Source organism: Streptomyces sp. NPDC093149 (assembly GCF_044754145.1).
In the GTDB taxonomy this organism is placed as follows: Bacteria; Actinomycetota; Actinomycetes; order Streptomycetales; family Streptomycetaceae; genus Streptomyces.
In genome coordinates this window covers 1-51,150 of record NZ_JBIVON010000028.1, presented here as the reverse complement: position 1 = coordinate 51,150, position 51,150 = coordinate 1, and the positions used below count along the sequence as shown (strand labels likewise).

At 70.9% G+C, this 51,150-nt stretch carries 41 protein-coding genes and 1 pseudogene; 26 read left to right on the top strand and 16 right to left on the bottom strand.

Features of this window, described 5'->3' with window-relative positions:
* The 4 genes and pseudogenes from ACIQCZ_RS38530 to ACIQCZ_RS38515 all read left to right on the top strand — a co-directional run.
* Window positions 1-150, top strand: a pseudogene (locus tag ACIQCZ_RS38530) (4-hydroxy-3-methylbut-2-en-1-yl diphosphate synthase); the annotation flags it as partial.
* Window positions 151-316: 166 nt separating this feature from the next.
* Entirely contained in the window at window positions 317-1,162 is an 846-nt protein-coding gene (locus ACIQCZ_RS38525) for a GNAT family N-acetyltransferase (RefSeq protein ID WP_376223196.1), read from the top strand.
* A gap of 64 nt (window positions 1,163-1,226) precedes the next feature.
* On the top strand, window positions 1,227-1,814 hold the full coding sequence (locus tag ACIQCZ_RS38520; RefSeq protein ID WP_402290208.1) for a GNAT family N-acetyltransferase: 588 nt from the start codon (window positions 1,227-1,229) through the stop codon (window positions 1,812-1,814).
* A gap of 121 nt (window positions 1,815-1,935) precedes the next feature.
* Window positions 1,936-3,636 (top strand): proline--tRNA ligase, encoded by a 1,701-nt coding sequence (locus ACIQCZ_RS38515; RefSeq protein WP_376223192.1) that lies wholly within the window; start codon window positions 1,936-1,938, stop codon window positions 3,634-3,636.
* A gap of 60 nt (window positions 3,637-3,696) precedes the next feature.
* On the opposite strand, the gene ACIQCZ_RS38510 is transcribed toward ACIQCZ_RS38515, so the two are convergent.
* Genes ACIQCZ_RS38510 through ACIQCZ_RS38500 form a run of 3 tightly spaced genes read right to left on the bottom strand, consistent with a single transcriptional unit; the run spans window position 3,697 to window position 5,670 of the window.
* Window positions 3,697-4,599: an aminoglycoside phosphotransferase family protein gene (locus tag ACIQCZ_RS38510; RefSeq protein WP_402290205.1), complete on the bottom strand. Its 903-nt coding sequence runs from the start codon at window positions 4,597-4,599 to the stop codon at window positions 3,697-3,699.
* A 28-nt stretch (window positions 4,600-4,627) separates the two neighbouring features.
* Window positions 4,628-5,146 (bottom strand): ferritin-like domain-containing protein, encoded by a 519-nt coding sequence (locus tag ACIQCZ_RS38505; RefSeq protein ID WP_402290202.1) that lies wholly within the window; start codon window positions 5,144-5,146, stop codon window positions 4,628-4,630.
* Complete coding sequence (locus ACIQCZ_RS38500; RefSeq protein ID WP_402290199.1) at window positions 5,143-5,670, bottom strand: hypothetical protein; 528 nt, start codon at window positions 5,668-5,670, stop codon at window positions 5,143-5,145. Before ACIQCZ_RS38500 ends, ACIQCZ_RS38505 begins: the two co-directional genes overlap by 4 nt.
* A 176-nt stretch (window positions 5,671-5,846) precedes the next feature.
* On the opposite strand from ACIQCZ_RS38500, the gene rimP reads away from it, so the two are divergent.
* From rimP to ACIQCZ_RS38455, 9 genes are all read left to right on the top strand, one after another.
* Complete coding sequence (gene rimP, locus ACIQCZ_RS38495; protein ID WP_376222273.1) at window positions 5,847-6,344, top strand: ribosome maturation factor RimP; 498 nt, start codon at window positions 5,847-5,849, stop codon at window positions 6,342-6,344.
* 2 nt (window positions 6,345-6,346) lie between these two features.
* Window positions 6,347-7,387, top strand: a complete 1,041-nt coding sequence (gene nusA, locus ACIQCZ_RS38490) for a transcription termination factor NusA (RefSeq protein WP_351086206.1) — start codon at window positions 6,347-6,349, stop codon at window positions 7,385-7,387.
* 183 nt (window positions 7,388-7,570) lie between these two features.
* Complete coding sequence (locus ACIQCZ_RS38485) at window positions 7,571-7,849, top strand: YlxR family protein (RefSeq protein WP_402290197.1); 279 nt, start codon at window positions 7,571-7,573, stop codon at window positions 7,847-7,849.
* A 147-nt stretch (window positions 7,850-7,996) separates the two neighbouring features.
* On the top strand, window positions 7,997-11,083 hold the full coding sequence (infB, locus tag ACIQCZ_RS38480; RefSeq protein ID WP_402290195.1) for a translation initiation factor IF-2: 3,087 nt from the start codon (window positions 7,997-7,999) through the stop codon (window positions 11,081-11,083).
* A gap of 166 nt (window positions 11,084-11,249) precedes the next feature.
* Complete coding sequence (locus tag ACIQCZ_RS38475; protein WP_351086212.1) at window positions 11,250-11,546, top strand: DUF503 domain-containing protein; 297 nt, start codon at window positions 11,250-11,252, stop codon at window positions 11,544-11,546.
* 25 nt (window positions 11,547-11,571) lie between these two features.
* Window positions 11,572-12,024 (top strand): 30S ribosome-binding factor RbfA, encoded by a 453-nt coding sequence (gene rbfA / locus ACIQCZ_RS38470; RefSeq protein ID WP_361456037.1) that lies wholly within the window; start codon window positions 11,572-11,574, stop codon window positions 12,022-12,024.
* Window positions 12,021-12,977, top strand: coding sequence for a tRNA pseudouridine(55) synthase TruB (gene truB / locus ACIQCZ_RS38465; protein WP_402290190.1), 957 nt, complete (start codon window positions 12,021-12,023; stop codon window positions 12,975-12,977). Before rbfA ends, truB begins: the two co-directional genes overlap by 4 nt.
* 202 nt (window positions 12,978-13,179) lie before the next feature.
* Complete coding sequence (locus ACIQCZ_RS38460; protein ID WP_402290188.1) at window positions 13,180-16,935, top strand: trypsin-like peptidase domain-containing protein; 3,756 nt, start codon at window positions 13,180-13,182, stop codon at window positions 16,933-16,935.
* Window positions 16,936-16,978: 43 nt separating this feature from the next.
* Window positions 16,979-17,932, top strand: coding sequence for a bifunctional riboflavin kinase/FAD synthetase (locus ACIQCZ_RS38455; RefSeq protein ID WP_402290186.1), 954 nt, complete (start codon window positions 16,979-16,981; stop codon window positions 17,930-17,932).
* A gap of 387 nt (window positions 17,933-18,319) precedes the next feature.
* Here the strand turns inward: ACIQCZ_RS38455 and ACIQCZ_RS38450 are convergent, their stop codons facing one another.
* The 8 genes from ACIQCZ_RS38450 to eccE all read right to left on the bottom strand — a co-directional run bounded on the left by ACIQCZ_RS38450 (window position 18,320) and on the right by eccE (window position 29,658).
* Complete coding sequence (locus ACIQCZ_RS38450; protein WP_402290184.1) at window positions 18,320-19,315, bottom strand: oligopeptide/dipeptide ABC transporter ATP-binding protein; 996 nt, start codon at window positions 19,313-19,315, stop codon at window positions 18,320-18,322.
* Window positions 19,312-20,343 carry an ABC transporter ATP-binding protein gene (locus ACIQCZ_RS38445; RefSeq protein WP_402290181.1) on the bottom strand — a complete coding sequence of 344 codons (1,032 nt, stop codon included), beginning with the start codon at window positions 20,341-20,343 and terminating at the stop codon, window positions 19,312-19,314. The genes ACIQCZ_RS38450 and ACIQCZ_RS38445 overlap by 4 nt, the downstream gene beginning before the upstream one ends.
* The gene (locus ACIQCZ_RS38440) at window positions 20,340-21,260 is read right to left on the bottom strand and encodes an ABC transporter permease (RefSeq protein ID WP_402290178.1); all 921 of its coding nucleotides are present in this window, start codon (window positions 21,258-21,260) and stop codon (window positions 20,340-20,342) included. The genes ACIQCZ_RS38445 and ACIQCZ_RS38440 overlap by 4 nt, the downstream gene beginning before the upstream one ends.
* Window positions 21,261-21,271: 11 nt before the next feature.
* Complete coding sequence (locus ACIQCZ_RS38435) at window positions 21,272-22,354, bottom strand: ABC transporter permease (protein WP_402290176.1); 1,083 nt, start codon at window positions 22,352-22,354, stop codon at window positions 21,272-21,274.
* Window positions 22,355-22,448: 94 nt separating this feature from the next.
* Window positions 22,449-24,317 (bottom strand): ABC transporter substrate-binding protein, encoded by a 1,869-nt coding sequence (locus ACIQCZ_RS38430; protein WP_402290174.1) that lies wholly within the window; start codon window positions 24,315-24,317, stop codon window positions 22,449-22,451.
* A 197-nt stretch (window positions 24,318-24,514) separates the two neighbouring features.
* On the bottom strand, window positions 24,515-27,280 hold the full coding sequence (locus ACIQCZ_RS38425; protein WP_402290172.1) for an SCO5717 family growth-regulating ATPase: 2,766 nt from the start codon (window positions 27,278-27,280) through the stop codon (window positions 24,515-24,517).
* 318 nt (window positions 27,281-27,598) lie between these two features.
* Window positions 27,599-28,321 (bottom strand): hypothetical protein, encoded by a 723-nt coding sequence (locus tag ACIQCZ_RS38420; RefSeq protein ID WP_402290169.1) that lies wholly within the window; start codon window positions 28,319-28,321, stop codon window positions 27,599-27,601.
* Window positions 28,321-29,658, bottom strand: coding sequence for a type VII secretion protein EccE (gene eccE, locus ACIQCZ_RS38415; RefSeq protein ID WP_402290167.1), 1,338 nt, complete (start codon window positions 29,656-29,658; stop codon window positions 28,321-28,323). The genes ACIQCZ_RS38420 and eccE overlap by 1 nt, the downstream gene beginning before the upstream one ends.
* Before the next feature lie 225 nt (window positions 29,659-29,883).
* Here eccE and eccB point away from each other — a divergent pair, with 225 nt between their 5' ends.
* The 4 genes from eccB to ACIQCZ_RS38395 all read left to right on the top strand — a co-directional run bounded on the left by eccB (window position 29,884) and on the right by ACIQCZ_RS38395 (window position 33,677).
* Window positions 29,884-31,434: a type VII secretion protein EccB gene (gene eccB, locus ACIQCZ_RS38410; RefSeq protein WP_402290164.1), complete on the top strand. Its 1,551-nt coding sequence runs from the start codon at window positions 29,884-29,886 to the stop codon at window positions 31,432-31,434.
* Window positions 31,435-31,481: 47 nt separating this feature from the next.
* Entirely contained in the window at window positions 31,482-32,705 is a 1,224-nt protein-coding gene (gene mycP / locus ACIQCZ_RS38405; protein ID WP_402290213.1) for a type VII secretion-associated serine protease mycosin, read from the top strand.
* Window positions 32,706-32,966: 261 nt separating this feature from the next.
* The gene (locus tag ACIQCZ_RS38400) at window positions 32,967-33,317 is read left to right on the top strand and encodes a hypothetical protein (RefSeq protein WP_402290161.1); all 351 of its coding nucleotides are present in this window, start codon (window positions 32,967-32,969) and stop codon (window positions 33,315-33,317) included.
* A gap of 54 nt (window positions 33,318-33,371) precedes the next feature.
* Window positions 33,372-33,677: a WXG100 family type VII secretion target gene (locus ACIQCZ_RS38395; RefSeq protein ID WP_351084681.1), complete on the top strand. Its 306-nt coding sequence runs from the start codon at window positions 33,372-33,374 to the stop codon at window positions 33,675-33,677.
* Window positions 33,678-33,747: 70 nt separating this feature from the next.
* On the opposite strand, the gene ACIQCZ_RS38390 is transcribed toward ACIQCZ_RS38395, so the two are convergent.
* Window positions 33,748-33,981 carry a DUF397 domain-containing protein gene (locus ACIQCZ_RS38390; RefSeq protein WP_351084679.1) on the bottom strand — a complete coding sequence of 78 codons (234 nt, stop codon included), beginning with the start codon at window positions 33,979-33,981 and terminating at the stop codon, window positions 33,748-33,750.
* 576 nt (window positions 33,982-34,557) lie between these two features.
* Window positions 34,558-38,517, bottom strand: a complete 3,960-nt coding sequence (gene eccCa / locus ACIQCZ_RS38385; RefSeq protein ID WP_402290158.1) for a type VII secretion protein EccCa — start codon at window positions 38,515-38,517, stop codon at window positions 34,558-34,560.
* Between the two features lie 186 nt (window positions 38,518-38,703).
* On the opposite strand from eccCa, the gene eccD reads away from it, so the two are divergent.
* The 6 genes from eccD (at window position 38,704) to ACIQCZ_RS38355 (ending at window position 45,928) form a co-directional block, all read left to right on the top strand.
* Window positions 38,704-40,185, top strand: a complete 1,482-nt coding sequence (eccD, locus tag ACIQCZ_RS38380; RefSeq protein ID WP_402290155.1) for a type VII secretion integral membrane protein EccD — start codon at window positions 38,704-38,706, stop codon at window positions 40,183-40,185.
* A 282-nt stretch (window positions 40,186-40,467) separates the two neighbouring features.
* On the top strand, window positions 40,468-40,758 hold the full coding sequence (rpsO, locus tag ACIQCZ_RS38375) for a 30S ribosomal protein S15 (RefSeq protein ID WP_189546018.1): 291 nt from the start codon (window positions 40,468-40,470) through the stop codon (window positions 40,756-40,758).
* Window positions 40,759-41,092: 334 nt separating this feature from the next.
* The gene (locus ACIQCZ_RS38370) at window positions 41,093-43,306 is read left to right on the top strand and encodes a polyribonucleotide nucleotidyltransferase (protein WP_376279676.1); all 2,214 of its coding nucleotides are present in this window, start codon (window positions 41,093-41,095) and stop codon (window positions 43,304-43,306) included.
* Window positions 43,303-44,682, top strand: coding sequence for a M16 family metallopeptidase (locus ACIQCZ_RS38365; RefSeq protein ID WP_402290153.1), 1,380 nt, complete (start codon window positions 43,303-43,305; stop codon window positions 44,680-44,682). The genes ACIQCZ_RS38370 and ACIQCZ_RS38365 overlap by 4 nt, the downstream gene beginning before the upstream one ends.
* Before the next feature lie 22 nt (window positions 44,683-44,704).
* Window positions 44,705-45,457: a 4-hydroxy-tetrahydrodipicolinate reductase gene (gene dapB / locus ACIQCZ_RS38360; protein WP_402290150.1), complete on the top strand. Its 753-nt coding sequence runs from the start codon at window positions 44,705-44,707 to the stop codon at window positions 45,455-45,457.
* A gap of 12 nt (window positions 45,458-45,469) precedes the next feature.
* Window positions 45,470-45,928 carry a hypothetical protein gene (locus ACIQCZ_RS38355; RefSeq protein ID WP_376286630.1) on the top strand — a complete coding sequence of 153 codons (459 nt, stop codon included), beginning with the start codon at window positions 45,470-45,472 and terminating at the stop codon, window positions 45,926-45,928.
* Window positions 45,929-46,059: 131 nt separating this feature from the next.
* Here ACIQCZ_RS38355 and ACIQCZ_RS38350 read toward each other — a convergent pair whose 3' ends face one another.
* The gene (locus ACIQCZ_RS38350; protein WP_402290147.1) at window positions 46,060-46,611 is read right to left on the bottom strand and encodes a hypothetical protein; all 552 of its coding nucleotides are present in this window, start codon (window positions 46,609-46,611) and stop codon (window positions 46,060-46,062) included.
* Between the two features lie 95 nt (window positions 46,612-46,706).
* Window positions 46,707-46,946, bottom strand: a complete 240-nt coding sequence (locus ACIQCZ_RS38345) for a hypothetical protein (protein WP_402290144.1) — start codon at window positions 46,944-46,946, stop codon at window positions 46,707-46,709.
* 186 nt (window positions 46,947-47,132) lie between these two features.
* Here ACIQCZ_RS38345 and thyX point away from each other — a divergent pair, with 186 nt between their 5' ends.
* The 3 genes from thyX (at window position 47,133) to ACIQCZ_RS38330 (ending at window position 50,737) form a co-directional block, all read left to right on the top strand.
* Window positions 47,133-47,870 carry an FAD-dependent thymidylate synthase gene (gene thyX, locus ACIQCZ_RS38340; RefSeq protein WP_376286622.1) on the top strand — a complete coding sequence of 246 codons (738 nt, stop codon included), beginning with the start codon at window positions 47,133-47,135 and terminating at the stop codon, window positions 47,868-47,870.
* Between the two features lie 152 nt (window positions 47,871-48,022).
* Window positions 48,023-48,922 carry a 4-hydroxy-tetrahydrodipicolinate synthase gene (gene dapA / locus ACIQCZ_RS38335; RefSeq protein ID WP_402290141.1) on the top strand — a complete coding sequence of 300 codons (900 nt, stop codon included), beginning with the start codon at window positions 48,023-48,025 and terminating at the stop codon, window positions 48,920-48,922.
* 129 nt (window positions 48,923-49,051) lie between these two features.
* Window positions 49,052-50,737 (top strand): ribonuclease J, encoded by a 1,686-nt coding sequence (locus ACIQCZ_RS38330; RefSeq protein ID WP_402290138.1) that lies wholly within the window; start codon window positions 49,052-49,054, stop codon window positions 50,735-50,737.
* 143 nt (window positions 50,738-50,880) lie between these two features.
* Here ACIQCZ_RS38330 and ACIQCZ_RS38325 read toward each other — a convergent pair.
* Window positions 50,881-51,150, bottom strand: a 270-nt coding sequence (locus ACIQCZ_RS38325; RefSeq protein ID WP_402290135.1) for a hypothetical protein, incomplete at its 5' end; no start/stop codon positions are given.

Genomic DNA, 51,150 nt, shown 5'->3' with positions numbered 1-51,150 from the left:
AAGGGGCAGATCTTCGTGAAGGGCGAGGTCATCAAGACCGTGCCGGAGTCGAAGATCGTCGAGACGCTGATCGAGGAAGCCCTGAAGATCGCCGAACAGATGGAGAAGGACGGCGTCGCCTCGGGCGAGCCCGAGGTCTCCATCAGCTGAACCACGCAGTGCCCCACCGCGCCCCGCCGGACGAACACCGCCCGGCGGGGCGCGGTCGTGAGCGACCTCACGGTGCCCGCGACCGCTCTTCCCGGGCACGGGCGGCGCCACCCAGCCTCTTTGGGTACAGTGCGGAAATCAGCAGACCGCATGGTGAGGCCCCCTCGTGTTGACGCAGACCACCACCCGGGTCCTCGAACCCAGCGACCTCGGCGCCGCTCTCGCCGTCCTGGAGAGCGAACCGGTCGCCAACGCGTTCGTGACGTCCCGGGTCCAGATCGCAGGTCTCGATCCATGGCGCCTCGGCGGCGAGATGTGGGGCTGGTACGCCGACGGCCGACTGCGCTCACTGTGCTACTCCGGCGCCAACCTCGTACCGATCTGCGCCACCCCCGAGGCAGTCAGGGCCTTCGCCGACCGCGCCCGCCGGGCCGGCCGCCGCTGCTCCTCGATCGTCGGCCCCGCGGAGCCCACCGCCCAGCTGTGGCGGCTCCTCGAACCCGGCTGGGGCCCCGCCCGCGAGGTCCGGGCCCATCAGCCGCTCATGGTCACCGAGAGTCCGTCCGCCGACGTCACCCCCGACCCTCTGGTCCGCCGGATCCGCAAGGACGAGATGGACGTCCTGATGCCGGCGTGCGTGGCGATGTTCACCGAGGAGGTCGGCATCTCCCCGCTCGCGGGCGACGGCGGACTCCTCTACCAGGCACGCGTCGCCGAACTCATCGGCGCCGGCCGCTCCTTCGCCCGGATCGAGGACGGCCGGGTCGTCTTCAAGGCGGAGATCGGCGCGGCCACCCCCCAGGCCTGCCAGATCCAGGGCGTCTGGGTCGCCCCCGAACACCGCGGCCGGGGACTCTCCGAAACCGGCATGGCGGCCGTCCTGCGCTACGCACTGGCCGACGTCGCACCCGTCGTCAGCCTCTACGTGAACGACTACAACACCCCCGCGCGCAAGGCGTATGCCCGGGTCGGCTTCCGTGAGACCGGCGCGTTCATGAGCGTGCTGTTCTGACCGGTCGACGACCGGCTCCACCACCGCGTACCGCCCGCCCCGTCCGGGCCAGTAGGGTCGGCCCATGGCAGCACTTCCCGGGGGCGGTCCCCGCACTCCCAGCGTCCGGATCGGACCGATCGATCTCGCCGCACGCGTGGACGAGGCGCTCGCCGTGCAGGCCGTCGCCTTCGGTCTGGCCCCGGAGGAGATCGAGGTACGGCGCCACATCGTTCTCAGACACCTCGAACATCCTCACGCCCGCGCGCTGGGTGCCACCACCCCCGGCGGCCGGCTCGTCGGCTTCGTCTACGGCATGCCGAACGAACGCCACCAGTGGTGGTCCACCGTCGTCGAGCCCTACCTGCGCGCCACCGGCTCCGCGCACTGGCTCGACGACTCGTTCGTCATCACCGAACTGCACGTCCTCCCGGAATTCCAGAACCGGGGCATCGGCCGCGCGCTGATCACCGCCATCACGGACGCCGCCGACCAGCCACGGTCCATCCTCTCCGCGATCGACGCGGAGAGCCCGGCACGTGGTCTGTATCGCAGTCTCGGATACCAGGACCTGGCCCGGCAGGTGCTCTTTCCCAGCGCTCCCAAGCCGTACGCGGTGATGGGAGCTCCGCTTCCGCTGCGTCGCAGGGGCCGGGTTCGCGGGATCCGGTGAACGAAAGACCCCGGGGCTTCTCGTACGGCGAAAGAACCCGGGGCCGGCACCAATCGATTTCCGCCCACCGGGGCCGCCCGGCTAACCTCCTGCTCATCACCCTTCCGAGCAGGAGTTCATCATGGCCCAGGTCCAGCGCATGTCCCGATTGATGATCAAGACACTGCGCGACGACCCGGCGGACGCCGAGACGCTCAACCACAAGCTGCTCGTCCGGGCCGGATACGTACGTCGCACCGCTGCCGGAATCTGGACCTGGCTGCCGCTGGGCAAGAAGGTCCTGGAGAACATCACCCGCGTCGTGCGCGAGGAGATGGACGCCATCGGTGGCCAGGAAGTACTGCTGCCCGCGCTGCTCCCGAAGGAGTCGTACGACGCCAGCGGCCGCTACGTCGAGTACGGCGATCTGCTCTTCAAGCTCAAGGACCGCAAGGGCGCGGAGTACCTCCTCGGCCCGACCCACGAAGAGATCTTCACGCAGGTCGTCAAGGACCAGATCACGTCCTACAAGGACCTGCCCGTGATCCTGTACCAGATCCAGACGAAGTACCGGGACGAGGCCCGCCCGCGCGCCGGTGTGCTGCGCGGCCGCGAGTTCCAGATGAAGGACTCGTACTCCTTCGACACCACGGACGAGGGGCTCGTCGAGGCGTACCAGCTGCACCGCGCCGCCTACATCCGGATCTTCGAGCGGCTCGGCCTCGACCACCGCATCGTCTCCGCCGTCTCCGGCGCGATGGGCGGCTCGGCCTCCGAGGAGTTCCTGGCCCCCGCCCCGGCCGGTGAGGACACCTTCGTCGACTGTCCCGCCTGCGACTACGCCGCCAACACCGAGGCAGTCACCTTCAAGGCCACCGCCGTGGACGGCTCGGCGCACGGCTCCGTCGAGGAGCTGGACACCCCCGACACCCCGACCATCGAGACGCTCGCCGCGCACCTGGGTGTCCCGGCCTCCGCGACCCTGAAGAACCTGCTGGTCAAGGTCGACGGCGAGATCGTCGCCGTGGGCGTGCCCGGCGACCGCGAGGTCGACCTCGGCAAGCTGGGCGAGCACCTCGCGCCCGCCGTCGTCGAGCTGGTCACCGCGGAGGACTTCGAGGGCCGCCCCGAGCTGGTCCGCGGCTACGTCGGCCCGCAGGGCCTGGAGAAGGTCCGCTACATCGCCGACCCGCGCATCGCCGCCGGTACCGCCTGGATCACCGGTGCGAACAAGCCCGGTACCCATGCGAAGAACGTCGTCGCCGGGCGTGACTTCGAGGTCGACGAGTACCTCGATGTCGTCGTCGTCCAGGAGGGCGACCCGTGCCCCAAGTGCGGCACCGGCCTCAAGCTGGACCGCGCCATCGAGATCGGCCACATCTTCCAGCTGGGCCGCAAGTTCGCGGACGCCTTCCAGCTCGACGTGCTGGGCCAGAACGGCAAGCCGGTCCGGGTCACCATGGGCTCGTACGGCATCGGCGTCTCCCGCGCCGTCGCCGCGCTCGCCGAGCAGACCGCCGACGAGCAGGGGCTGTGCTGGCCCCGCGAGATCGCCCCGGCCGATGTCCATGTCGTCGCGGCGGGCAAGGCCCTCCAGACGGAGCTGGCCCTCGATGTCGCCGACAAGCTCGCCGCCGCCGGTGTGCGGGTCATGGTCGACGACCGTGCGGGTGTCTCGCCCGGTGTGAAGTTCACCGACGCCGAGCTGATCGGCATCCCGAAGATCCTGGTCGCGGGCCGCCGCTCGGCCGAAGGCGTCCTGGAGCTCAAGGACCGTCGTACGGGCGAGCGCGAGGAGCTCACGGTCGACGAGGCGATCGCCCGTCTCACCGTCCAGGGCTGACACCGGACGAGGCCGCAGGCCCCCGCGCACGGCGCGGGGGCCTGCGGCGTGCCGTGCCCGCTACAGCCAGCTCGCGAACTCCAGCGTCAGCTCGCCCTCCTGGCGACGGCCGACCGCCAGCGCCCGGGTTCCCGACTCCACCGCACGGAACAGCGTCCAGCCGTGCAGCCGTTCCCGGTCCACGTCCAGCGAATCGGCGAGCTTCTTGATCCGGCGCCGGGCCGTCACCGCGCCGCCGGGGGAGGCGATCAGGTCCTCGACACGGTCGCGCACCAGGCGCGCCAGATCGTAGGCACGCTCACCGACCAGCGGCTCCGGCCCGACCGTCAGCCAGGGCGCCCGCTCGCCCGCGAGCACCTTGCTCTGGCGGAAGTTGCCGTGCAGCAGCAGGAGTTCGGACGAGTCGGCGACCAGCTCCGCACGCGCCGCGAGCGCCGCGGAGACCAGTGGCTCCAGATCCGGGTCCGCCGCGGCGAAGGCCCGCATCGGCTCCGTACGGCGCGCGGTCCGCTCGGTGACCGTCTCGAACCCATGGCCGGCCGGGGGCTCGACCCACAGTCGGCGTACCGTCCCCGCCGCCTCCAGCAGCGCCTTCGCCTCCGGCAGTGAGCGCAGTGACACCTCGGGGTGCAGCCGTTCGAGCAGCAGTGCGCCGGGGCCGGTGGCGACGAGCCGCACCGCGCCCCAGCCGTTCCAGTGCGCCAGCGCCGCCTGCTCCAGCTCGGGCGCGGCTGTGGACGGGGCGATCTTCAGCGCCGCCGGGGTGCCGTCGGAGCAGGTCACCAACAGGACCAGACTGCTGCGGCCGCCGGGGGCGGCCACCCGGTCCACGGTCAACTCCTGCCCGGTCGACGCCAGCGCTTGTTCGGTCAGCGCGGGAAGGCGCGCGAGCCAGTCGGCGGCGGAATCCCCGTACGACTCGCCGAGCGCTCGCACCAGACGCTGCGGCGGTTCGAAACCCATACGTGCTTTGTTCCCTTTCAGAGCTTCTTCAGTGCGTCGCGCCGGTCCCGTGCCGCACGCCGGCCCCGTCCTTCGTGCCGGACCCGTCCTTCGCGTCGGACCCCGCCTTCGCGCCGGACCCGTCGGCGGCCTGCTCGGCGAGCCCGGGAAAGGGTACGCCGCTGCCCCGCCAGCGGACCGCGCGCACCGCGGCCTCCCGCAGCGCGTCGGCCGCCTCCCGCCGGAGCGGTCCTTGGGCGGCCCGTACGAGATCGGAGTAGACGTCCGCCACCCGGTCCTCCAGCAGGGCGGCCAGCCGCACCGCCGCGGCCGGGTCCGGCACCGCGAACGGCAGAGCGTACGCGGCCTGCGCGGCCACCGGTTCACCGCCCAGGTCACGCACGGTCCGCTGCAGCGCGTCGCGCCGGGCGCGGTGCGCGTGGTAGGCCGCCGCGGCCTCGGCCCGGCGGCCGTCGGCGACCCGGCCGCCGACGACTCCGTATCCGTACACCGCCGCGTGTTCGGCGGCCAGGGCGGCCAGCGCCGCCTTCCGTGTCCCGGCGGTCATGACGAGGTCTCCTTGGCCAGTTCGGTCAGCAGATAGGCGTGTGCCGCGCCCGCCGCCGCGATCGACGCCAGCAGCCGGGCCAGCTCCGGCGGGGCCTTCAGGAGCGTCGCCGTGTGGGCGTCCGAGGCGCGACGTTCGGCCTCGGCCAGTTCCTTGACGGCGGCCCTGGCGCCGGTCGCGCGGGTCGGCGCGAACGCCGGCGTCCCGCCGCCGTCGGGTGCCAGCGCCTTGACGTGGGCCCGCACCGCGTCCCGCAGCGGCGCGAGCCCGGCGGCGGTCGCCGGGTGGGCCTTGACCACCAGTTCGTACCGGGCGAGCAGATCCCTGCTGGTACGGGCGGCAGCCGCCCGGAGCGACCGCTCCGCCCGTGCGGCCGAGGCCTGCTCGGCCGGGGTCGCCCCGTCGGGCCGGGCCGGGCCGTCCCGTTGCCCGGACCCGTCACCGCAGCCGGCCAGCACCGCCCCCAAGGCGATCGCCCCCGTCGCGGTGAACGCACCTCTGCGCGTCGTCCCCGTGCGCCGCACTTGTTCTCCTTCGGGCTTGCACCTGTCTTGACTGGATCTGTCCTGAAGTGATCACCGCAGGCGAGCGTACCCGCGGTCGCGGAGCATGCGGACGGCAACACCCCTCGGGACCGGATACCCTTTGACCTGACACGCGAGATCCCCACAACAGCACACGCGGCCGAGGAGTCACCCGGATGAGCACCACCCAGAGCGAGAGGCTGCGCGGACTGCTCGAACCGCTCGTCAGCGCCGAGCAGCTGGATCTCGAAGAGATCGAGGTGTCCCGGGCCGGCCGCCGCCGGGTGCTGCGGATCGTCGTGGACTCCGATGAGGGCGTGGAGCTGGACGCCTGTGCCCAGCTGAGCCGCGCGATCTCCGAGAAGCTCGACGAGACCGACGCGATGGGCGACGACGAGTACGTCCTCGAAGTCAGCTCGCCCGGTGCCGACCGTCCGCTGACGGAGCACCGCCACTACGTACGTGCCACGGGCCGCCTGGCCAAGCTGCAGCTGCGCGAGGGCGGTGAGCTCGTGGCGCGCATCCTCGCCGTGGACGAGGAGGGGCTCGACCTCGAAGTCCCGGGCGTCAAGGGCCGCAAGCCCACGTCCCGCCGGGTCGCCTTCGACGAGATCGCCAAGGCGCGCGTGGAGATCGAATTCAGCCGCAAGGACAAGAAGGAAGAGGAGGCGTAGCCGTGGACATCGATGTGAAGCTCTTGAAGGGCTTGGCACAGGACAAGGAGATCCCCTTCGACGTGCTCGTCGAGGCGATCGAGTCGGCCCTCCTCATCGCCTACCACCGTACGGACGGAAGCCACCGCCGCGCGCGCGTGAAGCTCGACGAGCGCGGCCATGTGACGGTGTGGGCGAAGGAGGACCCGGCCGACCTCGAACCCGGCCAGGAGCCCAAGGAGTTCGACGACACCCCGTCCGGCTTCGGCCGGATCGCCGCGACCACCGCCAAGCAGGTCATCCTGCAGCGGCTGCGCGACGCCGAGGACGACCGGACGTTCGGGGAGTACGCGGGCCACGAGGGCGATGTCGTCACCGGCGTCGTCCAGCAGGGCAAGGACCCGAAGAACGTCCTGGTCGACATCGGCAAGCTCGAAGCCATCCTGCCGGTGCAGGAGCAGGTGCCGGGCGAGGAGTACACCCACGGTCTGCGCCTGCGCACCTACGTCGTACGCGTGGCCAAGGGGGTGCGCGGTCCGTCCGTGACGCTGTCGCGGACCCACCCCAACCTGGTCAAGAAGCTCTTCGCGCTGGAGGTCCCGGAGATCGCGGACGGTTCCGTCGAGATCTGCGCGATCGCCCGCGAGGCTGGTCATCGCACCAAGATCGCGGTCCGTTCGACCCGTTCCGGGCTGAACGCCAAGGGTGCCTGCATCGGCCCGATGGGCGGCCGGGTGCGCAACGTCATGGCGGAGCTGCACGGCGAGAAGATCGACATCGTGGACTGGTCGGACGACCCGGCCGAGATGGTCGCCAACGCCCTGTCGCCCGCGCGGGTGAGCCAGGTCGAGGTCGTGGACCTCGGTGCACGGTCCGCCCGGGTCACCGTTCCGGACTACCAGCTGTCGCTGGCGATCGGCAAGGAGGGGCAGAACGCCCGCCTCGCCGCCCGCCTCACCGGCTGGCGCATCGACATCCGTCCGGACACCGAGACCGACGCCGAGCGCGATGTCGCCGACCGTGAGCGGGCCGAGCGGGCCCGTGAGCGTTCCGAGCGCGGCTGACCCGGCGACGCGAACAGCCGGCCCCGCGCCGGACCATCGGACACCGTCGGGAACGGGCGTCCGGGGGCGATGGCGCGGGCCCCGGGGGAATACATCCGAGCGGCACGCCGCTGAGAACACGACAACATCCGTTCGATTTTTGCCCCAAAGGGGTGAGGTCGGTGCGGGGAGGTAGACTTAACCGTGTCTGGCCGGACGCACGCCCGCGCTTGCCCTGAGCGAACCTGTGTGGGATGCCGGGAGCGGGCGGCCAAGAGCGAGCTGCTGCGCATCGTCGCGGACGAGGACGCCTGCGTCCCCGATCCTCGCGGTACGCTGCCCGGCCGGGGTGCCTATGTACACCCCGTCCCCGTCTGTCTGGACCTGGCGGTTCGCCGCCGGGCATTCCCCCGGGCCTTCAAGGCCAAGGGGCCGTTCGACCCCGCCGCAGTGCAGCGGTTCGTCGGGCGGGCGACACCGTAAGAAATGAACGGCACGGGACCCCGTGCGGTCAGGTACCTCGCGAGTTGGAAGTAGGTCGAGATTGCGATGAGCACTCGATGAGTACGCGATGAGTACGCCCATGAAGTAGCGACGGTCCGGCGGTAACCCGGACCTAAAAGGAGCGAAGTGGCTAAGGTCCGGGTATACGAACTCGCCAAGGAGTTCGGCGTCGAGAGCAAGGTCGTCATGGCCAAGCTCCAAGAGCTCGGTGAATTCGTCCGTTCGGCGTCCTCGACGATCGAGGCGCCGGTTGTACGCAAGTTGACTGACGCACTGCAGGGGCCCGGCGGCAACGCCGGCAAGTCCGCTGCCAAGCCTGGGGCGCCCCGCAAGGCGACGCCCGCGAAGCCCGCAGCGCCCTCCCCGGCCGCTGCGGCACGTCCCGCTGCCCCGAAGCCCGGCGCCCCGGCCCCCAAGCCGGCCCCCGCCGCACCGGTGAGCAGCACCCCCGCGGCGCCTTCCGCGCCGTCCGCCGGACCGCGGCCGGGCCCGAAGCCCGCGCCCAAGCCCGCTCCGGTGACTCCGGTCCCCGCTGCCGAGTTCTCGGCTCCGGCTCCGGCCCAGCCCGCTGCCCCGCAGCAGCAGGGTCCGCGTCCCACCGGTGCCACCCCCGGGCCCCGTCCCGCCGGTGGACACGCCCGTCCGGCTCCGTCCGGCGGTCAGCGTGACGGCGGTCGCGGTGGCGAGCGTGGCGACCGTCCCGCGCGTCCCGCGGGTCAGGGCGCCCCGCGCCCCGGCGCCCGTCCGGCCGGTCCCCGTCCGGGCAACAACCCCTTCACCTCCGGTGGCTCGACGGGCATGGCCCGTCCGCAGGCGCCCCGTCCCGGTGGCGCCCCGCGTCCCGGTGGCGGTCAGGACCGTCCGGGCGCCCCGCGTCCGCAGGGCGGCCCCGGTGGCGCCCCGCGTCCCCAGGGTCAGGGCGGTGCCCGTCCCACTCCGGGCGGCATGCCCCGTCCGCAGGCTCCCCGTCCGGGCGGTGCCCCCGGTGGTAACCGTCCGAACCCGGGCATGATGCCGCAGCGTCCCGCTGCCGGCCCGCGTCCCGGTGGTGGCCCCGGCGGTGGCCGCGGTCCCGGTGGCGGCGGTCGTCCCGGTGGCGCCGGTCGTCCCGGTGGCGGCGGCTTCGCAGGCCGTCCGGCCGGTCCCGGTGGCGGCGGCGGCGGTTTCGCCGGTCGTCCCGGTGGCGGCGGTGGCGGTGGCGGTGCCGGTCGTCCCGGTGGTGGCGGCGGCTTCGGCGGTCGTCCCGGCTTCGGTGGACGTCCCGGCGGCCCCGGTGGCCGCGGTGGCACACAGGGTGCGTTCGGCCGTCCCGGCGGTCCCGCGCGTCGCGGTCGCAAGTCGAAGCGGCAGAGGCGCCAGGAGTACGAGGCCATGCAGGCCCCGTCCGTGAACGGCATCATGCTGCCTCGCGGCAACGGACAGTCCGTCCGTCTGTCGCGCGGTGCCTCCCTCACCGACTTCGCGGAGAAGATCAACGCCAACCCGGCGTCGCTCGTCGCCGTGATGATGAACCTCGGCGAGATGGTCACGGCGACGCAGTCCGTCTCCGACGACACCCTCAAGCTGCTCGCGGACGAGATGAACTACGTCCTCGAGATCGTCAGCCCCGAGGAGGAGGACCGCGAGCTGCTCGAGTCCTTCGACATCGAGTTCGGCGAGGACGAGGGCGGCGAAGAGGCGCTCATCCCGCGTCCGCCGGTCGTGACCGTCATGGGTCACGTCGACCACGGTAAGACCCGACTGCTGGACGCGATCCGCAAGACGAACGTCGTCGCGGGCGAGGCCGGCGGCATCACGCAGCACATCGGTGCGTACCAGGTCTCCTCCGAGGTCAACGGCGAGGACCGGAAGATCACCTTCATCGACACCCCGGGTCACGAGGCGTTCACCGCCATGCGTGCCCGTGGTGCGAAGTCCACCGACATCGCGATCCTCGTGGTGGCGGCGAACGACGGTGTGATGCCCCAGACGATCGAGGCGCTGAACCACGCCAAGGCGGCCGACGTGCCGATCGTGGTCGCGGTCAACAAGATCGACGTCGAGGGCGCCGACCCGACCAAGGTGCGCGGTCAGCTCACCGAGTTCGGTCTGGTGGCCGAGGAGTACGGCGGCGACACGATGTTCGTCGACATCTCCGCCAAGCAGGGTCTGCACATCGACCAGCTGCTGGAGGCCGTGGTCCTGACCGCGGACGCCTCGCTCGACCTGCGGGCCAACCCGGAGCAGGACGCACAGGGTATTGCGATCGAGTCCCACCTCGACCGCGGCCGCGGTGCCGTTTCGACCGTCCTGGTCCAGCGAGGAACGCTGCGCATCGGTGACACGATGGTGGTCGGCGACGCGTACGGCCGTGTCCGGGCGATGCTCGACGACAACGGCAACAACGTCGAGGAAGCGGGTCCGTCGACCCCCGTCCTCGTGCTCGGTCTCACCAACGTCCCGGGTGCCGGCGACAACTTCCTGGTGGTCGACGAGGACCGTACGGCCCGTCAGATCGCCGAGAAGCGTGCCGCCCGTGAGCGCAACGCCAACTTCGCCCGCAAGGGTGTCCGGTTCTCCCTGGAGAACCTGGACGAGGCGCTCAAGGCCGGTCTGGTCCAGGAGCTCAACCTCATCATCAAGGGCGACGCGTCCGGTTCGGTGGAGGCTCTCGAGTCCTCGCTGCTCCAGCTCGACGTCGGCGACGAGGTCGACATCCGGGTCCTGCACCGCGGTGTGGGTGCGGTCACCGAGTCGGACATCGACCTGGCGACCGGCTCCGACGCCATCGTCATCGGCTTCAACGTCCGGGCTGCCGGGCGTGCCCAGCAGATGGCGGAGCGCGAGGGTGTCGACGTCCGCTACTACTCGGTGATCTACCAGGCCATCGAGGAGATCGAGGCGGCCCTCAAGGGCATGCTCAAGCCGGAGTACGAAGAGGTCGAGCTCGGCACGGCGGAGATCCGCGAGATCTTCCGCTCGTCCAAGCTGGGCAACATCGCCGGTGTGCTGGTCCGGTCCGGCGAGGTCAAGCGCAACACCAAGGCGCGCCTGCTGCGCGATGGCAAGGTCATCGCGGAGAACCTCAACATCTCCGGTCTGCGCCGCTTCAAGGACGACGTCACCGAGATCCGCGAAGGCTTCGAGGGTGGTATCAACCTCGGAAACTTCAACGACATCAAGATCGACGACGTCATCGCGACGTACGAGATGCGCGAGAAGCCGCGAGGCTGATCCGCGGGGATTTCCGGGGGAGACCCCGGACCTCTCTTCAAGAGTCGGGGCCGGTCGGCGGGTCATATTTCCGTCGATCGGCCCCGGCCGTTCCGTGTACGGTTCTTGTGTTCCTGCCAAGCGATGGCAGGGCACGACCCCGAACCGGCGGGACATCCGGACATACATGTATGTGGGGACACTGTCCTTCGATCTGCTTCTCGGCGACGTACGGTCGTTGAAGGAGAAGCGCTCCGTCGTCCGCCCGATCGTCGCCGAGCTCCAGCGCAAATTCGCGGTGAGCGCGGCGGAGGTGGGCGATCAGGATCTCCATCGCAGGGCCGAGATCGGCCTTGCCGTGGTCTCCGGGGACACCGGACACCTCACAGACGTTCTGGACCGGTGCGAGCGGCTGGTGGCCGCCCGGCCGGAAGTGGAGCTGCTTTCCGTACGACGGCGGCTGCACAGCGACGAAGACGATTGAGCAAGGCTGAGAAGGAGACGGACCAGTGGCCGACAACGCGCGGGCGAAAAAGCTGGCGGACCTCATCCAGGAGGTGGTCGCCGAGAAACTGCAGCGCGGTATCAAGGACCCCCGTCTGGGTACGCACGTGACGATCACGGACACCCGGGTCACCGGTGACCTGCGGGAGGCCACGGTCTTCTACACGGTCTACGGCGACGACGAGGAGCGGGCGAGCGCGGCGGCCGGCCTGGAGAGCGCCAAGGGCATCCTGCGTTCGGCGGTCGGAGCGGCGGCGGGGACGAAGTTCACCCCCACGCTGGCCTTCGTGGCCGACGCCCTCCCGGAGAACGCCAAGGCGATCGAGGACCTCCTCGACCGGGCACGGGCCTCGGACGCGCGGGTGCGCGAGGCGTCCTCGGGCGCCACGTACGCCGGCGGCGCGGACCCGTACCGCAAGGCGGACGACGAGAACGACGAGGACACCGCCTCCGAATGACATCGCAGAACAGGACACCCGGTCAGGGGCGCGCGAGCGCGGCGGCCTCCGACAAGGGTGGTGGTGGGCCCCGGGAGGACGGCCTCGTCATCGTCGACAAGCCGTCCGGCTTCACTTCGCACGACGTCGTCGCCAAGATGCGCGGCATCGCCAGGACCCGCCGTGTCGGCCACGCCGGCACGCTGGACCCGATGGCGACGGGCGTTCTGGTGCTCGGTGTCGAGAAGGCCACCAAGCTGCTGGGCCATCTCGCACTGACCGAGAAGGAGTACCTCGGCACGATCCGGCTCGGCCAGGACACCGTCACCGACGACGCGGAGGGCGAGATCACCTCGTCCACCGACGCCTCCGGTGTGACCCGTGACGGCATCGACGCCGGGGTCGCGGCCCTGACCGGCCCGATCATGCAGGTGCCGTCCAAGGTCAGTGCCATCAAGATCGACGGCAAGCGGTCCTACGCCAGGGTGCGCGGCGGCGAGGAGTTCGAGATCCCGGCCAGACCGGTGACGATCTCGTCCTTCAACGTCTACGACGTCCGCCACGAGGTCGCCGAGGACGGCACGCCGGTCGTCGACCTGGTCGTCTCCGTCGTCTGCTCCTCCGGCACGTACATCCGCGCGATCGCCCGCGACCTCGGCGCGGGGCTCGGCGTCGGCGGGCATCTGACGGCGCTGCGGCGCACCCGGGTCGGGCCGTACGGTCTCGACGTGGCGCGGACGCTCGACCAGCATCAGCAGGAGCTGACCGTGATGCCGGTGGCCGAGGCCGCCGCCTCGGCGTTCCCCCGCTGGGACGTGGACGAGAAGCGCGCCAAGCTGCTGCTGAACGGGGTGCGGCTGGACATGCCCGCCTTCCCGCCGGGACCGGTCGGGGTCTTCGGGCCCGACGGGCGCTTCCTGGTGCTCGTCGAGGAGCAGAAGGGCAAGGCCAAGAGCCTCGCCGTCTTCGCCTGACGGGCGGCCGGGGCCGGAGAGCCTCATCGTGGAGCGGGCGGAGCCCCCGCGCCCGCTCCACGATCCCCCAACGGTTCCTGTCCACCCGGCGCCATGAATTCACCCCGATGAGCAGGCGCTCGGAGTGAATCGGGGGTGCATACAGGGGCGCTTTTACTCCGAGCGGTACACGTGCCGGTGATCGCCGACCTAACGTCGGACCATGGGAAGCGGGGACCGGGCAGCGCTGGTACGTATCTGCGATCGGACCGGCCGGCCACGGGGGACCGGGTTCGTCGCGGACGACCGGGGCACGGTGGTGACCAGTCATGAGGCGGTCGAGGGGCTCACACGGCTCGTCCTGTACGGGACGGACGGCCGCAGCTGCCCCCTCGGGGCCGCCGATGTCACCGCGCTGCCCGAACGGGGCCTGGCCCTGCTGCGTACCGGGGGACCCTTCGCGCTCGGCGTGGAGCCGACACCGATCGCGTCACGGGACCGTATCGACGCCGGTACGTATGTGACGATCGCCGCCCACGGCTGGCGCGAGGCGCGGGTGCTCGGCACCGCCCCGGTGACGTACACCGCGAACGGCCGCGCCCATCGGATCGGTGCCGCGCTGGAGCTGGCGCTCGGCACGGACGGTTCGGACGCGCTGCGGCTCGGCGGCGCCGCCGTGGGCGGGCCCGTCCTCGACCCGGACAGCGGCGCGGTCCTCGCCGTGCTGGGCACCGCACTGCGCGCCGGGCATCCCGCCGCCGGTTTCGCGGTGCCGCTCGGGAGCGCGGACGCCGACGGTCCGCTGGGCGCGTTGCTGTGGCGCAACGCAAGGAGCGTTCCCGGATACGGACGCGATCTGAATCTCGCGGGCGCCCTGCACCTCACGGCGACCTCGCTCGGCTCGGCGGGCGGTCCGGCCGCCTGTCCCGACCCGGTCGAACGCCCGGACGTGATCGCGGAGTTGGCGGCCTTCTCGATGCCCGGCGGCCCTTCGTCCGCGTTGCCCGGTCCCGCCGTGGTCCTCGGTCTCGTCGGAGCGCCGGGCACCGGCCGTACCACCGAACTGGCCGCGTTCGCCGCCCGCCGTGCCCGCGGCTCCGTGCCCGCGCCCACGCTCTGGCTCCGCGGTGCCGATCTGCTGGCCGACGACTCCTCGGTCGCCGACGCGATCGCCCGAGCGCTCCGGCGGTCCTGCCGGATCGTCACCGCAGCCGGGGCGAGGGGAGACATGACGACCGTCACAGCCGAGGGGGTGGCCCGGCTGGCCGCGGAGTCCGGGAGCCCGCTGCTCGTCCTGCTGGACGGCCCCGAGGAGATGCCGCCCGTACTGGCCCAGGGGGTGGCCCCGTGGACCGCGGGCACCGTCGACTGGCTGCGGGGGAACGGGGCGCGGCTCGTGATGGCCTGCACGCCCGAGCACTGGGAGACGGCCGGTGCGCTCTGCCCGGACGGTGCGCTGCACCGTCCCGCCAGGCCGGCCGGACGACTGCCGTCCGCGGTCCGGCTCGGCGAGCTCACCGCGGGCCAGGCCGAACAGGCCCGGGAACGGTACGCCATTCCGTCCGGTGCGCTCGCCCCCGGGCACGACCGGCACCCGCTCACCCTGCGTCTGCTCGCGGAGGTCCGCGAGGCGCTGCCCGGGGACGTCCCCGGGCGGCCCGACGCGGAGGACGTCTTCGGTGCCCACCTGGATCTGATGTGTCTGCGGATCGCGGTCCGCGTCGCGGCGCTGTCGGGCCCGGTGCCCGGGGCCACCGCGGTCCGGCGGCTCGCCGCGCGGGCGGCCGGGCAGGTCCACGAGGCGGCGCGGCGCTGTCTGGGCCCCGGACAGGGGGAGCTGGACCGGGTGGCGTTCGAGGAGGTGTTCCCCTGGCGCACCGGCTGGGCGTCGGCGGTCCTCGCCGAGGGCCTGCTCGTGCCGGCGGGAGCGGGTTACCGCTTCGCGCACGAGGAGCTGGGGGACTGGGTGCAGGGCGCCCACCTGGACCTGGACGCGGCGCTGTACGCGCTGGTCCACCGGTGGCGGGCGGGGGAGGACGCGGAACGGGCGGTGGAGGCCCGTGTTCCACAGCCGCGGAGCCCGCGTACCGGGCCCGGCCGGGGACCCGCGCAGGACGTCGTGGCGGTGGTTCGGGGGCCGAATGGGCCGCGAGCGGAGCTCAGCCGCGTCCCCGCGCCGGGAGCCGCCGGGGAAGCCGCACCGGCGACCGCAGCGCGCACCCTGCCCGTACCGCGCCATCGGACCGGCCCGGTCGTCCAGGCCCTGCTGCTGCTGGGCCGCAGGCAGGGGCCCGCCGCGCTGGCACACCGACTGGCCGGCCTCGTCGAGGCCCTCGACCGGTCGGCGCCGGGGCCGGGATCACCCGCCGAGGCCCGCGACGACGCCCGCTGGTGGGCGGTCCACCTGCTCTCGGAGACCCTGCTCCGGGTGCACGACGCCCGGACCCAGCTCGGGGTGCTGCGGCTGCTGGCCGACCGCGTCGTCGGAAGCGCCGCCGCGGGAGGGCCGGCGGGCACAGGGCCCTACGCGGAGTTCGGTCCGTGGTTCTGGCGGCGCCTGAAGCTGCCGGAGGCGGACCGGGTCGATCTGTTTCGGCGTCTCGTCCCCGCCGACGGCCCGCGCCGGGGAACCTCCCGCGGTGACGGGGACCACGGCTGTGACCCGTATCCCGACGGCGACGGCGGCGAACGCTTCCTGGACGCCGTCGCGCGGCGGCTCGCCGCCCGGCCCCGGGCCGTGCAGCCGATGCTCTGCGACTGGTTCACCGACGAGCGCCCACTGCTCGCCGAGGAGGGGGAGGGGGGCGCGATGCGCCCGACCGTGGCCGCGGCCGCTCAGGCGCTGCTCCACGCCCGTCGGGACCTGGCCGTCGACGACCTGACCGAGGCACTCGTCTCGACCGCCCACCCCCGCGCCGAGGAACTGCTCGCCGCGCTGGCCGAGGACGAGCCCGCCGCGCTGTGCCGCGCCGTCGCCCGCTGGGCGCGCGACGAGGACAGGCCCGGCCGCCGGGCCGCCGCCGCCTCGTACGCCCTGCTCACCGTCGTGCACGCGACGCGGGACGCCGACCGCGAGCTGCTGCGCGGGGCCGCCCTCGCCCTGCTGGCCCGCCCGGCCGACGCCCCCCTGCGCGGGGCCGCGCTCACCCTCCTCGTACAGGATCCACGGAGCCGGGACCGCCACCTCCCGCAGGCGCTGCGGGCCTTCGTCGCGGGCGAGCCGCGGCTGTCCGCCGAGGCGCTGGCCGTCGCACTGTCCTCCCATCCCGAGCCGGTGCTCGCGGCGTTCCGGGAGCGGCTGACCCGGCCCGGCGACGGGGCGGGCGAGGCGCTGTGCGCGCTCGCCGGGGTCGACGCGCCGGAGCTGGCCCTGCACGCCGCCGGGCTCGTGCGGGCGTACATCGACAGCCACCCGGACGACGCCGTACACGCCGCCTCGTACCTCGACCGGAGGCTGGAGCACGGACCCGCCGCCCGCGCCCTGCTGCTGCCGCTGGTGACCGGACTGCTGCGGGACCGGCCGGTGCCGCCGCCCGTGCGCGGTGCGCTCGCCGGGGTGCTCGCCGCGCCGGGCAGCCCCGCCTCCGGGCAGCTCAGGGGCGAGCTGCTGGAGGTCCTGCTGGACTTCGAGCAGGAGGCCCACCGCGATCCGGCCGTGCTCGACGCGCTGCTGCGGGCCGCCGCGACCGGCTCCGGCGCCCGCGCACCGGCGCGTACCCGTGCGCTGGTCCACCGCACCGGGATGCTCCTGGTCCGCACGCCCGAGGGCGCGGTCCGCTTCGACGGCCGACTGGTCGAACTGGCTCGTGAGGTGCCCGGATTCGCCGCCCTGGTGACCGGGTGGCTGGCCGACGCCCCGCAGGAGTGGGCGGCGCTCGTCGGCCCCAGCGCACGGCGGACGATGGAGGCCCTGGCGAGCCCGAAGACGATGCCGATGCGGGCCGCGGGGCGTGAGCATGGCAGTCTTAGACCTGCGTAACAGGCAATCTCACGTACACAGGTTCGGGCGAGGAGCGGTCACAGTGCAGCGCTGGCGTGGCTTGGAGGACATCCCCCAGGACTGGGGACGCAGCGTCGTCACCATCGGCTCCTATGACGGGGTGCACCGTGGGCACCAGCTGATCATCGGGCGGGCCGTGGAGCGCGCCCGCGAGCTGGGCGTGCCGTCGGTCGTGGTGACCTTCGACCCGCATCCCAGCGAGGTCGTGCGGCCCGGCAGCCACCCGCCGCTGCTCGCCCCGCACCACCGGCGCGCCGAGCTGATGGCGGAGCTGGGGGTGGACGCGGTGCTGATCCTGCCGTTCACCACGGAGTTCTCGAAGCTGGCACCGGCCGACTTCATCGTGAAGGTGCTCGTCGACAAGCTGCACGCGCAGCTGGTCATCGAGGGCCCCAACTTCCGCTTCGGCCACAAGGCGGCCGGGAACGTGCAGCTGCTCACCGAGTTCGGCGAGACCTACGACTACCGCGTCGAGGTCATAGACCTGTACGTGAGCGGTGAGGCGGGCGGCGGCGAGCCGTTCTCCTCCACACTCACCCGGCGACTGGTCGCCGAGGGCGATGTCGCGGGCGCCGCCGAGATCCTGGGCCGGCCGCACCGGGTCGAGGGCATCGTGGTCCGCGGCGCGCAGCGCGGCCGTGACATGGGCTTCCCCACGGCCAACGTGGAGACCCTGCCGCACACCGCCATCCCCGCCGACGGCGTCTACGCGGGCTGGCTCAATGTGGACGGCGAGGCGATGCCCGCCGCGATCTCGGTCGGCACGAACCCGCAGTTCGACGGCACCGAGCGGACGGTGGAGGCGTACGCGATCGACCGCGTCGGCCTCGACCTGTACGGGCTCCACGTCTCGGTGGACTTCCTCGCGTACGTGCGCGGGATGCTGAAGTTCGACTCGATCGACGAGCTGCTCGTGGCGATGGCCGCCGATGTGAAGCGGTGCAGCGAGCTGGTCGCCGCGTACGAGCGCGGCTGACCTCTTCGCCGCACGCGACCGGGCCGGAACCGTCCTCGACGGTCCCGGCCCGGTCGCGCGAGACGTCAGCCGTTCAGCGCCCCGAGCTTGTCGGGTGACCTCCGGCCGGGCGGCCATGCCCTGACCACGCACGCTTCCCGCGTTGTCGTCGGTCGCCGACGCCCAGCGTCGACTCCCTCCTCCGCCTCGGAACCGCACGCACCGGACCGTGTCCGCCATCCGGTCCGAGGTCACCCGACAGCCTCTCGGGCGGGTGCCCCGTGGTCTTGCACGGGGCACCATGCGATCACGGCACCGGACCCGCCCGCTCATCCGGCCCGATCCGAACGGAAGACCCCCAGGGTCTCTCGTTCGGATCCCGGCGGGCTCGCGTGCCCCGTCACCGTGCTACGCCCGCGCCTTCGCCGCCGCGGTCGCCCAGTGGCACGCCACCTGGGTCTGCCCGCCGCCCGCGAGCACCGGCAGATCCTTCGTACGGCATGCGTCCGCGACGCCCGCCCGCTCCGCCTCGCCCGAGGCCAGTACCTGGCAGCGGGCGTGGAACCGGCACCCGGACGGCACCCTGGACGGGTCCGGCGGCTCGCCGGTCAGAATCACCGGATCGTCCCCGGACTCCGGCAGCACCGACAACAACGCCTGGGTGTACGGGTGCTGCGGAGAGGTGAGGATCTGCTCCACCTCGCCCGTCTCCACGATCCGCCCGAGGTACATCACCGCGACCCGGTCGGCGATGTTCCACGCCAGGCCGAGGTCGTGCGTGACCACCAGCGCGGACAGGCCCAGCTCGTCCCGCAACCGCAGCAGCAGGGCCAGGATCTCGCCGCGCACCGAAGCGTCCAGCGAAGCCACCGGCTCGTCGGCCACGATGAGTTCGGGCTCCAGCACGAGCGCGCCCGCGATCACGACCCGCTGGCGCTGGCCGCCCGACAGCTCGTGCGGATAGCGCAGGAAGAACCGCTCCGGAGGGCGTAGTCCCGCCCGCGACAAAGCCTCGGCGACCGCGGCCCGTTCGTCGCCCGCGTACCCGTGGATCCGCAGGCCCTCCGCGACGGCGTCGTACACCGTGTGCCGCGGATTGAGCGAACCGCTGGGGTCCTGGAGCACCAGCTGGACCCGCTTGCGGTACGCCTTCAGCGCACGGCTTCCGTAGTCGAGCGGCTGCCCGCCGAAGGTCACCCGCCCGGACGTCGGCGGGACCAGACCCAGCAGCGAGCGCGCCAGCGTCGTCTTGCCGCAGCCCGACTCGCCCACCAGTGCGACGATCTCGCCGGGCCGGATGTCCAGATCCACGCTGTCCACGGCCCGCGCCGGGGCGGCCCCGCGCCGGCCGGGGAAGGTGACCTTCAGATCCTCCGCGCTGAGCAGGGGAGTGTTGGTGGTCATGATGTGCTCCTTGCTTCCTCGGCATCCGGCCGGGCCGGGGACGCGGCCGACGCCCCCGCCTCCACCAGCACACAGGCGGCCCGCCGCTCCGGCCCCGCCTCGCGCAGCTCCTGGTCCTGCGTCGTGCAGGAATCCAGGGCCACCGGGCAGCGCGGATGGAACGTGCAGCCGCCGGGCAGCGCCGACGGGTCCGGCGGGTCACCGGGCAGCCCGCGGGGCGCGAACCGGGAGGCCGGGTCGCCGATGCGCGGAAACGCGCCGGACAGGGCCTTGCCGTACGGGTGGTGCGCGTTCTCGTAGACCTCGGACGCCGGGCCCTCCTCCACGACCCGGCCCGCGTACATCACCGCGAGCCGGTCACAGGTGTCCGAGAGCACCGCGAGGTCATGGCTGATCATGATCAGACCGAGGTCCTGTTCGGACACCAACTGCTCGATCAGCCGCAGGATCTGGGCCTGGATCATCACGTCGAGAGCCGTGGTCGGCTCGTCCGCGATGATCAGTCCGGGATCGCAGGCGAGCGCCATCGCGATCATCACGCGCTGCCGCTGCCCGCCGGAGAGCTCGTGCGGATAGGCGCTCGCGCGGGCGGCCGGCAGCCCCACCTGTTCCAGGAGCTCGCCGACCTTCTTCGCAGCCCCCGCCTGAGTCGCCTTCCGGTGCAGCAGGATCGGCTCGGCGATCTGGTCCCCGATGCGGTGCACCGCGTTCAGCGAGTGCATCGCGCCCTGGAACACGATCGACGCCCCCGCCCAGCGCACCGCCCTGACCTGGCCCCACTTCATGGTGAGGACGTCCTCGCCGTTCAGCAGGATCTCGCCGGAGACCTTCGTCCCGGCGGGCAGCAGCCGCAGCAGGGCGAGCGCCAGCGTCGACTTGCCGCAGCCCGACTCGCCGGCGATGCCGAGCTTCTGCCCCGCGTCGACGGTGAGATTCACGCCGCGGACCGCCTGCGCCCCGCCGGCGTACGTCACCGTGAGGTCCCGTACGTCGAGAAGCGGCGACTTGTGGATGCTCGTCGTGCTCAACGGGCCACCCCCAGCTTGGGATTGAGGACGGACTCGATGGCGCGGCCGCACAGCGTGAACGCCAGCGCCACCAGGGCGATGGCGATGCCGGGAGGCGCCAGGTACCACCAGTCGCCCGCGCTCACCGCGCCCGCCTCGCGGGCGTCCTGGAGCATGCCGCCCCAGGAGGTGATGGTCGGGTCGCTCAGGCCGAGGAAGGCCAGGGTGGCCTCCGTGAGGATCGCGCTGGAGATCACCAGCGTGGTCTGCGCGAGCACCAGCGGCATCACGTTCGGCAGGACGTGCCGGATCATGATGTGCCCGTGGCCGCCGCCCAGGGCACGGGCGCGCTCGATGTACGGGCGGGACTCCACGGCCAGGGTCTGGGCGCGGACCAGCCGGGCCGTCGTCGGCCAGGTCGTCACGCCGATCGCGATGATGACCGTCCACATCGAACGGTCCATGACGGTGGCGAGGGCGATCGCGAGGACCAGGGTCGGCATCACCAGGAACCAGTCGGTGATCCGCAGCAGGACCGTCGAGTACCAGCCGTGGAAGTGCCCCGCGACGATGCCGACGACCGTACCGATGGCGACACACAGAAACGCCGCGAGCAGGCCGACCGTCAGCGAGACACGAGTGCCCCACACCAGCAGTGCCAGCACGCTGCGCCCGAACTGGTCGGTACCCAGCGGAAATTCTCCGCTCGGCGACTCCAGTGCGCCCCCCGGCGCGTCGGTGACGCTCTGCGAGTCGGCACCGACGAGCTGCGGCGCGAGAAGGGCGACCAGCGCGATCAGGACGAGCGCGCCCAGACCCCACAGTCCGCCCCTGTGCTTGCGGTACTCCCGCCAGAACCGGGCGGCCGACTGCCGCTTGCGGGCGCGGGCGAGCGCCCGCGGATTCTCGGCCGCTTCGGCCTTCGTGGGCGTGGGCATGGATTCGGTCGTCATCGGCCCACCCGGGGATCGAGCAGCGGATACAGCACATCGGCAAGGGTGTTCGCCAGGATCACCGCGGTGGCGAAGACGAAGAACAGCCCTTGTACGAGGGGGAGATCGGGCACGCTCAGCGCCTGGTAGAAGAGACCGCCGAGGCCGGGCCACGAGAACACCGTCTCGACCAGGATCTGCCCGGCGACCACATGCCCCAGGTTCACGAACATCAGCGTGAATGTCGGCAGCATGGCGTTCGGCACGGCGTGCTTGCGGCGTACGACATCGTCCCGCAGCCCCTTCGCGCGGGCCGTCGTCAGATAGTCGCTGCCCATCTCGTCGAGCAGCGAGGAGCGCATGACCAGCAGCGTCTGCGCGTACCCGACCGCGACCAGCGTGATCACCGGGAGGACCAGATGGTGCGCCACGTCCAGGACGTACGCGAGCCCGCTCTCGCCGCCCGTTTCCATGCCTCCCGTCGGGAAGATCCCGGGGATCGGACCGACGCCCACCGCGAAGACGATGATCAGGAGCAGGCCCAGCCAGAACGACGGGATCGAGTAGAGGGTGAGCGCGAACGCGGTGTTGAAGCGGTCGCTGACGGAGCCGTTGCGCCAGGCGGTGCGGGTGCCCAGCCAGATGCCGAGCGCGGTGTAGAGGACGTACGCGGTGCCGGTGAGCAGCAGCGTGGCCGGGAGCGCCGCCGTGATCTTGTCGATGACGGGGGCGTGGAACTGGAACGAGGTACCGAAGTCCCCGGTCAGCGCGTCGCCCACGTAACTCGTGAACTGCTTCCAGAGCGGCTGGTCGAGCCCGAACTGGTGCCGGAGCGACTGGAGTTGTTCGGCGGAGACGGGGCGACCGCCGGTCATCTGCTTCACCGGGTCGCTGGGAATGAGCCGGAAGAGGAAGAAGCTGGTGACCAGTACGGCGAACAGGGAGACTGCCGCTCCCACGATCTTGGCCGCGACGTACTGGAGATAGGCCTTGGTGTTGCGCGCCCGTGGACCGCGGGCGGCCGACGGTCCGGTCTGAGCCGGACCTTCGGTGTCCGCGTCCGCGATCTGCACGAGCGCCGGAGTGCTGTCAGCTGTCATGGGGAACTCTCGTTACTCGTGCTGCACTTGGGGGAACCGGCGGGGCGGCTCGCTTTCCGCCGCCCCGCCTGCCCCCTCACAACCGTCCGCTCGATTACTCGCGGTCGTCCGCGGTGGTGCGGCGGCGCTTCGCGAGGAAGAGCCCGCCACCGGCGACTACCACGACCGCCACGATGATGCCTACGACGACTCCGGTGGAGCCGGATCCGCCGGAGCTGTCCGAACTGCTGCTGCCCGCCGGAACGGCCGACCACCAGCTCCAGTACCCGTCCTGGCCGTAGATGTTGCCTGCCGCCTCGGGCATGGTCTTGATCGACTTGATCTGGTCGGTGCGATAGGCCTCGACCGCGTTCGGGTACGCGATGATGTTCATGTACCCCGAGTCGTACATCCACGACTGCATCTGCTTGACGATGTCCGCGCGCTTGGCCGGGTCGTACTCGGCGAGTTGCTTCCTGTAGAGCTCGTCGTACGTCTTGTCGCAGATGAAGTTGTCGGTGGTGGCGCTGTCCTTGGCCTTGACGGGCAGCGCGGCGCAGGTGTGGATGCCGAGCACGAAGTCGGGGTCCGGGTTGACGGACCAGCCGTCGAAGGCGAGGTCGTACTCACCGGCGTACCAGGGCACGGAGACGTCGTCGAGGCAGTCGACCTTCAGGCCGACACCGAGCTTGCCCCACCACTCCTTGAGGTACTTGCCGATCGCCTTGTCGTTCGGGTCCGTGGCGTGGCACAGGATGCGCAGGTCGAGCGGCTTGCCGTCCTTGCCGACGCGCTGGTCGCCCTTGAGCGGGTAGCCCGCCTCGTCGAGGAGCTTGGCCGCCTTGGCCGGGTCGTAGGCGAGGCTCTGGTCGGCGGACGGCTGCCAGTGGTACGTCGAGTAGCGCGGCGGGATGTAGCCCTGGCCCTCGACGGCGTGCCCCTGGAAGACCTTGTCGATGATGGTCTTGCGGTCGATGGACAGGAAGAGGGCCTGGCGCACCTTCTGGTCGAGAAGGGCCTTGTTGCCGTTGCCGAACTTCTTGCCGTCCTTGGTCTGCGCGCCCGGGTTGGTGGCGAGCGCGAAGAAGCGGCGGCCCGGACCCTCGTTGACCTTGATGTTCTTCTCGCCCTTGAGGGAGGCGGCCTGGGCGGGCGTCAGGGCCGGGGAGCCGGCGACGAAGGAGACCTCGCCCTTGCGCAGCGCGGCGACCGCGGCGTCCTGGTCCTTGTACGTCTTGAAGACCAGCTCGTCGAACTTCGGCTTGCCGCGCCAGAAGTCCTTGTTGGCCTTGAGCTTGACGTACTGGTCGACCTTGTAGTCGGTCAGGATGAACGGCCCGTTGCCGACGATCGGGAACTTCGTGTCGTTGTTGAACTTGGAGAAGTCACCGACCTTCTCCCAGACGTGCTTCGGGACGATCGGCACATCGAGCGCGGCCATGGTGGCCTGCGGCTCCTTGAGCTCGATGACCAGCTGCGTCGGGCTCGGAGCCGTCACCTTCTTGAAATTCGCGACGAAGTTGCCGTTGGCCTGCGCGGCGCCCTCGTCGGTCATCATCTTGTTGAACGTCCACGCCGCGTCCTCGGCGGTGGCCTGTTGGCCGTCCGACCACTTGGAGTCGGAACGGATGGTGTACGTCCAGGTCAACTTGTCCGCCGACGGCTCCCACTTGGTGGCGAGGGCGGGGATCGCGTGGTTGTCCTTGGGGTCGTAGTTCGTCAGGAAGTCGTACATGAGCCGGCTGATGCTGGTGCTCATGAGCCGCTGGGCCAGGAACGGGCTCAGGGAGTCGACGCTCTGTGCGACGGCGACGGTCAGCGTCGATGTGCCGCTGTCGGCGGCCTGGGCCTGCTGCGGCGCGGCACCGAGGGGTACGCCGACGACGGAACCGGCGGTCAGCGCCAGAGCGGCGGCGCCGGAGGCCAGCAGGACACGCAGGCGTGAGCGTGGCTGGGCGGAGCGTGGTGGAACTCTTTCGACCATGGTCAGGGACCTCGCGTCATGACTCGCACGGAGAAGGCGGGTTGATCTGTGGTTCGCCAGCTGGTGAAGCGAAGGTTTATCAGCGGGGGTCGAGCCGCGTCAACGGTCATCGAAACGGCGTGTGGTCTGCGGGAATGCACAGAGGGCCCGCACCGTGGAGACGGTGCGGGCCCTCATTGGTTTAGACCTCTGTTGCCTTACTGCTGAGGCGCTGGCGGCGGCTGCTGCGGCCAACCGGCGGGCGGGAGGGGCCCCTGCGGCTCGGGCGGGGTCGGCCGACCCGGTTGACCTGGCTGTCCGGGCTGCTGGTGCGGCTGCGGCGGGCCGGCCGGGCTCGCCGCGGACTGTGCCTGGGAGGGCAACGACTGCTGCCAGCCGTTCTGTTGCACTCCGGGGCCGGGGTGCGGCGGATAGGGCTGCTGGGGCTGCGGGCCACCGTACGGCGGCTGTTGCTGCGGGTAGGGCTGCTGGGGCTGCTGCTGAGGGGCGTACTGCTGCTGGCCGGGCATCGGCGGGGCGTACTGCGGGGGCGGGTTGGAGCCGTTCGACGTCCACAGCCCCTGCTGCTGCTGGGCGCGTGCGAAGTCCTCGGCGACCATGGCGGACAGATTGAAGTACGCCTCGCGGGTCTTGGGGCGCATCATGTCGAGGTCGACCTCGGCGCCCGCCGCCAGATGCTCGTCGAACGGTACGACGACCACGCCGCGGCAGCGTGTCTCGAAGTGCTGCACGATGTCATCGACCTTGATCATCTTTCCGGTCTCCCGGACACCGGAGATCACGGTGATGGAACGCTGCACGAGCTCCGCGTACCCGTGCGCCGACAGCCAGTCCAGCGTGGTGGACGCGCTGGACGCACCGTCGACCGACGGCGTCGAGATGATGATCAACTGGTCGGCGAGGTCCAGCACTCCACGCATCGCGCTGTAGAGCAGACCGGTGCCCGAGTCGGTGAGGATGATCGGGTACTGCTTGCCCAGCACATCGATGGCGCGCCGGTAGTCCTCGTCGTTGAACGTCGTGGAGACCGCCGGGTCCACGTCGTTGGCGATGATCTCCAGGCCGGACGGCGCCTGGGAGGTGAAGCGGCGGATGTCCATGTACGAGTTGAGGTACGGGATCGCCTGGACCAGGTCACGGATGGTGGCCCCGGTCTCCCGGCGCACCCGGCGGCCGAGCGTGCCCGCGTCCGGGTTGGCGTCGATGGCGAGGATCTTGTCCTGGCGCTCGGTGGCCAGGGTCGCACCGAGGGCGGTGGTCGTCGTGGTCTTGCCGACGCCGCCCTTGAGGCTGATGACCGCGATCCGGTAGCAGGACAGCACGGGCGTACGGATCAGGTCGAGCTTGCGCTGCCGCTCGGCCTCCTCCTTCTTGCCGCCCAGCTTGAAGCGGGCCGCGCCGGACGGCGTACGGCTGCTCTTCGCCTTCTGCTTGCCCCGGACGAGCCGGTCGGAGGAGAGCTCCACCGCCGCCGTGTAGCCGAGCGGGGCGCCGGGCACGGAACGCTCGCGCTGATCGTGGGTGACCGGCGTCGGCCAGGCCGCCCCGGTACGCGGGTCGATGGGCTGTCCCTGAGCAGGGGCCTGCTGTTGCTGTGGCGCAGAGGGCCCCTGCTGCTGCGCGGGCGCCTGCGGGGCGACCTGCGCGGGCAGATGGGGCGGCGCGCCCTGGACCGGCTGCTGGGGGGCTTGCGGGGGCAGGGGAACGCCCTGCTGCGCGGGCCACTGAGGTGCCTGAGGTGCCTGAGGTGCCTGCGGCCCCTGGGACGGCTGCGGCTGCTGGGGCACGTGCGGGGCTTGCGGGGGCAGCGCCGCCTGAGGCGGCTGCGGGAACCCGTAACCGCCCTGCGGCGGTGCCTGTTGCGCCGGAGGTGCGGGCTGCTGGGGGAACCCGTAGCCGCCCTGCGGGGCCTGCGGGGCCTGTGGGGCCTGCGGGGCCTGCGGGGCCTGCGGCGCTTGAGGCGCTGCGGCGTTGGGGAATCCGTAGCCGCCGGGCTGCCCTTGGGCTGCCGGGCCGGAGGCGGGCCAGTGCTGCGCCGGCTGGGGCGCGAGGGGCTGCGGCGCGGCGGGCTGGAAAGCGGGCGGCAGCGGCGGCAGACCGGCCTGCGGCGGCCCCGGGGTCCAGGGGGTCGGCGCGGCGGGAGCCGGTGCGTCCTGCGGTACGGCGGGGGGCGGTGCGTCCTGCGGTACGGCGGGGGGCGGTGCGTCCTGCGGTACGGCGTCCGTGACGGCGTCGGAGGGCGCGGAGTCCTCGGGCCCGTCGACGGCGCCGCCCGTGACACCGGCCGGAACCCCGGCGCTCGCCGCGGCGTCGGCACCGGGATCCGCGACGGCGGCGCCGTCCGGCTCATCGGCGCTCGCGTCCGCCACCGGTGCGGAGTCGGCAACGGGCTCGGAAACGGACGCCTCGCTCCCGTCCGTACCGTCGGCACCGTGAACACCGGCGCCGGCTGCCGCCGAGCCCGTACCCGAATCCGAACCCGAGCCGTCCGCGCCCGCGTTCTTCGACGTCTCCGCGCGCTCCGTGATCTCGCGCTTCAGCGCGGCCGGGGAGAAGCGCATGGTCGCGCCGCTCTCCACATCGCCGCCCCCGAACGGGTCCGTCATCCCGTCGGGAGCCGCCGCCGCGGTCCCCTCGGCAGGAGCCGGGGCAGGGGTGGGCACGGGATCCCCCGCCGCGGACCGAACCGGAGCCGGCGCGGGTGGTGCCGGAGCCCACTCGGGGTCGAAACCGCCCCCGGCCGGCGGCGGGGGCACGGACAACGGCGCCCCGTTGGGCGGCGGAGGCGGCGCCAGGTGTGTTCCGGCACCGCCCGACGAGTCCCCCGGCGCGTTCTGCGTGTACCAGGCGGGTGGGGTGTAGTCGATGGTGAACTCACCCGTCATCTCGGCGGGCTCCGCGTCGGACGACTCGTCGACGGGCTTGTTCCAGCCCCCGCGGATCTCGTCCCGATCGCCGTTCACTTTGCCTCCTGGTGTGGTCGAGCACCCTTGTGCCGTGGTGGGTGGGGGCGACCGTTTCCGACTTCCTGACCGCCCGGCTCTCCCCCCGGGCCCCGCATCGCCTGCCCGCAGGTTCTTCTGCCGCGCCCGGACCCACCCTAATCGTCATGGGGCCCGCTCCGGCAGGCCGTACGGCACCGCAAGAGCTGTCCCGTACATCACGCACTGCCCTCAAGTGAACCGAGTACGGCACAGCATGAAGGGTGAAACGGTCAAACTCGTGCAACTACGTATGGAATGACGAACGTTCTGAATGGGCCATGAGGAAGCCGGCCCCCGTCAGTCCATCCGGCGCGCGCCGCCCAGCAGTCCGGTCTCGGCATCGGTCGCCTGCGTCATCACGAACTGCCGGTCCTGCCCCGAGCACCAGAGGGTGACCCCGTCCGCCAGGGTGGACAGCGCCTGCGTCTCGGCGGCCGGAAGATTCAGGATGCGACCGAGCTGTGCCGCTTCGTCCGGAGACACCCGTTGAATGCCGACCAGGGCCGACTTCTCGATCAGTCTCGGCGCCACCGGACTCAGATAGGGCAGGAGCGTCAGCACCGACTGCCACGGCCCGGACACCACGCGCCCGCGCGGCGGCCGCATGCCGCAGTCCCGCACCACGACCACCGGCGCACCGGCCGACGGCCCCTGCGGCGGCACCCGCCCCACATCGTGCAGCGTGATGCACGGCTGACCGCCGCCCGCGGCGTGCGCAAGTCCCGTCCAGGTCTGGGCCCGCCCGGTCTCCACGACGATCCGCGCACCGGTCGCGGCGGCCCGCAGCGCGATCACCTGCGCCGTCCACAGGCCGCCGATCAGCGTGATGTCGTACGGGGTCGGCCGGTTGACGCCGAGCACGGCGGGGCGGCCGTGGGCGTCCACGCCGATCACCATGCCGTCGTCACCGACCGGCAGGGCCAGTGACGCCAGCTGGTCGAGCGAGACCGACTGCCGTCCGCGACGCGGACCGATCAGCCCGAAGCCGAGCCGGGCACGGGCAGGCGTGGGTACGGACATCAGCGGGTACCCCCGAGCGGCAGCGTGGCGAGCACACCGGGCAGCTGCTCGCGGTCGAGCCGGACCAGCGAGGTCCGGACGCCGCGCGCGGTGCGCTCCAACTCATGCCGGGCGCCCAGCAGTTCCTCGTCGCTGCGCCCGGTGATCCGGATGTGCCCGGTGATCGAGACGCCCTGCCGATCGCCGTGCCCCAGCGTGAGACTGAACGTCGTGGCGAGCGCGGGCATCGAGGTGAGCAGGGCGACGAGCTGCGGCATCGCCGCGCCCCCGCCGCCCCCGCCGAACTGCGGCCAGCGGGCCACCCAGTAGGTGGTGTGCCACCGGTCGTCGCAGCGCCACGTCCGCGAGGTCTCCTCGGTGCGCCGCGCCGGCGTCGCGGTCCGGCCGGCCTGCGCCATGGCCGGCGCACTGGCACAGACCGAGGTCGCGATGGCGGACGTCAGCTCCTGCTCGGTCAGCACCGTTGCGCGGAAACCCGCCCCGGTCAGCCTGCTGGACAACTGGTCGGCCGCGCGCACCACACACTTCTGCGCACCCGTGATGCCGCCGCCGCGCGCCTGTACCGCCTCGGGACACAGCTCCGGGGCCAGCTTCAGCGCGATCCAGGTGATCCGGACGCCGGGTGAACCCGTCTGCGCCTGCAGCGGCGCGTAGTTGCGCGCGGCGACGGACTGCGGGGGCAGATGCGGGGCGGGTGCGGGCTGGGTGTGCTGCACGATCTGCGCCGACTCCAGCCGGATGCCGTCGACTTCGAGGACGTCCCTCACGAGCGCCAGGGGCAGTGGCTGCGCGGACCGGTCCGGCCTGAGCGCCGTGGCGTCCGACTCCACCTGGAGCACGGCCGTGACGAACGTACCGTCACCGATCATGCCGACGGGCCGCCGGTCACGGTCGCTGAAGGAGTACGTACGCAGCGCCGGATCGCACTCGACGACGGGCGCGATCCCCGGCTCCGTGCCCGCGGGAAGCTCCAGCGAACCGGCCCTGCGGGAGCGCGCGCGCAGCGAAAGCACGGTACCCAGCCACTCCGGCAGCGAGCGGCGGTGTCTGCGCACGACGGCCAACAGCACGAGCAGCGCGGCCAGAACGGCGGCCGGGGCCAGCAACAGGGGTTCGATCACCCATGCAGTGAGCAGCAGCGCGGCCGCGATCTCCAGCAGTACGAGTTGTTGCAATCGGAACGAACCGAACAACCCGGGAAGTCTGTCGAGCCGGCCGGCGGCCCGTCCGCGCGAGCCCCGGGCGGGGCCCCGGGAGGCCGGTGGTCCACCGGCCGGGGGAGCAGCGGGGGCATGTACGTTCCCGGCCGGACGCGTCCGTGTTGCGGAAGCCGTCATTCCGGCATTCCCCCCGTTCATCAGTCCCCAACTCCGCCCGTATTCCGCCTGCCCCGTACGGGGCTTCGGCGGCTGGAACACCCTACCCGCCCCACCGTCACCGACGGTCAGCAGGCATAGTAGGGGCCGGTCCGGCACCGAGGTCCGGCATCGCGGGCCCGGCACGGGGGCCGGAAGCGACCGCTCCTGGTGCCGCGCGGGGAGACACGGGAGAAAAAACGACTCATGGCATCACGGCGGGATGAGCTCAACGCATACACCTTTGCGAAGAAACGCACGGTGGCGGCATTCCTCCAACCCTCGCCCACCGGCACCGAGGAGGGCGCTCCGCGACCGCTGCGCGCCGTCCTTCCCAGCATGGTCGTCGGCGCGCTGATCCTCGCGGGCTTCGGCGCCTTCGGCATGTTCAAGCCCACCGCGCCCAAGGACTGGGACAAGCCCGGCACCAAGGTGATCGTCGGCAAGAAGTCCACCACCCGCTACGTCGTGCTCACCACCGGCCAGGGCGGCAAGAAGAAGACCCTGCTGCACCCCGTGCTGAACCTCGCCTCGGCCCGGCTGCTCCTCAACCCGCAGAACTACGACGTCATCCAGGTCGCCGACGAGGTCCTGGACGCGGGCAAACCCCCGCGCGGGCCGATCCTGGGCATCCCCTACGCCCCCGACCGGCTGCCCGACGCGAAGGACGCCGGCACGGCCAAGCGGTGGGCCGTCTGCGTACAGCCGGGCGGCAAGGGCAACACCGTGCAGAAGGCCGCCTTCGTCTTCGGTGAACGAGACACCGAGCTGACCGAGGGCAGCAAGAGGCTCGTCGGCGGCCAGGTGCTCTACGTCCAGGGCCAGGACCGGGCCCGCTACCTCGTCGACGCGAAGGGCACCAAGTACCGCATCGCCGAGACCGCCGCCGACAGCGGCCATCTGACCAACGCCCTGGTCGGGAGCAGGCAGCCGCAGTCCGTCACCGACGACTGGCTGGCCACCCTGCACGACGGCAGCCCGATCGTCTTTCCGCGGATCCCGGGCACCGTCGGCGCCCCGGCTCATGTCGAAGGGCAGCTCTCCGCCGAGGAGAACAGGGTCGGCATGGTTCTCAGGACCAAGACCGGCGAAGGCACCGGTTACTACGTCGTGCTCGACGGAAAGGTGCAGCCGGTCTCCCAGTTCACCGCCTGGCTGCTGATCAGCTCACCGCAGACCGCCGTGCTGAACCTGGAAGGCGAGGCACACGCCGTCGGCCTCCAGGACTTCGTGCCCGACACCGCGGCCTTCGCCGGCCAGGCCGCACACTGGCCGGCCCATCGGACCAAGCAGGTCAACTCCGCCGAGAGCGGCAGCATCGGCCGCGACACCATCTGCAGCGTGCTGCGCAAGGTCGACGGCTCGGGCCGGACCACCCTGAGCACCTGGGCGGGCACCGCGTATCCCGCCTCCATCGCCGTCGGCGGCACCAGCACCTACGTCACCCCCGGCAGCGGCCTGCTCTACACCCAGGTCCGGGGCCGGCAGACCAGCCCCGACGGATCGCTCTTCCTGGTGACCGACACCGGACTGCGGTACGCGGTCCAGGCGAACGGCGACAGCGATGCCCGGCGCTCCGACATCGGCACCGGCGACGGGCAGAAGCAGTCGGACGGCCGCCCCGAGCCCAGCCAGGCGCAGAGCAGGCTCGGATACGAGAAGGTGACGCCCGCCCTCGTACCCATCGCCTGGTCGGACTTCCTGTCCAAGGGCCCCCGGCTCGACACCAACAGCGCCCGCCAGCCCCAGGGTTCATGACGTTCCGGAGCGCCGCGGGCATCGCGGACGCCGGGGGAGAGGAACAGATGTCGTACCGCAGGACGGTCCTGCCGACGGCGGTCGTCGCCATGCTGCTCGCAGTGGCGGCGCCTACGGCCGCGTACGCCGCCGACGGAGCCCGGGAGCCCGGCGCGCTGGGCGTGGACGGCAGTGGCGAATGCACCTTCCCGATGAAGCGGCAGTACGAGGGTCGCCCCTGGTCGCTGCAGCGCGTCCTGCTGGACGAACTGTGGCAGGACACCAAGGGCAAGGGCGTACGTGTCGCGGTCATCGACACCGGCGTCGACAACGTCAATCCCCAGCTCAAGTCGGCCGTCGACACGTCCGCGGGCGCCGACTACCTCAAGGGCGGCGGGAGCGACGGCACGGTCGACGAGGTCGGACACGGCACCAAGGTCGCGGGCATCATCGCCGCCCGCCCCCGAAAGGGCACCGGATTCGTCGGGCTGGCCCCCGAGGCCACGATCATCCCGATCCGCCAGAACGACGAGAAGAACAGCGGCAAGGACACCACGATGGCCACCGCGATCGACCACGCGATCGCCAAGGGGGCCGACGTCATCAACATCTCCCAGGACACGACCAAACCCCTGACGGAGACGTCCGCCCTCGGCCGGGCGGTGGCCAGGGCGCTCGCCGGGAACATCGTCGTGGTCGCCTCCGCGGGCAACGACGGCATGGACGGCAAACTGAAGCTCACCTATCCCGCGGCCTTCGACGGGGTCCTCGCCGTCGCCTCCTCCGACCGCAACAACGAACGCGCCCCCTTCTCCCAGGCCGGTGAGTTCGTCGGGGTCGCCGCACCGGGCGTCGACATCGTCTCCACCGTCCCGGGCAACGGCCAGTGCACCGACAACGGTACGAGCTTCTCCGCCCCGTACGTCGCCGGAGTCGCCGCCCTGATGCGCGCCAAGTACCCGAAGTGGACGGCGGCCCAGATCGTCGCCCGGATCGAGCAGACCGCCGAGCGCTCCGTCACCGGCCACGACGCCTTCGTCGGCTGGGGCGTGGTCGACCCGGTCCGCGCCCTGTCCGGCGACGACGCCCCGCAGGACGCCCCGCACCCCGACCCGGCACCGCCCAGGGCCCCCGCTCCCGAGCCCGCGCACCTCTCCCTGTCGGAGACCCCGCAGGAGCGCGACGAGCGATACGCCACCTACGCGCTCGCCGTGGCGGCCGTCGTGGTCAGTGTGATCGCCGGTACCGCGACGGTCGTCCGGGACGTCCGCCGAAGGCGCGCGCCGCGATGACACCGCCCGCCCGATGCGGTGACTCGGCCTTCTCGAACCACAGTTGGGGAGAGCCGACGAAATGACTAGGGTGGTAGCAGACTTCACGTGTGTGACGGGGGAACGAGAAGTGGCCGAGTCCGATTTCGGAGCGCGGAAATGCCGACGACGCGCTGCCCGGTCCCGTGCTTTCCCCACCCCTTTGCCGGAGCACACGGGGGCAGGAAGAAGCCTGACCGCGACACGCGGGCAGGCCCGGGAACTGAGAGATAGGACCTCCGGATGACCAATCCCGCAGGCGGTTTCGGACTCGCCGACGATCCGATCGTCCAGGCGAAGAACAAGATCATCGAGACGGCCCAGGGGGTGTCCCGGCAGTCCAGGGAACTGGCGGACATCCTCGCGACGGCCGCCGCCGGATGGACGGGTGTCGGTGCCTCGGGGTTCACCTCCGCGCAGATCATGATCAACGAGGACCACGACGAGATCCGCCGGCTCCTCAACGTCCTGCTCAACGCGGTGGGCAGCACCAAGAACCTCAGCAACGCCAATGACGAGGAGGTCCGTGCGGCCTTCAACGCGGTCAAGGACCAGGCTCCGTCGGCCAACACCTCCGGTCTGAACGCCGTCTGAGCCACGCCGCACCACCCCTTCCGCACACGCTGAGCACCGAGGAGAAGACACGACATGGGGCACGACCCGAACACCAAGGTCAGGTACGAGAGCGTCCAGGAGATGGCGAACCGGATCCGCAAGGTTTCGCAGGACATCGTCAACGACCTCACGGAGATGGACGCCTCACTCAAGATTGTCACCGACACCTGGGACGGTGAGGCGCACCGGGAGTACGTGAACCTGCAGCGCAAGTACAAGGAGAAGGCGGACCACATGAAGAACCGCCTGGAGCAGGTCGCGAAGATCATCGAGTCCGGCAAGGACAGCTACCGCGCCACGGACCTCAAGGCTTCGCGCACCTTCACCGAGGCGTTCTGACCGCCCCGGCCGCACACGAAGAGGGGCACGCTCCGACGGGCGTGCCCCTCTTCGTGTCATGCCACGGCGACTACTTCAGGTCGAACTCGCCGTCCCGCGCGCCCAGGACGAAGGCGGTCCACTCGGCCTCGGTGTACCGCAGCACGGTCCCGGGATCCAGCGAGGACCGCATCGCCACCGCGCCGCCCGGCAGATGCGCGATCTCGACACGCTCCTCGGCCTCCTCGGTACCGGGCGCACTCAGCCACTCCACTCCCGAGATGTCGAGTGCGTACAGCTCGTCCTTCTCCGCTTGCGTGCCCATCAGGTGCCTTTCCTCTCCCGTGGCGGAACGTGTTCGTCGCCCGCGAGCAGACTAACCCCGCCACCGCGCACCACTGCCGGAAATGGACAGCCTGCGCACCGCAGTGGTAGCCGCGGGTCGCGCACGCGCGGCGGACCTCGCCGGAGCCGCCTCCCGAGCGCCGACGCGCTGGTCGCGGGCGCGGCCGACAGGTCACCGCCAGTCGTCCTCCCGGACGGCGAGGCGCGCCGAGCCACGAGGCCGCGGCGGCAAGACATCCGACACGGTCGCGTTCCATGCCTCCGCCCCGCCCTTGGACAGCCCGCGCCGCACGTCGGCGGCGATGCCGTCGAGCTCGCCCGGTGCGCCCGCTTCGTCGGCTTGTCCGCGAGTATCCCGTCGCAGCCCGCCCGGTCTCCCGAGGAGCCAGTTCAGACGGCGGACCAGAGCGCGGTCCCGGCCACCGCCGCGGCCAGGATTCCACCGACGGTGATCGCGGTGGTGCGCAACCGCTCGTTCCGCAGGCGGGGCTGAACACACCTGCGCCCGCCGACGGAGCCGGGGTGCGGGAGGAATCCCGCCCCGGCTCCCGCGCCGTCAGTGCTGCTCCGGCAGCCGGCCGATCTGCACCAGCGGGTTCCCCCGGCGCCGTGAGGCGAAGTACCCGCGTCCCGGCGGCATCGCGTGCCCGCGCACCGAGCCGATCAGGTCACCCTCGGACGGGTCACCGGAGAGCACCACGCCCTGCGCCCCCAGTTCCTTGATGCGCTGCATGAACGCCTCGTACATCGACCGCGACGCCCCGGCGGAGTTCCGCGCGATGATGAAACGGACCCCGGTGTCCCGCGCGAACGGCAGATACTCCGCCAGCGGGGCCAGCGGATTGCCCGCGTTCGTCGCCACCAGGTCGTAGTCGTCGACGATGATGAAGATCTGCGGACCGGTCCACCAACTGCGGTCCCGCAGCTGCTGCGGGGTGACGTCCGTCGGCGGCTGCCGACGCGCGAACACTCCCGCCAGCGCCTCCATGTGCATCTGCATCGAGCTCGCCATCGGCGCGTACTCCAGCAGATGGCTCTCCGGCAGCGCACCCAGCAGTGCCCGCCGGTAGTCGCCGACGACGAGCTTCGCCTCGTCGGGGGAGTAGCGCTCCGCGATCTGCTTCGCGATCAGCCGCAGCAGATTGGTCTTCCCCGATTCGCTCTCCCCGAAGACGAGGAAGAACGGATCGGTCTCGAAGTCGACGAACACCGGCTCCAGATCGGTCTCGTCGATACCGATCGCGATGCCCCGCTGGGGGAACTCGAAGCCCTTCGGCAGATGATCGGCCGGCAGCTTGCGCGGCAGCAGCCGTACGGCCGGCGCCGCGGGTCCCGCCCAGTTGGCCTTCACCGACCCGACGAGCGCGGCCGTACCGTCGGAGAGATCCGCGGCGCTGCTGGAGGAGTCGATACGCGGCAGCGCGCCCATGAAGTGCAGTTTCTGCGCCACCTGTCCCCGGCCCGGGACACCCGCGGGGACATTGGCCGCGACCTTGCGGTCGAACTCGGAGTCCATGACGTCGCCGAGCCGCAGCTCCAGCCGGCCGAGGATCTGGTCCTTCAGCGCGGCCCGCACCTCCATGTAGCGGGCGGCCGTGATGACGACGTGGATGCCGTAGCCGAGCCCGCGTGCGGCGATGTCGGTGACGACCTGCTCCAGCATCTCGTACTCGGACCGGAATCCGCCCCAGCCGTCGACCACCAGGAACACGTCGCCCCAGGCCTCGCCGGGCAGTTCGCCCAGGGCGCGCCTGCGCCGGTACGTGGCGATGGAGTCGATGGAGTGGGCGCGGAAGAACTCCTCACGCCGGTTCAGTACGCCGGCGACCTCGGCGACCGTACGCCGCACCCGCTCCGGGTCCAGCCGGGAGGCCATTCCGCCGGCGTGCGGCAGTTCCGCCAGCGAGACCAGACCGCCGCCACCGAAGTCCAGTCCGTAGAACTGCACCTCGTGCGGGGTGTGGGTGAGGGCGAACGACGAGATGAGCGTCCGTACCAGCGTCGACTTGCCGGACTGCGGCCCGCCGACGACCAGCATGTGGCCCGCCGCCCCGGAGAAGTCCCGGTACAGCACCTCGCGCCGCTGCTCGAAGGGCTTGTCGATGAGCCCGAGCGGCACGGTCAGCCCGCCAGGACGTGTGTACTCCGTGGCCGTGAACCCCCGCTCGGCGGTGGGCGCGAGCCCCGGCAGCAACTGGTCCAGCGTCGGCGCCCGGTCCAGCGGCGGCAGCCACACCTGATGCGCGGGCACCCCCTGTCCTTCGAGCCGGCGCACGATCACATCGAGCACCGTGTCGGCGAGCGCCTCGTCCTCGGCGCTCGCCCGCGCGGCCACCAGATGCGCCGGATCGGGCGCCGCGTACACCACCGGCACCGGAAGAGCGCTGAACACCGCGGCCCGCCGCTCGATCGGCAGCGCCCCCACCGACAGATCGGGGCCACCGGTGCGGTACGTCCCCGACACGTACGCCGCCTTGAACCGCGTCATCTCGTCCGTACCGAACTTGAGATATCCGGAACCGGGCACCGAAGGCAGGTGGTACGCGTCGGGCACACCCAGCGCCGTCCGCGACTCGGCGGCGGAGAAGGTGCGCAGCCCGATCCGGTACGAGAGATACGTGTCGAGACCGCGCAGCTTGCCCTCCTCCAGACGTTGCGAGGCGAGCAGCAGATGCACACCCAGCGAACGGCCGATCCGGCCGATCTGGATGAACATGTCGATGAAGTCGGGCTTGGCGGTGAGGAGTTCGGAGAACTCGTCGATCACCAGGACGAGCGAGGCCAGCGGCTCCAGCGCCGCCCCCGCCGCCCGCGCCTTCTCGTAGTCGTGGATGTTGGCGTAGTTGCCCGCGGACCGCAGCAGCTCCTGCCTGCGCTGGAGTTCACCGCGGATCGCGTCCCCCATGCGGTCGACCAGCGTCAGGTCGTCCGCGAGGTTGGTGATGACGGCCGCCACATGCGGCATGTGGGACATCCCGGCGAACGTCGCACCGCCCTTGAAGTCCGCGAGCACGAAGTTCAGCGTCTCCGAGGAGTGCGTGACCGCGAGCCCGAGCACCAGCGTCCGCAGCAGCTCCGACTTGCCGGACCCCGTCGCGCCCACGCACAGGCCGTGCGGCCCCATGCCGTCCTGCGCGGCCTCCTTCAGGTCCAGCATCACCGGCTGGCCGTCCTCGCCGACCCCGATCGGCACCCGCAGCCGCTCGGAGACCGACCGGGGCCGCCAGGTCCGTGCCACGTCGACCGAAGCCGCATCGCCCAGATTCAGCAGATCCGTGAAGTCCAGGTTGGCCAGCAGCGGTTCATCGCCGTCGCCCCCGCCCATCCGCAGCGGCGCGAGCTGCCGGGCCAGCGCCTCGGCGGCCGGCAGCGAGATCCCGTCCGGCACGCCCTCGTACACCAGCCCCGCACCCGACTCCAGCCGCAGCAGCCCCGGCCGCACCACCACCGAGAGACCGCCGCGCGGCTCGTCGAGCTCGCCCGGCACCACCTCGACGATCGTCACCCCCTGCATGCCCTCGGCCGCCGCGAACAACGAGTCCGGCGGCACCATCGCACCGTCCAGCACCACCACGATGTGCGGCTGGTCCAGCAACGGCTGGCTCTCCCGGCCGAACCGCGGCCGCCCGTCGAGCCGGCTCGCCAGCAACTGCTCCAGCTCGCCCAGGTCGTCCCCGAACAGCCGCTTCGTGCCGGCCCCGTCGATCTGTCCGGGCACCTGCAGATGTGGAAGCCACTTCGTCCACTCCCAGCGCGGCACCGCGCTCCGCGCCGCCACGACGGCGACCATCAGATCCTCGGGAGAGTGCAGCGTCACCAGCTGCGCGACGAGCGCGCGCGCCGCCGACTGCGCCGCCTCCGGCTGACCGGAGACCGTCACGTGGTAGAACGCCCGCATCGACACGGCCATCGGCAGTCCGTCCAACGACCCGTGCACGGCGAGGAACCGCTGCATCGCACCCGCGCACAACGGCTCCAACTCGTCCACCGGAGCGGTGTCGGGAGCGATCAGCGGCGTGGCCAGCTGCTGCACTCCCAGCCCGACCCGCACCTGCCCGAAGTCGTTGTCGCCGACGCGTCGTTCCCACACCCGGCTGCCCTCGGCGACCACCGACCACAACTGCTCGGGAGCCGGCTGCAGATACAGCTGCACATCCCGCTGCCGACGCGCGGTCCGGCGTACCGTACGCCGCGTCTGTGCCAGGTATTTGAGGTAGTCGCGCCTGACATCTGCCATTTGCCCCTGCGTACCGCGGCGATGACGGACCAGCTGCGCGACCACCATCCCGACGGTCGAGACAAGCATCAGAACGCCCATTATCCGCATGAACGGAGGCGCCTGGGGCGAGAAGAAGAAGACCACCGACGAACCCATGCCGAGCACCGGCAGGATCTGCATCAGCATGCCCTCCTGCTGCCCGCGGGGCAGTTCGGGAGGGGACTCCAACGTCAACTCGTCCATGGGGACTTCCGGCGGCAGGGACCGCGGAGGTCGTTTCACGACGATCTGGCTCACCGAAACATCAATCCCTCGGTACGGACGGACGGAAGGCCGGCCGGACGTGCACCGAAGCCCCCGTGGCTGCCTGTGCTTGCGGACGTCCCTCCGCGAGACGGCGATCCTACTTGCAGATGACCTGCCCTCCTCCCGGTAGGGTGGCGCGCGCACCGTGCGCAACCGCGAATCAGGGGGACCAGACACGTGAGTTCGACCGCAGCGACGGGCTTCTGCCGCGTGACTGTCGTGGCACCCGACAGCCGGATCGATGTGGCCCTGCCGGAGGACATCGCCGTCGCCGACGTGTACCCGGAGATCCTCCGTCTCACCGGCCAGACCCAGGAGGCCGGAAGTCCCACGGGATATCACCTCGTACGCCGCGACGGCACGGTCCTCGACGGCGCGCGCACCCTCGCCGCCCAGCAGGTCCTCGACGGCGAACTCCTCAGCCTGCGCCCCTTCGCCCAGTCGTTGCCGCCCGCCGTCTTCGACGACGTCTCGGACGCCGTCGCCTCGGCCGTCACCCGCGACCGCCACCTGTGGAGCGATGAACTGCTGCGCGGCGCGGGCCTCGTCGGCGGTGTACTGCTGCTCGTCCTGATGGGCTTCGTGCTCTGGTTCGCCGACCCGGTCCGCCACGACATGCACAGCCTGCCCGGCATCATCGCCGGTTCCGCCGGACTCCTGCTGACCGCGTTCGCGGGGGTGCGTGCCCGGGTCTACGCCGACCGGGCCACCGCCGTCGCACTCGGCCTCGGCGCGCTGCCCCTCGTACTCATCGCCGGCTCCGGCATCATCGGCCCGGACGACGGCCAGGGGCCCGGCAGGCTCCAGTTCCTCCTCGGCTGCGTCGCGGTCCTGGTCGCCTCGGTCACGCTGGTCGCCCTCACCCCGAGCGGCGACGCCCCGTTCGTCGCGGCGACCTTCCTCGCCACCGTCGGCACCCTGGCGACCTTCGTCGCGATCCTCACCGACGCGTCCGCCACCGAGACGGCCGCGGTCTGCGCTCCCGTCGCCCTCGGTCTCGTCGCCTTCCTGCCCGGCCTCTCCGCCCGTTTCGCCCGGCTGCCCATCGGCTACGCCTCGCCGCACACCGCCCCCGGCGGCTACGACGACAACTTCGCCGACCCGAACGCGGAACCCCGGGCACAGACCACCCCCGTCGACGCCGACCGCATCGCGGCCCAGGCCCGCCGCGGCCACGAGATGCTGCTGGGCCTGGTCGGGGGCTGCGCCGCGGTCGTCGTGGGGTGCGCGGCCGTCCTCGGCTTCTCGGACAACGTCTGGGGGCAGTTCCTGGCGCTCGCCGCCGGACTCGCGATGCTGCTGCGCGCCCGCCTCTTCCGCTACACCTCGCAGGTCGCCTGCGTGCTGGTGGCGGGCCTCGGCGCGGTCGCCCTGCTCGTCCTCGGCCTCTCCCTCAATCCGCCGACGGACCTGTTGTTCGATCTGGTCCGGTACGGGGACCGCAGCTCCCTGGACATCCGAACGATCTGGCTCTCCACGGCCGTGGCCGCCGGGGCCGCGCTGCTCACCGCGATCGGCCTGATCATTCCCCGCAAGGGCCTCTCGCCGTTCTGGGGACGTCTTCTCGACCTGGCCGAGAGCACCGTCCTGCTCTCCCTGGTCCCGCTCTGCCTGGCGGTACTGGACGTCTTCGCCAGGGCCAGGTCCCTGACCGGCTGAGCCCGGCCGGGCCCAGCCGGGCGGAACCGGGGCGACCGGGCGAGATCGGGCCTTCGACGTCGAGGACCGAGCGGCACGGACCGTTCCCGGGCCACCGGACCGGCCCCCACGCGGCCCGCCCCGCAGGGGCTGGTACGCTGTGTGACGGCCGTTTGTGTACGCGCTTCCGGAACATCCTGGAAGCTGCGCCCATCGGACCCTCGCCCGCGAGTAACGGAAGACCCCCTGAGACCAAGACCAGGGGCACTCGTGGACGCATCGGACATCAAAGAGGAGTACCGCGTGTCGCTCGACGCCGCTACGAAGAAGCAGATCATGGCCGAGTTCGCCACCAAGGAGGGTGACACCGGTTCCCCCGAGGTCCAGGTCGCGATGCTCTCCCGTCGCATCTCGGACCTGACGGAGCACCTCAAGACGCACAAGCACGACCACCACTCCCGTCGTGGTCTGCTGATCCTGGTCGGCCAGCGCCGCCGCCTCCTGCAGTACCTGGCCAAGAAGGACATCCAGCGCTTCCGTGCCCTGGTCGACCGCCTCGGCATCCGCCGCGGTGCGGCCGGCGGCGCCAAGTAGTACGCCGTGAAGGGAGCGGTTCCCACCACTGAGGGGGCCGCTCCCTTTGCTGTACGTACAGGAATGTGTACGTACGCATGTACGGGGTGTGGCGCGTCCGCCCGCACCACCGGAATGCCAAGCTGAGCCGAATCTCAGTAACCTGGTCGCAGGACGACCCACGGACGAGCGAGAAGCAGACCTCCCCGCCGCCGGTCCTCGGTAGTGGCCCCCGGACTCATCGACCCGGGTGCTTCGATCGAAGACCGGCCCGCCGATGGAGGGCTTCTCCGCTACCGTCCCCCGCCACACGGGCGTGGGGGCGAGAAGACGATATGTATCGGAGAAAACGCTAGTGGAGAACGAGACCCACTACGCCGAGGCCGTTATCGACAACGGAACCTTCGGCACCCGCACCATCCGCTTCGAGACGGGCCGCCTGGCCAAGCAGGCCGCTGGCTCCGCCGTCGCGTACCTGGACGACGACACCATGGTGCTGTCGGCCACCACCGCTTCCAAGAAGCCCAAGGACCAGCTCGACTTCTTCCCCCTCACGGTGGACGTCGAGGAGCGGCAGTACGCCGCGGGCAAGATCCCCGGCTCCTTCTTCCGTCGTGAGGGCCGGCCCTCCGAGGACGCGATCCTCACCTGCCGCCTGATCGACCGCCCGCTGCGCCCCTCCTTCAAGAAGGGCCTGCGCAACGAGATCCAGATCGTCGAGACGATCATGGCTCTCAACCCCGACCACCTGTACGACGTGGTCGCGATCAACGCCGCCTCCTGCTCCACGCAGCTGGCCGGCCTGCCCTTCTCCGGCCCGGTCGGCGGCACCCGTGTCGCCCTGATCAAGGGCCAGTGGGTCGCCTTCCCGACGCACACCGAGCTCGAGGACGCCGTCTTCGACATGGTCGTCGCCGGCCGCGTCCTGGAGGACGGCGACGTCGCGATCATGATGGTCGAGGCCGAGGCCACCGAGAAGACCATCCAGCTGGTCAAGGACGGCGCCGAGGCCCCGACCGAAGAGGTCGTCGCCGCCGGTCTCGAAGCCGCGAAGCCCTTCATCAAGGTCCTCTGCAAGGCCCAGTCGGACCTCGCCGCCAAGGCCGCCAAGCCCACCGGCGACTTCCCGGTCTTCCTGGACTACCAGGACGACGTCTTCGAGGCGCTCGCCGCCGCCGTCACGTCCGAGCTTGCTCAGGCGCTGACCATCGCCGGCAAGCAGGACCGCGAGACCGAGCTGGACCGCGTCAAGGAGATCGCCGCAGAGAAGCTCCTCCCGGCCTTCGAGGGCCGCGAGAAGGAGATCTCCGCCGCGTACCGTGCGCTGACCAAGAAGCTGGTCCGCGAGCGCGTCATCAAGGACAAGGTCCGCATCGACGGCCGTGGCGTCACGGACATCCGTACGCTCGCCGCCGAGGTCGAGGCCATCCCGCGCGTGCACGGCTCGGCGCTGTTCGAGCGTGGCGAGACCCAGATCCTGGGCGTCACCACCCTCAACATGCTCCGCATGGAGCAGCAGCTGGACACCCTCTCCCCGGTGACCCGCAAGCGCTACATGCACAACTACAACTTCCCGCCGTACTCCGTCGGTGAGACCGGCCGCGTGGGCTCGCCCAAGCGCCGCGAGATCGGCCACGGCGCGCTCGCCGAGCGCGCCATCGTGCCGGTGCTGCCGACGCGCGAGGAGTTCCCCTACGCGATCCGCCAGGTCTCCGAGGCGCTGGGCTCCAACGGCTCGACGTCCATGGGATCGGTCTGCGCCTCCACCATGTCGCTGCTGAACGCCGGTGTGCCCCTCAAGGCCGCCGTCGCCGGTATCGCCATGGGCCTGATCTCCCAGGAGATCGACGGCAAGACCCACTACGTCGCCCTCACCGACATCCTCGGTGCGGAGGACGCCTTCGGTGACATGGACTTCAAGGTCGCCGGAACGAAGCAGTTCGTGACCGCGCTGCAGCTCGACACCAAGCTCGACGGCATCCCCGCCTCGGTCCTGGCAGCCGCGCTGAAGCAGGCCCGCGACGCCCGCCTCCACATCCTCGACGTGATGAACGAGGCCATCGACGTCCCGGACGAGATGTCCCCGAACGCCCCGCGGATCATCACCGTCAAGATCCCGGTGGACAAGATCGGTGAGGTCATCGGCCCCAAGGGCAAGATGATCAACCAGATCCAGGAGGACACCGGCGCCGACATCACGATCGAGGACGACGGCACCATCTACATCGGTGCCGCCGACGGACCGGCCGCCGAGGCCGCCCGCGCCACGATCAACTCGATCGCCAACCCGACCATGCCGGAGGTCGGCGAGCGCTACCTGGGTACGGTCGTCAAGACCACCACCTTCGGTGCGTTCGTCTCCCTCATGCCGGGCAAGGACGGCCTGCTGCACATCTCGCAGATCCGCAAGCTCGCCGGTGGCAAGCGCGTGGAGAACGTCGAGGACGTGGTCGGTGTCGGCACCAAGGTCCAGGTCGAGATCGCCGAGATCGACTCCCGCGGCAAGCTCTCCCTGATCCCGGTCATCGAGGGTGAAGAGGACGAGAAGAAGGACGACGCCGCCAAGTGACGTCCCGTAGTTCCGCGACGACGGCCCGCGCCTCCTCGAAGGCGCGGGCCGTCGCCCGTACCCAAACGCTTCTCAAGGGCAGCAACGGCATCGGTACGGTCCGCCGCACCGTCCTCCCCGGCGGTCTCCGGGTCGTCACGGAGACCCTGCCCTCCGTCCGCTCCGCCACCTTCGGGATCTGGGCCAACGTCGGATCACGCGACGAGACCCCCACCCTGAACGGTGCGACGCACTACCTCGAACACCTCCTCTTCAAGGGCACCGCCAAGCGCAGCGCCCTCGACATCTCCGCCGCCATCGACGCGGTCGGCGGCGAGATGAACGCCTTCACGGCGAAGGAGTACACCTGCTACTACGCGCGGGTCCTCGACACCGACCTGCCGCTGGCCATCGACGTCGTCTGCGACATGCTGACCGGCTCGCTGATCACCGCCGAGGACGTCGACGCCGAGCGCGGCGTCATCCTCGAAGAGATCGCCATGACCGAGGACGACCCGGGCGACTGCGTGCACGACCTGTTCGCGCACACGCTGCTCGGTGACACCCCCCTCGGCCGCCCAGTCCTCGGCACCGTCGACACCATCAACGCGCTCGACCGCGGCCGGATCGCCCGCTTCTACAAGAAGCACTACGACCCCACGCACTTGGTCGTCGCCGCCGCGGGCAACATCGACCACGCCACGGTCGTGCGCCAGGTCCGCAAGGCCTTCGAGCGGGCGGGCGCACTGTCCCGCACCGACGCCGTCCCGGTCGCCCCGCGCGCGGGCTCCCGCACCCTGCGCACCGCGGGCCGCGTCGAGCTGTTGAACCGCAGGACCGAGCAGGCCCACGTCGTCCTCGGCATGCCGGGCCTGGCCCGCACCGACGACCGCCGCTGGGCGCTCGGCGTGCTCAGCACCGCCCTCGGCGGCGGCATGAGCTCGCGCCTCTTCCAGGAGGTACGGGAGAAGCGCGGCCTCGCCTACAGCGTCTACTCGTACACCTCGGGCTTCGCCGACTGCGGTCTCTTCGGCGTGTACGCGGGCTGCCGGCCCAGCCAGGTCCACGACGTCCTCAAGATCTGCCGTGACGAGCTCGACCGCGTGGCGTCCGAAGGGCTGAGCGACGAGGAGATCGGCCGCGCCATCGGGCAGCTGTCCGGCTCCACGGTCCTCGGCCTGGAGGACACCGGCGCGCTGATGAACCGTATCGGCAAGAGCGAGCTGTGCTGGGGCGACCAGATGTCGGTCGACGACATGCTCGCCCGGATGGCGCAGGTCACCCCCGATGACGTCCGCGCGGTGGCGGGCGAAGTCCTCGGACACCGCCCCTCGCTCTCCGTCATCGGCCCGCTCAAGGACAAGCAGGCCGACCGCCTCGACGAAGCGGTCTCCTAACTCCCCGTAAGGAAGCAGAGCAATGAGCAAGCTGCGCGTGGCCGTTCTCGGCGCCAAGGGCCGCATCGGGTCCGAGGCGGTACGAGCCGTCGAGGCCGCCGACGACATGGAGCTGGTGGCCGCCCTGGGCCGCGGCGACAAGCTGGAGACCCTCGTGGACTCCGGCGCCCAGGTCGTCGTCGAACTCACCACTCCCGCGTCGGTGATGGACAACCTCGAATTCTGCGTCCAGCACGGCATCCACGCCGTCGTCGGTACGACGGGCTGGTCCGAAGAGCGGCTCGCGCAGCTGAACACCTGGCTCGACGGCTCCCCGGAGACCGGTGTGCTCATCGCGCCGAACTTCTCCATCGGCGCCGTCCTCACGATGAAGTTCGCGGAGCAGGCCGCCCGGTACTTCGAGTCCGTCGAGGTCGTCGAACTGCACCACCCGAACAAGGCCGACGCCCCCTCGGGCACCGCCACCCGCACCGCCCAGCTGATCGCCGAGGCCCGGCGGAAGGCCGGCTGCGCCCCGCAGCCGGACGCCACCGCAACGGCCCTCGACGGTGCCCGCGGCGCGGACGTCGACGGGGTCCCCGTCCACTCGATCCGGCTGCGGGGCCTCCTCGCCCACCAGGAGGTGCTGCTCGGCGGCGAGGGCGAGACCCTCACCATCCGCCACGACTCCCTGCACCACAGCAGCTTCATGCCGGGCATCCTGCTCGGCGTACGCCGTGTGGTGACCACTCCGGGTCTCACGTTCGGCCTGGAACACTTCCTCGACCTGAACTGACTGAGCCCCGCCATGCGCGCAAAGATCACCTACTTCGTCACCGCTGCCGTCCTGGTCTTCTACTTCGCCCTGGTCGGCAGCCGTGGCGTCCTGCTCATCCGGCACGGCACACTGCTGACGGTCGCCTTCGGGGTCGCGGTGCTGATCCTGCCGGTGATCGGTGTCTGGTTCCTCTGGAAGAACACCCAGTTCGTGGCGCGGGCCAACGCGCTGGCGGCGGAACTCGACGCGGAGGGCGGTCTGCCGGTCGACGAACTGGTCCGTACCCCGTCCGGTCGCATCGACCGCGCCTCGGCCGACGCCGTGTTCGCACGCCGCCGTGAGGAGACCGAGGACGCTCCGGACGACTGGCGCTGCTGGTTCCGCCTGGCCGTCGCCTACCAGGACGCCAGGGACACCCCTCGGGCCCGTAAGGCCATGCAGCGGGCCATCGCCCTGCACACGAAGGCCACCCGGCCCAGCACGCCCTGATCCGGGCGGACGGGGCCGACCGGCCGCCCGGTCCGGACGCATCGGCCCGGATCAGGCGGCCGGTCGGCGGTCGAGGACGTCCGGCGACTTGGGACGGACCGGTCGCCGGAGCGGCCCCGTCGCCCCGCGCCTCAGTCCCGCCGGTACTCGTCCCCCCACGCCTCGACCGTGTCGGCAGCACGGTCGAACGCCTCGCCCCGCGTCAGGAAATCCGCGTTGTTGTCGGTGAGCAGCGGCGCAATCGCCTCGCCTCCCCGGCGTACGACGATCAGCGCCTGGCCCTGTACCGTGCGCGGAAATCCGAGCCACTTCACCGGCTGCTGCACCGTACGCACGGCCGCGACCTGGTCCCACGGCACGGTCGTGGTCGTGACGAAGCCCACCCGGCGCACGCCGTGCCGGCTCACCCAGGCGCCGACTCTCAGCAGCCGCAGGGCGCAGGCGATGACCACGAGGGCCAGTCCCAGGCAGACGGCGGCGCCCGGTACCGCCCCGGCGAACGCGATGATCATCCCTGCGAACAGGATGAACGAGGCGAACAGCAGCAGGAAGGCCGCGGCCGCGACCCGCCAGGGCCCGGGGCGGTACGGGCGCCGCCAGTCGTCGTGGTCGTCGAACGGCAGCGCGATGTCCTCGGCGCTCGCGTCAAACGCGCGGTCGGCCGTCAGAAAGGGCAGGGGCACGACTGATCCTTAACTCACAAGCACGCTCGATTGCTGTGCCCGGTGAGGCTATCGAGGAGATCACCGACGGGACCACCCCAGGGGGGCCGCGCGGGTCAGCTCCCGTGCGAGGCCTGGGTCTGCTGGACGTCCGACGGGCCCTGGGCGGGGCTCAGGGCGGGCAGGCCGAGGATCAGCGACCCCACGAGGCCCGCGACGACCGTCAGCCCGATGAGGGAACGCCCGGCCAGCTGGGAGACGCTGCTGCGCTCCCGCGGGGGCGGGGTGACGTTACTGCGGAATCGGTCGGCCTCGGCTACGAACGAGAACGGGACGGATTCACGCCGGCGGAACATGAGGTAACTCTCCTTGAACTCTGTTGCGGATGCTGCTACTGAGACAGACGCACGACAGGCCCGTTCGGTGCCCCGAATCACCGAATTCGTCGAAGAAATCCCTGGACAGCCCTTCCTGCCCTCGTTGTCAGTGGCGGCCCGTAGAGTGGGCGCCGCCCGAGCGACGCAATTGGAAGGACCCCGCCGGTGACCGAGACCCCCGAGCCCGCAAAGCCCAGCTTCCGCAGCGATGTCACCGTCGACCTGGTGAAACACGCTGCAGGCGACTCCGACGTACTGTTCGCGGCCCGTGTCTCCACGGCCGGTGAGCAGTCCCTGGAGGAGGTCACCAAGGACCCTGAGCGCTCCAAGGGCCTCATCAACTTCCTGATGCGTGACCGGCACGGCAGCCCGTTCGAGCACAACTCGATGACCTTCTTCATCAGCGCCCCGATCTTCGTGTTCCGCGAGTTCATGCGTCACCGTGTCGGCTGGTCGTACAACGAGGAATCGGGCCGCTACAGGGAGCTGCAGCCCGTCTTCTACGTTCCGGGGGAGTCCCGCAAGCTCGTCCAGCAGGGCCGTCCCGGCAAGTACGAGTTCGTCGAGGGCACCCAGGCGCAGCAGGAGCTCACCGGCCGCATCATGGAGGACTCCTACCGCCAGGCGTACGAGGCGTACCAGGAGATGCTCGCTGCGGGAGTGGCCCGCGAGGTCGCCCGCGCGGTGCTCCCCGTGGGCCTGTTCTCCTCGATGTACGCCACATGCAACGCCCGCTCGCTGATGCACTTCCTCGGCCTGCGCACCCAGCACGAGCTGGCGAAGGTGCCGTCCTTCCCGCAGCGCGAGATCGAGATGGTCGGCCAGCAGATGGAAGAGCACTGGGCCCGGCTCATGCCGCTCACCCATGCAGCCTTCAACAAGAACGGACGCGTGGCCCCGTAAGCGGTGTCCGTATTGCGGCGTTTCGTGAAGTTCATCTAGGCTGATCAAACGGACCCGGCACTGCTTGAACCCCCGAGCAGGCAGTGCCGGGCTCCTCTTGCGTGTCCCCCCGAGGGGGCACTCGGCGCCGAGCAACGAGTAGCGTGTTACCCATGGCTCCGATCTCCACTCCGCAGACCCCCTTCGGGCGGGTCCTCACCGCTATGGTCACGCCTTTCACGGCGGACGGTGCACTCGACCTCGACGGCGCCCAGCGGCTCGCCGCCCATCTGGTGGACGCAGGCAATGACGGCCTGATCGTCAACGGCACCACCGGCGAGTCCCCGACCACCAGCGACGCGGAGAAAGACCAGCTCGTACGGGCGGTACTGGAAGCGGTGGGAGACCGGGCCCACATCGTCGCCGGCATCGGCACCAACGACACCCGGCACAGCATCGAGCTCGCCCGCACGGCCGAACGCTCCGGTGCCCACGGCCTCCTCGCCGTGACGCCGTACTACAACAAGCCGCCGCAGGAAGGTCTCTTCCGCCACTTCACGGCCATCGCCGACGCCACCGGTCTGCCGGTGATGCTCTACGACATTCCCGGCCGCAGCGGTGTGCCGATCGACACGGAGACGCTGGTGAGGCTCGCCGAGCACCCGCGCATCGTCGCCAACAAGGACGCCAAGGGCGACCTCGGCCGCGCCAGCTGGGCGATCACCCGGTCCGGCCTCGCCTGGTATTCCGGCGACGACATGCTGAACCTGCCGCTCCTCTCGGTCGGCGCAGTCGGCTTCGTCTCCGTCGTCGGCCATGTCGTCACCCCCGACCTGCGCGCCCTCATCGACGCGTACCTCGGCGGCGACGTCCAGAAGGCCACGGAGATCCACCAGAAGCTCCTGCCGGTCTTCACCGGCATGTTCCGCACCCAGGGAGTGATCACCACCAAGGCCGCGCTGACGCTCCAGGGCCTCCCCGCAGGCCCGCTGCGCCTTCCCCTGGTGGAACTCACCCCGCAGGAAACGGCGCAGCTCAAGATCGATCTCGCCGCCGGTGGGGTAGAGCTGTAACCACAGACTTCACAACTGAATAAGCGAAGAACACTCGCAAGAGCGACATCACAGACAACAGCAAGTGCACGAATGACATGCGCGCCACGTGCCCAAGCGGTACGTGGCGCGCGTGGTAAGGAGAGTCTTTTGAGTCATCCGCACCCCGAACTCGGCACCCCGCCGAAGCTCCCGAAGGGCGGCCTCCGCGTCACCCCGCTCGGCGGCCTCGGTGAAATCGGCCGCAACATGACGGTATTCGAGTACGGCGGCCGCCTGCTCATCGTCGACTGCGGAGTTCTCTTCCCCGAGGAGGAGCAGCCCGGGATCGACCTGATCCTGCCGGACTTCACCACGATCCGGGACCGTCTCGACGACATCGAGGGCATCGTCCTCACGCACGGCCACGAGGACCACATCGGTGGCGTCCCGTATCTGCTGCGCCTGAAGCCGGACATCCCCCTCATCGGCTCCAAGCTGACCCTCGCGCTGATCGAGGCGAAGCTCCAGGAGCACCGCATCCGCCCGTACACCCTCGAAGTCGCGGAGGGCCAGCGCGAGCGCATCGGCGTCTTCGACTGCGAGTTCATCGCGGTCAACCACTCGATCCCGGACGCGCTCGCGGTCGCCATCCGCACGCCGGCGGGCATGGCCGTCGCGACCGGCGACTTCAAGATGGACCAGCTCCCGCTGGACGGCCGGCTCACCGACCTGCACGCGTTCGCCCGGCTGAGCGAGGAAGGCATCGACCTCCTCCTCTCCGACTCGACCAACGCGGAGGTCCCCGGCTTCGTGCCGCCCGAGCGGGACATCTCCAACGTCCTGCGCACGGTCTTCGCCAACGCCCAGAAGCGCATCATCGTGGCGAGCTTCGCCAGCCACGTGCACCGCATCCAGCAGATCCTCGACGCGGCCCACGAATACGGCCGTCGGGTCGCCTTCGTCGGCCGTTCCATGGTCCGCAACATGGGCATCGCACGTGATCTGGGCTATCTGAAGGTCCCCGCGGGCCTGGTGGTCGACGTCAAGACCCTCGACGACCTGCCGGACGACGAGGTCGTGCTCGTCTGTACGGGATCCCAGGGCGAGCCGATGGCCGCACTCTCCCGCATGGCCAACCGTGACCACCAGATCCGGATCGTGCAGGGCGACACCGTGATCCTGGCGTCGTCCCTGATCCCGGGCAACGAGAACGCGGTCTACCGCGTGATCAATGGCCTGACGCGCTGGGGGGCCAACGTCGTCCACAAGGGCAACGCCAAGGTCCATGTCTCGGGCCACGCCTCGGCCGGCGAGCTGCTGTACTTCTACAACATCTGCAGGCCGAAGAACCTGATGCCGGTCCACGGCGAATGGCGCCACCTGAGGGCCAACGCCGAACTGGGTGCTCTCACCGGCGTACCCAAGGACCACATCGTCATCGCCGAGGACGGCGTCGTCGTCGACCTCGTCGACGGCAAGGCCAAGATCGTCGGCAAGGTCCAGGCGGGTTACGTATACGTCGACGGCCTCTCGGTCGGCGATGTCACCGAGACCTCCCTCAAGGACCGTCGGATCCTCGGTGAGGAGGGCATCGTCTCCGTCTTCATCGTGGTCGACAGCTCCTCCGGCAAGATCACGGGCGGCCCGGACATCCATGCCCGTGGCTCCGGCATCGACGACTCGGCGTTCAGTGCCGTGGTGCCGAAGATCGAGGAAGCGATCAACAGGTCCGCCCAGGACGGCGTGATGGAGCCCCACCAGCTCCAGCAGTTGGTCCGTCGCACGCTGGGCAAGTGGGTCTCCGACACCTACCGTCGGCGACCGATGATCCTTCCCGTCGTCGTCGAGGTCTGACCCCGACAGGCGCGAACTCCGGAGCGGGGCCCCCGATTTGCATCGGGGCGCCCCGCTCCAGTACGTTTACGGCTCCGCCTGACCGGGAAGCACCACGCACACTCGTGTGCAGTGGTCACCCCGAACAGGGCGGGAATTCCGACTCAGAAGTTCTGATAAAGTCGGGTCCGCCGAAAGGCAAGGCCACTCCAAAGGCCACCGGAATTCAAATTCGAACCGGAAACGGTGAGAAAAGAATCTGGTAAGGTTGGAATCGCTGCAAAGGAAAACGCGAAAGCGTGGAACTGGAAAGCGGCCCCGCTTCGACCGGGAATCGGGCACGAAAGAGTCTGATAGAGTCGGAAACGCAAGACCGAAGGGAAAAGCCCGGAGGAAAGCCCCAGAGAGTGTTCTGCGGGTGAGTACAAAGGAAG

Excerpts from the sequence above, each read along its gene's own strand:
- ACIQCZ_RS38520 (WP_402290208.1), top strand. The coding sequence starts at position 1,227 with ATGGCAGCACTTCCCGGGGGCGGTCCCCGCACTCCCAGCGTCCGGATC.
- ACIQCZ_RS38515 (WP_376223192.1), top strand. The coding sequence starts at position 1,936 with ATGGCCCAGGTCCAGCGCATGTCCCGATTGATGATCAAGACACTGCGC.
- ACIQCZ_RS38510 (WP_402290205.1), bottom strand. The coding sequence starts at position 4,599 with ATGGGTTTCGAACCGCCGCAGCGTCTGGTGCGAGCGCTCGGCGAGTCG.
- ACIQCZ_RS38505 (WP_402290202.1), bottom strand. The coding sequence starts at position 5,146 with ATGACCGCCGGGACACGGAAGGCGGCGCTGGCCGCCCTGGCCGCCGAA.
- rimP (WP_376222273.1), top strand. The coding sequence starts at position 5,847 with ATGAGCACCACCCAGAGCGAGAGGCTGCGCGGACTGCTCGAACCGCTC.
- ACIQCZ_RS38475 (WP_351086212.1), top strand. The coding sequence starts at position 11,250 with ATGTATGTGGGGACACTGTCCTTCGATCTGCTTCTCGGCGACGTACGG.
- truB (WP_402290190.1), top strand. The coding sequence starts at position 12,021 with ATGACATCGCAGAACAGGACACCCGGTCAGGGGCGCGCGAGCGCGGCG.
- ACIQCZ_RS38460 (WP_402290188.1), top strand. The coding sequence starts at position 13,180 with ATGGGAAGCGGGGACCGGGCAGCGCTGGTACGTATCTGCGATCGGACC.
- ACIQCZ_RS38450 (WP_402290184.1), bottom strand. The coding sequence starts at position 19,315 with ATGACCACCAACACTCCCCTGCTCAGCGCGGAGGATCTGAAGGTCACC.
- ACIQCZ_RS38440 (WP_402290178.1), bottom strand. The coding sequence starts at position 21,260 with ATGCCCACGCCCACGAAGGCCGAAGCGGCCGAGAATCCGCGGGCGCTC.
- ACIQCZ_RS38435 (WP_402290176.1), bottom strand. The coding sequence starts at position 22,354 with ATGACAGCTGACAGCACTCCGGCGCTCGTGCAGATCGCGGACGCGGAC.
- ACIQCZ_RS38430 (WP_402290174.1), bottom strand. The coding sequence starts at position 24,317 with ATGGTCGAAAGAGTTCCACCACGCTCCGCCCAGCCACGCTCACGCCTG.
- ACIQCZ_RS38420 (WP_402290169.1), bottom strand. The coding sequence starts at position 28,321 with ATGTCCGTACCCACGCCTGCCCGTGCCCGGCTCGGCTTCGGGCTGATC.
- eccE (WP_402290167.1), bottom strand. The coding sequence starts at position 29,658 with ATGACGGCTTCCGCAACACGGACGCGTCCGGCCGGGAACGTACATGCC.
- eccB (WP_402290164.1), top strand. The coding sequence starts at position 29,884 with ATGGCATCACGGCGGGATGAGCTCAACGCATACACCTTTGCGAAGAAA.
- mycP (WP_402290213.1), top strand. The coding sequence starts at position 31,482 with ATGTCGTACCGCAGGACGGTCCTGCCGACGGCGGTCGTCGCCATGCTG.
- ACIQCZ_RS38400 (WP_402290161.1), top strand. The coding sequence starts at position 32,967 with ATGACCAATCCCGCAGGCGGTTTCGGACTCGCCGACGATCCGATCGTC.
- ACIQCZ_RS38395 (WP_351084681.1), top strand. The coding sequence starts at position 33,372 with ATGGGGCACGACCCGAACACCAAGGTCAGGTACGAGAGCGTCCAGGAG.
- ACIQCZ_RS38390 (WP_351084679.1), bottom strand. The coding sequence starts at position 33,981 with ATGGGCACGCAAGCGGAGAAGGACGAGCTGTACGCACTCGACATCTCG.
- dapB (WP_402290150.1), top strand. The coding sequence starts at position 44,705 with ATGAGCAAGCTGCGCGTGGCCGTTCTCGGCGCCAAGGGCCGCATCGGG.
- ACIQCZ_RS38355 (WP_376286630.1), top strand. The coding sequence starts at position 45,470 with ATGCGCGCAAAGATCACCTACTTCGTCACCGCTGCCGTCCTGGTCTTC.
- ACIQCZ_RS38345 (WP_402290144.1), bottom strand. The coding sequence starts at position 46,946 with ATGTTCCGCCGGCGTGAATCCGTCCCGTTCTCGTTCGTAGCCGAGGCC.
- dapA (WP_402290141.1), top strand. The coding sequence starts at position 48,023 with ATGGCTCCGATCTCCACTCCGCAGACCCCCTTCGGGCGGGTCCTCACC.